39 protein-coding genes and 2 pseudogenes are annotated in these 48,005 nt (G+C 43.3%); 29 read left to right on the top strand and 12 right to left on the bottom strand.

The annotated features are described in order from the left end of the window. From G3R49_RS19490 to G3R49_RS19515, 6 genes are all read left to right on the top strand, one after another. Nucleotides 1-363, top strand: a 363-nt coding sequence (locus G3R49_RS19490; RefSeq protein WP_167870771.1) for an MtrB/PioB family outer membrane beta-barrel protein, incomplete at its 5' end; no start/stop codon positions are given. Between the two features lie 32 nt (nt 364-395). Then, nucleotides 396-2,924 (top strand): DMSO/selenate family reductase complex A subunit, encoded by a 2,529-nt coding sequence (locus tag G3R49_RS19495; protein WP_167870772.1) that lies wholly within the window; start codon nt 396-398, stop codon nt 2,922-2,924. An 11-nt stretch (nt 2,925-2,935) separates the two neighbouring features. Continuing rightward, nucleotides 2,936-3,556: a DMSO/selenate family reductase complex B subunit gene (locus tag G3R49_RS19500; RefSeq protein WP_130600428.1), complete on the top strand. Its 621-nt coding sequence runs from the start codon at nt 2,936-2,938 to the stop codon at nt 3,554-3,556. A gap of 168 nt (nt 3,557-3,724) precedes the next feature. Continuing rightward, entirely contained in the window at nt 3,725-4,393 is a 669-nt protein-coding gene (locus tag G3R49_RS19505; RefSeq protein WP_130600426.1) for a 4Fe-4S dicluster domain-containing protein, read from the top strand. A gap of 11 nt (nt 4,394-4,404) precedes the next feature. Beyond that, nucleotides 4,405-5,088 carry a molecular chaperone TorD family protein gene (locus G3R49_RS19510; RefSeq protein WP_167870773.1) on the top strand — a complete coding sequence of 228 codons (684 nt, stop codon included), beginning with the start codon at nt 4,405-4,407 and terminating at the stop codon, nt 5,086-5,088. Nucleotides 5,089-5,149: 61 nt separating this feature from the next. Then, nucleotides 5,150-5,614 carry a hypothetical protein gene (locus G3R49_RS19515; RefSeq protein ID WP_130600422.1) on the top strand — a complete coding sequence of 155 codons (465 nt, stop codon included), beginning with the start codon at nt 5,150-5,152 and terminating at the stop codon, nt 5,612-5,614. A gap of 92 nt (nt 5,615-5,706) precedes the next feature. Here G3R49_RS19515 and greB (G3R49_RS19520) read toward each other — a convergent pair. Continuing rightward, a pseudogene (gene greB / locus G3R49_RS19520) lies at nt 5,707-6,033 on the bottom strand (transcription elongation factor GreB); the annotation flags it as partial. Between the two features lie 342 nt (nt 6,034-6,375). On the opposite strand from greB (G3R49_RS19520), the gene gmtY reads away from it, so the two are divergent. From gmtY to G3R49_RS19545, 5 genes are all read left to right on the top strand, one after another. Next, complete coding sequence (gene gmtY, locus G3R49_RS19525; protein WP_167870774.1) at nt 6,376-7,677, top strand: gamma-mobile-trio recombinase GmtY; 1,302 nt, start codon at nt 6,376-6,378, stop codon at nt 7,675-7,677. Beyond that, nucleotides 7,667-11,491, top strand: a complete 3,825-nt coding sequence (locus tag G3R49_RS19530; protein ID WP_167870775.1) for a VPA1269 family protein — start codon at nt 7,667-7,669, stop codon at nt 11,489-11,491. The genes gmtY and G3R49_RS19530 overlap by 11 nt, the downstream gene beginning before the upstream one ends. A 1-nt stretch (nt 11,492) precedes the next feature. Continuing rightward, nucleotides 11,493-12,116 (top strand): gamma-mobile-trio protein GmtX, encoded by a 624-nt coding sequence (gmtX, locus tag G3R49_RS19535; RefSeq protein WP_167870776.1) that lies wholly within the window; start codon nt 11,493-11,495, stop codon nt 12,114-12,116. 18 nt (nt 12,117-12,134) lie between these two features. Continuing rightward, a complete protein-coding gene (gene greB / locus G3R49_RS19540) occupies nt 12,135-12,614 on the top strand; it encodes a transcription elongation factor GreB (RefSeq protein ID WP_167870777.1) in 480 nt (159 codons plus the stop codon). Nucleotides 12,615-12,766: 152 nt separating this feature from the next. Beyond that, nucleotides 12,767-13,012: a hypothetical protein gene (locus tag G3R49_RS19545; RefSeq protein WP_210147293.1), complete on the top strand. Its 246-nt coding sequence runs from the start codon at nt 12,767-12,769 to the stop codon at nt 13,010-13,012. A 353-nt stretch (nt 13,013-13,365) separates the two neighbouring features. Here the strand turns inward: G3R49_RS19545 and G3R49_RS19550 are convergent, their stop codons facing one another. Both G3R49_RS19550 and G3R49_RS19555 read right to left on the bottom strand, forming a co-directional pair. Beyond that, the gene (locus tag G3R49_RS19550) at nt 13,366-16,515 is read right to left on the bottom strand and encodes an efflux RND transporter permease subunit (RefSeq protein ID WP_167870779.1); all 3,150 of its coding nucleotides are present in this window, start codon (nt 16,513-16,515) and stop codon (nt 13,366-13,368) included. 11 nt (nt 16,516-16,526) lie between these two features. Next, on the bottom strand, nt 16,527-17,753 hold the full coding sequence (locus G3R49_RS19555; RefSeq protein ID WP_167870780.1) for an efflux RND transporter periplasmic adaptor subunit: 1,227 nt from the start codon (nt 17,751-17,753) through the stop codon (nt 16,527-16,529). A gap of 916 nt (nt 17,754-18,669) precedes the next feature. Here G3R49_RS19555 and G3R49_RS19560 point away from each other — a divergent pair. After that, on the top strand, nt 18,670-19,413 hold the full coding sequence (locus G3R49_RS19560) for a helix-turn-helix domain-containing protein (RefSeq protein ID WP_167870781.1): 744 nt from the start codon (nt 18,670-18,672) through the stop codon (nt 19,411-19,413). A 69-nt stretch (nt 19,414-19,482) separates the two neighbouring features. Then, the gene (locus G3R49_RS19565) at nt 19,483-20,211 is read left to right on the top strand and encodes a transglutaminase family protein (RefSeq protein WP_167870782.1); all 729 of its coding nucleotides are present in this window, start codon (nt 19,483-19,485) and stop codon (nt 20,209-20,211) included. 51 nt (nt 20,212-20,262) lie between these two features. Here G3R49_RS19565 and G3R49_RS19570 read toward each other — a convergent pair whose 3' ends face one another. Further along, nucleotides 20,263-20,469: a helix-turn-helix domain-containing protein gene (locus tag G3R49_RS19570; RefSeq protein ID WP_167870783.1), complete on the bottom strand. Its 207-nt coding sequence runs from the start codon at nt 20,467-20,469 to the stop codon at nt 20,263-20,265. Nucleotides 20,470-20,602: 133 nt separating this feature from the next. Here G3R49_RS19570 and G3R49_RS19575 point away from each other — a divergent pair, with 133 nt between their 5' ends. Continuing rightward, nucleotides 20,603-21,130, top strand: a complete 528-nt coding sequence (locus G3R49_RS19575; RefSeq protein WP_167870784.1) for a response regulator — start codon at nt 20,603-20,605, stop codon at nt 21,128-21,130. A gap of 5 nt (nt 21,131-21,135) precedes the next feature. Continuing rightward, entirely contained in the window at nt 21,136-22,551 is a 1,416-nt protein-coding gene (locus G3R49_RS19580; protein WP_167870785.1) for a DEAD/DEAH box helicase, read from the top strand. 361 nt (nt 22,552-22,912) lie between these two features. On the opposite strand, the pseudogene greB (G3R49_RS19585) reads toward G3R49_RS19580, so the two are convergent. Further along, nucleotides 22,913-23,059: pseudogene (greB, locus tag G3R49_RS19585) on the bottom strand (transcription elongation factor GreB); the annotation flags it as partial. A gap of 219 nt (nt 23,060-23,278) precedes the next feature. Between greB (G3R49_RS19585) and G3R49_RS19590 the strand changes: the two are divergent. The 7 genes from G3R49_RS19590 to G3R49_RS19620 all read left to right on the top strand — a co-directional run bounded on the left by G3R49_RS19590 (nt 23,279) and on the right by G3R49_RS19620 (nt 30,872). Further along, nucleotides 23,279-24,559, top strand: coding sequence for a sensor histidine kinase KdpD (locus G3R49_RS19590; protein WP_245335416.1), 1,281 nt, complete (start codon nt 23,279-23,281; stop codon nt 24,557-24,559). Beyond that, nucleotides 24,549-25,124, top strand: a complete 576-nt coding sequence (locus G3R49_RS19595; protein WP_167870786.1) for a response regulator transcription factor — start codon at nt 24,549-24,551, stop codon at nt 25,122-25,124. The genes G3R49_RS19590 and G3R49_RS19595 overlap by 11 nt, the downstream gene beginning before the upstream one ends. Nucleotides 25,125-25,501: 377 nt before the next feature. Next, a complete protein-coding gene (locus tag G3R49_RS19600) occupies nt 25,502-26,014 on the top strand; it encodes a hypothetical protein (RefSeq protein ID WP_167870787.1) in 513 nt (170 codons plus the stop codon). Nucleotides 26,015-26,279: 265 nt separating this feature from the next. After that, a complete protein-coding gene (locus tag G3R49_RS19605; RefSeq protein ID WP_167870788.1) occupies nt 26,280-27,578 on the top strand; it encodes a hypothetical protein in 1,299 nt (432 codons plus the stop codon). Nucleotides 27,579-27,853: 275 nt separating this feature from the next. After that, a complete protein-coding gene (gene ompR / locus G3R49_RS19610; protein WP_130600412.1) occupies nt 27,854-28,576 on the top strand; it encodes a two-component system response regulator OmpR in 723 nt (240 codons plus the stop codon). A gap of 12 nt (nt 28,577-28,588) precedes the next feature. After that, complete coding sequence (gene envZ / locus G3R49_RS19615) at nt 28,589-29,914, top strand: two-component system sensor histidine kinase EnvZ (protein WP_167870789.1); 1,326 nt, start codon at nt 28,589-28,591, stop codon at nt 29,912-29,914. A gap of 94 nt (nt 29,915-30,008) precedes the next feature. Next, nucleotides 30,009-30,872 (top strand): hypothetical protein, encoded by an 864-nt coding sequence (locus G3R49_RS19620; protein ID WP_130600410.1) that lies wholly within the window; start codon nt 30,009-30,011, stop codon nt 30,870-30,872. A gap of 114 nt (nt 30,873-30,986) precedes the next feature. On the opposite strand, the gene rsgA is transcribed toward G3R49_RS19620, so the two are convergent. Continuing rightward, on the bottom strand, nt 30,987-32,027 hold the full coding sequence (gene rsgA / locus G3R49_RS19625) for a ribosome small subunit-dependent GTPase A (RefSeq protein WP_130600409.1): 1,041 nt from the start codon (nt 32,025-32,027) through the stop codon (nt 30,987-30,989). Between the two features lie 577 nt (nt 32,028-32,604). On the opposite strand from rsgA, the gene G3R49_RS19630 reads away from it, so the two are divergent. Next, complete coding sequence (locus G3R49_RS19630) at nt 32,605-33,054, top strand: PilX N-terminal domain-containing pilus assembly protein (protein WP_167870790.1); 450 nt, start codon at nt 32,605-32,607, stop codon at nt 33,052-33,054. Then, complete coding sequence (locus tag G3R49_RS19635) at nt 33,051-36,644, top strand: pilus assembly protein (RefSeq protein ID WP_167870791.1); 3,594 nt, start codon at nt 33,051-33,053, stop codon at nt 36,642-36,644. Before G3R49_RS19630 ends, G3R49_RS19635 begins: the two co-directional genes overlap by 4 nt. A 137-nt stretch (nt 36,645-36,781) precedes the next feature. On the opposite strand, the gene argA is transcribed toward G3R49_RS19635, so the two are convergent. The 4 genes from argA to radC all read right to left on the bottom strand — a co-directional run bounded on the left by argA (nt 36,782) and on the right by radC (nt 39,782). Beyond that, nucleotides 36,782-38,101, bottom strand: coding sequence for an amino-acid N-acetyltransferase (gene argA, locus G3R49_RS19640; protein WP_167870792.1), 1,320 nt, complete (start codon nt 38,099-38,101; stop codon nt 36,782-36,784). Between the two features lie 465 nt (nt 38,102-38,566). Continuing rightward, nucleotides 38,567-38,740 (bottom strand): 50S ribosomal protein L33, encoded by a 174-nt coding sequence (rpmG, locus tag G3R49_RS19645; RefSeq protein ID WP_130600403.1) that lies wholly within the window; start codon nt 38,738-38,740, stop codon nt 38,567-38,569. Between the two features lie 6 nt (nt 38,741-38,746). After that, nucleotides 38,747-38,983 (bottom strand): 50S ribosomal protein L28, encoded by a 237-nt coding sequence (gene rpmB, locus G3R49_RS19650; RefSeq protein ID WP_130600401.1) that lies wholly within the window; start codon nt 38,981-38,983, stop codon nt 38,747-38,749. Nucleotides 38,984-39,107: 124 nt separating this feature from the next. Then, nucleotides 39,108-39,782 carry a DNA repair protein RadC gene (gene radC / locus G3R49_RS19655; protein ID WP_167870799.1) on the bottom strand — a complete coding sequence of 225 codons (675 nt, stop codon included), beginning with the start codon at nt 39,780-39,782 and terminating at the stop codon, nt 39,108-39,110. Nucleotides 39,783-39,973: 191 nt separating this feature from the next. On the opposite strand from radC, the gene coaBC reads away from it, so the two are divergent. The 4 genes from coaBC to folE all read left to right on the top strand — a co-directional run bounded on the left by coaBC (nt 39,974) and on the right by folE (nt 44,877). Continuing rightward, complete coding sequence (gene coaBC / locus G3R49_RS19660) at nt 39,974-41,179, top strand: bifunctional phosphopantothenoylcysteine decarboxylase/phosphopantothenate--cysteine ligase CoaBC (protein ID WP_167870793.1); 1,206 nt, start codon at nt 39,974-39,976, stop codon at nt 41,177-41,179. 163 nt (nt 41,180-41,342) lie between these two features. Next, on the top strand, nt 41,343-41,936 hold the full coding sequence (slmA, locus tag G3R49_RS19665) for a nucleoid occlusion factor SlmA (RefSeq protein ID WP_130600397.1): 594 nt from the start codon (nt 41,343-41,345) through the stop codon (nt 41,934-41,936). Nucleotides 41,937-42,088: 152 nt separating this feature from the next. After that, a complete protein-coding gene (locus G3R49_RS19670) occupies nt 42,089-44,041 on the top strand; it encodes a S9 family peptidase (RefSeq protein ID WP_167870794.1) in 1,953 nt (650 codons plus the stop codon). A 185-nt stretch (nt 44,042-44,226) separates the two neighbouring features. Continuing rightward, nucleotides 44,227-44,877, top strand: a complete 651-nt coding sequence (folE, locus tag G3R49_RS19675) for a GTP cyclohydrolase I FolE (protein WP_130600393.1) — start codon at nt 44,227-44,229, stop codon at nt 44,875-44,877. A gap of 129 nt (nt 44,878-45,006) precedes the next feature. Here the strand turns inward: folE and pyrE are convergent, their stop codons facing one another. Then, nucleotides 45,007-45,651 carry an orotate phosphoribosyltransferase gene (pyrE, locus tag G3R49_RS19680; protein WP_167870795.1) on the bottom strand — a complete coding sequence of 215 codons (645 nt, stop codon included), beginning with the start codon at nt 45,649-45,651 and terminating at the stop codon, nt 45,007-45,009. 64 nt (nt 45,652-45,715) lie between these two features. Then, a complete protein-coding gene (gene rph / locus G3R49_RS19685; RefSeq protein WP_130600389.1) occupies nt 45,716-46,429 on the bottom strand; it encodes a ribonuclease PH in 714 nt (237 codons plus the stop codon). Nucleotides 46,430-46,579: 150 nt separating this feature from the next. On the opposite strand from rph, the gene G3R49_RS19690 reads away from it, so the two are divergent. After that, nucleotides 46,580-47,443 (top strand): YicC/YloC family endoribonuclease, encoded by an 864-nt coding sequence (locus G3R49_RS19690; RefSeq protein ID WP_167870796.1) that lies wholly within the window; start codon nt 46,580-46,582, stop codon nt 47,441-47,443. The last annotated feature ends 562 nt before the right edge of the window (nt 47,444-48,005 follow it).

Here is a 48,005-nt window from a genome sequence, read left to right on the forward strand (position 1 = left end):
GAAGACCAATTTATCAACCTGGGTGCTGGACTTAACTATGCCGGCCTTATGCAGGACAAGCTCAGCCTAGGGCTTGATTACAACTTCAGTAACTCAATTAGCGATACCTACCCTATTGGCAGCGACACAGGCGTGCTTTATGGCGATTACTACTCATATCGTCATGGTGCCAGTGCTTATGCCAACTATGCCATTGATGAGCAAATGGCATTGAAACTCACTTACCGCTATGAACGCTATTTCGATACCGATGCAGCAACCGTAGGGGTTAATGACATCCCAGGGATGATCACCTTGGGCGATATCAACCATAACTACAACGCGCACCAAGTGATGCTGTCGTTTACCTACAAGTTGCACTAATACGCATCGATTTATTCCCGGAGGAGAAGATTATGGAACGCAGAAGTTTTTTAAAAGCCAGTGCTGCACTAAGCTGTGCTGCTACTGTGGTCGGATGTAAAACGAGCTCTGATGAAGCTAATGTTAATCCACCAGAGCCGCCAGTTGCAGATGAAGTCATCAACTGGTCTGCATGTCTAGTTAACTGTGGCTCAAACTGCCCAATTAAAGTGTTTAGCCGTGATGGGGTGATCACACGTATTGAGACAGATCACGAGACCACCGACGAGTATGGTGTCAACCATCAAATCCGTGCTTGTGCTCGTGGCCGTTCACTTAAACAACGCACTTATGCACCAGATCGCTTAACTACACCGATGAAACGCGTGGGTAAACGTGGCGAAGGCAAATTTGTGCCTATTACGTGGGACCAAGCTTACTCAGAAATTGCAGCTAAACTTCAGTCTGTTGCGCAAGAGTACGGTAATGAGTCTATCTACTTTAACTATGGTACTGGCGCATACTACGGCTTTGCGTCAAACACAGCGACTTGGGGTCGCCTGCTAAACCTTAATGGTGGCTTCTTAAATCACCACTGGGATTACTCTTGGGCACAGGTATATTCAGCCTGTATGGCGACCTATGGCGATCAGTGGGACTCAATCGGTGGTTCTAGCCTGTCTGAAATCGAAAACAGCGACCTCTTCGTTGGTTTTGGCTACAACCCAAATGAAATTCGCCAATCTGGTTCGGGCGAAGGCTACGATTTCATCAAAGCACTTGAAGCCAACACCAATAACATTGAAGTGTACATGATTGACCCTAAGTACACTGACTCTATGCGCGGTAATGAAAACAAATGGCTAGCAATTCGCCCTGGTACAGATGCGGCAATTATTGAAGCCATTATTTATCAAATGATCAACTCAGGCTGGGTTGATAGCAACGCGAAATCATTCCTTGATAAATACTGTGTCGGTTATGACCAAGCATCACTTGAAGCAACCAAAGCCGACTTAGAAGCAAAAGGCGACCGTCATGCTACCCATATCGACGTAACTGATAACTACCACGACTACATCCTAGGTTTAGGTAAATACCAAACTCAAGGTGCACGCACACCAGAGTGGGCAGAGTCAATCTGTGGTATTACCGCAGACGATATTCGCGAACTTGCTGATAAAATCATGGCAGCAAAGGCACCTTACATTATCGTAGGTGGCGGTGTAAGCCGTCACTCCAACGGTGACCAAAACACTCGCGCCGCGTACATGCTAGCAATCATGACAGGCAAAATTGGTACCCCAGGAGTGAATACTGGCGCCATGAACAGCAGCTATTCATTCCCAATTAGTGGTATGTCAGCCGGTAGTAACCCAGTTGATGTAACAATTCCTGTTTTCTCTTGGAGTGACGCGATTGTGCGCGGCGAAGAGTTTACTGGCACGACTGACGGTGTGCGCTTTGCAACCAGTGGCACTAATGAGTTAGCCGACAACAACGACGCTAAGCTAAATAGCAATATCAAAGTTATTATCAACGCATCTGGTAATGCGCTTATTAACCAGCACTCAGACAGCAACGGCACAGCTGCCATCTTACAAGATGACACTATGTGCGAAATGATCATTGTTACTGACTGCTGGATGACGCCATCAGCCAAGTTTGCAGATATCTTACTGCCTGACACCACTTGGCTGGAGTCAGAAGACGTTGCCAACGACAGCTATGCATCAGGTCAAATGGCATATGCCACTATGATGAGTACCTCGCTAACGCCAGTGGGTGATTCTAAGTCAATGTACGACATCTGCGCCGGCATTGCTGAGAAAATGGGTAAAGGTGGTGAATATACTGAAGGTCGCACAGGGCGTGAATGGTGTGAGAAAATCTATGATGAAACCAAAGCGGCGAACTCCGATATCTCAATGCCTGCAACCTACAGCGAAGCGCAAGAAGTCGGTGTCTTTAGAAAGTACGCACCAAGTTCAAATGTTGCACTGCAAAGCTTTATTGCTGACCCAGTAGCTAATCCTCGCCCGACCGTCACAGGTAAAATCGAGATCTACTCACTGTCTAATGCCTACAAAGCGGGTACCTGGACAATCAAAGAGGGGGAAACGATTTCGCCACTACCTAAATACGTTGTCACTGCTGAAGGTTTTGAAGACAACGAAAGCGCTAAATCTTACCCGCTGCAACTATGTGGCTTCCATACTAAAGGTCGCACTCACTCAAGCTATCACAATGTGCCTTGGTTACGTGAAGCCGTTGAAGATGCAGTTTGGATGAACCCGGTTGATGCTAATGCTCGCGGGCTAAATCAAGGCGAGCTAATCCACCTGTACAACGATCGCGGCACCGTGGAACTGCCAGTGCGCATCACATCACGTGTAACACCAGGCGTTGCCATGTTAGGGCAAGGTGGCTGGTACACTCCAGACCCAGATGGCCGAGTAGGTCCATCAGGCCATGTGATAGACATTGGTGGCTGTATTAACACCTTGACCAAATACGCCCCAACCCCTGTTGTTAAAGGTAACCCTCAACACACCAACCGCGCACAGGTTGCGAAAGCTTAAGGAGCAGCATCATGACTACTAACGTTCAATATGGCTTTTATATCGACACAACTAAGTGCACAGGTTGTAAAGCTTGCCAGGTGGCGTGTAAAGACCGCAAAGACATTCCTGTCGGTATTAACTGGCGCCGAGTTTATGAATACGCGGGCGGGGATTGGGTAACCAATGCAAATGGCACCTATAACCAAAACGTATTTGCTTACTACACGTCTCTAGGTTGTAACCACTGCAATGAGCCAGTTTGTGTCAAAGCTTGCCCAACCGGCGCTATGCACAAACGCCGTGAAGATGGCTTAGTACATGTAGCAAGCGACCTATGTATTGGTTGTAGTAGCTGCGCCCGAGCCTGTCCTTACGATGCGCCACAACTTGATACTGAGCGCAAGGTAATGACCAAGTGTGATGGCTGCTTCGAGCGCCTCGCTGAAGGTAAGAACCCAAGCTGTGTTGACTCTTGTCCGCTACGTGCCATCGACTTTGACACTATGGACAATCTAAAACAGAAATACGGTAATGGTGACGGTCATATCGCGCCACTACCACCAGAAAGTATCACCTCACCTAACCTGATCATTAAAGCCAATGTGAATGGTCACCGTGACGGCGATATAGTTAACTACTCAGAGGTATAACAGTACCCTGCCGGCTAGCGTCTGCGATTTTGGGCGCTAGCCACCCTTTCTACATTTTTCGCACATTTTTTGAGTGATGACACAGTCTTGCATTAAGCCAATGTCATCCTTTTTGCCTAATCAGTATGATGGCAGCTATAGCACCCAACCATATCATCAAGGCGCCTTATGTTATCCGACAGCACTCAACATGGTTTTTATTTCGATACCCGCAAATGTATCGGCTGTAAAAAGTGCCACCGTGTGTGTAAGGCCAAATTTGATAGTGAACACAGCGTTAACCCAAGACGCGTCTACAAAAGCGACGGTGATGTCATTTACAAAAACCGTCATCAGCAAGTGCATTGCAATGTACCCACCTTCTTTATGTCGTTAGCGTGTAACCATTGCAGTGAGCCAGTTTGCGTGTTGGCGTGCCCAAGTGGCGCAATGCACAAGCGCAGTGAAGACGGACTAGTGCACGTCATTCAAGACATGTGTACCGGCTGCGGAGCCTGCGCCCGTGCTTGCCCCTATGATGCGCCGCAGCTCGACCCAGTAAAAAAGGTCATCGTAAAATGTGATGGCTGTTTTGAGCAGGTACAGCATGGCGACCGCCCATTATGTGTCGCCGCCTGTCCTAAGCAAGCGCTCGACTTTGGCACCATAGAACAGCTCAAACTAAAGCATGGTCAAAAGGCCCATATATCGTCAATTCCGTCATCGCAAATTACCTCACCTAACACCTTGTTGGGCGGTCTAGAGCCAAGGCGTAGCGCTAATCGTCGCAAAGGTAATATGGGCAAGAAGTACCCTGCTAGTGACTATGCCAAAGGGTTACTAACGAGCCCTAAATAGGAATAAAATAAGTGAATATACCAACAGAACAACTTCAAGAGCTTCAAGCGGTAGCGCGTATTCTGCACAATGTATTAATTGATTACCCAAGTGAACAGTCAGTTAACTATTTTGTTAAGCACAACCTTGCCCAGCAATGGCCAAATTTTCACGATGAAAACCCCGCGAATACTACTGATTGCGACCAAGGTAAGTTACTACTGCAAAAGTACCTTACCAATTGGCACGCAGACAAAATTACCGACCTTAAACTCGACTACGGTCAACTGTATTTTGGTCCAGGTGAGCCTAAAGCTATGCCATGGGGTTCAGTGTATTTAGGTGAACAAGGGATTTTAAATGATGACTCCACCATAGCGCTGATGGATTTTTACAAGCAGCAAGGGGTGAGTTTCGAGTTAAAGCACCAGCAACCTGTTGATCATATCGCCCTGTTCTATGCAGTCATTGACCAGTTAATTGAAATGATGCTCACGGCAGTTGCTGACAACGAAGACAGTAATGGCACCCAACGTACCTTGTGCATTTTACTGCAACAGCATCTGCTTACCTGGTCAGGTCGTTGCCACGAGCTTGCACAGCAACACGCGCAAACCGACTTTTATCGCGCTATTGCCATGTTAGCCGCCGACTTTGAACAAGCACTTGCTAATACTTTGAAGGTGATACCTGTCACTCAGCGCTTATTTCGCTAAAATCAAGGCACCAAAAGGCTAGTAAGTAAAAGTCTGATAATAGACACCAAGAGAACCAATCATGAGCGTTATTAAGTCCATTGGACAGCAATGGCAGAAAGCAGAATATGCCCACCAGCTAAATCACTTTTTTGCCAAGCAATCCAGTGTGCGTGAGCTGTTTGTCGCAGCAACACCTGCAACAACCGTCTGCAACTTGATTGCGGCTATGTGCCAGTTACCAAACAAGTCAGCAGAAGATGCACACCTTAGCTTGAATGAGGTATTCCCAAGGCTGTTTGATTGCTACATTTTGCTGTTTGTAAAACAAGCTGAACATCAACAACTGAGTCAGGCTGAGCAGCTGATTTGCTCCATCACTTTGATCTACGCTAAGCAGATACTTAATGATGCCCAGTCAACAACCGAGCAGACTCAAACAGATGAGCTAATTGAGCAAGCCAAACGCGTTGTCGCCGCCGATCAACAATTGGCAAAATCAGTGCAGGCGATGCGCCGTAGTCAAAGCAATATGGGAAAATATTAGCTCTCACAACAAATAAAAAAGGAGCTGTTCAGCTCCTTTTAATAAATCAGTAGTTTAGCCCAAACCTTAGTGAAACAAAGTTATGCTGGCGACTAGTACCAAATCTTATTGATGTACCACACCTTTTCACCATCTGGTGTTTTCACTACCGCCTCATCATCAACCTGCTTTTTTAGTAGCGCTCTAGCCATTGGTGAATCGATAGAGATGTAATCTTTACGACCAAAAATCTCGTCGTAACCGACAATGCGAAAAGTTAAGGTTTCACCATCGTCATTTTCAATCTCAACCCAGGCACCAAAAAACACACTGCCATCTTGCTCAGGTGCGTAATCAACTACCTTGGTATTTTCAATGGTTTTTCTTAAGTAGCGCACCCTACGGTCAATCTCACGCAGGCGCTTTTTATTATATTGATATTAGTTCTACTCTTATCAACGTACTAATAGCTGCAATACTACTTCTAACTATCTGATATTAAGTTAGCCTCTTTTTATAGTTGAGTCATTTGAATTAGTGAGAACCATCAACTATATACTAAGTAGTATGTTAAGAATTCCTTAGTATTTGAGGTGACCTATGAACTATGAGAAGCGATGGACGAGTTGGAGTGAGTTTTCAGAAAATAGTCGTCGACTCCCTGATAGTGATTAGCTGGAATGTAAAAATGAACAGTAGTTTAAACATGTTCCTATAAATATGACCTGTTATTACGCTAAGAACTGATCTGGATGGCGTAACTACTTCAAAAAGGCAAAGAAATGAGCTTCGTGATCAAGCGCTCAGTGAACTACAAATTGAGGACAAACCAGCCTCTATTTCGTTTTCCTGCGCTTTTCACCGAAAGTGGTTTGCTGATTTCTCATCTGAGATTTTTGCACGAGAATCGCTACAAATCTCAATCGTGGCTAGAGCGTAATGCCTTTGCCGTAGAGCTTCTCTTAAAGTTTATTGAGCGCCAAGTATCAAACTATTCAACAGCTACAGATTTACTTAGAGCTTTTGTTGAAGCATTACAGTTCGGAACTATTCAAGATGGCCAAGATGATTCTGGTTTGTTCTGGAACCCTCGAAGAAATGAGGATGTTAATGTTCTTCTTCGTCATGTTACGGATTATTGCGACTACCTCGACGCCGTTCATGGCACTGACTTACCCAAGCTAAACCCCTTGAAGAAAGCAACTCATGCAGAAGAGCGTTTGCAATGGTGTGCTTACTACAGAAGGTACAGTCGTAGCTTTTTAAATCATTTAGCGAAACCATCCCAATCGCAATACTTACTTGTTAGAAAGGTTCGTGGACCTGATAGACATCTAGTCGATGTAGAAAATATATATCGCTTTCCTGAAGACCGAATCCAAGACTTACTATTACATGGACTTGTGTCTGCGTCGGGAGAGCCGGATTATTGTAGTCAGTTAATCTTAATGTTAATGCACTTTGGTGGGCTGAGGTTGTCAGAGTGTTTCCACATATATACCCATGATGTGAACCTAGACCCTAAAACATGCTCAGCCATCGTATCGGTTTTTCATCCTAGTGATGGAGAGTCTCCAGATGAACGTTTCAGTAAACGTAATGAATACTTGGCTAATATATACCGGCTAAGTCCACGGAATGAGTATTCGAGAAGCCATAGGCTCTACTCAGGCTGGAAAGGACCTTTGCTTACAAATCGCAACCTGTCCTTTGATGTCATGTTTTATCCCGCAAGTAAAGCCGTTGAGTTCACTCTGTTACTACAAAAATACCTTTCGACTCGACCTGTTTCCAAATTTCCTTTCTTATTTGTTAACTCAAAGGGTAAACCTGAGAGTAAAAAGAACTTCCTTCAAAAATATATTAGAGCCGTTCAACGTATTGGGCTCGAGCCCTACAAGTCACTTGGGACAACCCCACACGCTCATCGCCATTCCTACGGCTATAGATTAAGCCAAGGAGGTTTTTCTCAGCTAGAAATTCAAAAAGCGATGCATCATAAAAGCCCTGATAGTTGCTTGGTTTACTTAAAACCTAGCGATAAAGAAGTACGTTTAATTATGAAAGGGTTATATGAAGAATAGAACTGAAAAATACTCAACATATTCTAAAGCAAGTAAAGCTGCTCAACTGCTGGGCATTAAAACATCAAAAGAATATAAACTACACTATAAAAAAGACTCTAGATTGCCATCAACACCAAGTAGGTGCTATGCAATTGATTGGAAAGGGTGGGGTTTATTCTTAGGAACTTATGAGTTAGAAAAGTATAATACAATAGAAGAGGCTTCAAAAGCTGCTTTTACTATAAACATTTATACAAAGACCGATTATATATTCTTCTATATTAAAGATGAACAGTTACCCAGCAACCCAGAGTCTTATTATTCATCCGATTGGAAAGGCTGGGATGAATTTTTAAACATTAAAGATAATACACGTCATGGTCATTTATTTAGTGCAAGAGCATCATGTTCAATGTTATCAATTAATAATTATTTTGATTATAGAGAAAATAGATTTAAAGACCGTCACCTTCCTGCATTCCCTAATTATGTATATGAAGATGAGTGGTTAGGCTGGGTCGATTTTTTTAGTCCAAAAAGTGGTGTTGATGTATATCTAAGTCTAGAAGAAGCAGCTAGGGCTAGCATAGCACTAGGAATTAATAGCAGCATTAGTTATTCAATATTGTCAGCTAAGGACCCTCTACTTCCTAGAGACCCTACGGTAACTTATGCACATGAGTGGAAAAGTTGGTATCATTTTTTAAATAAGCCAGCCCCTTATTACGAAAGATTAGAGGAACTAATAATAGTAGTTAAAGAGCGTGGAATTATAAGCAAAGAAGAATACGTTAAATTCAGTAAAAATAACACAAGTGTACCTGCCAGGCCGGATAAGGTATATATTGATGAATGGCTGGGTTGGGGCCATTTATTTGGGTGTGGGGAAATTAAAATCTATAATAATATGAAAGATGCAAGTAAGGCATCAGTATTGTTAGGGATTAACACAATTAAAGACTATTCGCGACTATATCGAGAAGATCCTAAGTTGCCGGAGAAGCCTGAGCAATTATATGAGGAAGGCTGGAAAGGTTGGTATCATTTCTTAAATAAGGTTGAACATACCTCATACCAAACTTTAGATGAAGTGAAACTTGTAATTCAGCGTTTAGGTATAACAACGTCCGAGGAGTATAAAGTTCGTTTTAGAGAAGATCCTTTGCTTCCAAAAGAAGTTGAAAAAGTTTATCCACAGATCAGGTTTGATTGGATTGAAGCTTTAGGTAAATCACGTTTCTACACATTTGACGAGCTAACAGCACTTGTAAGAGTCGAAGGTATATCTACGCTGAGACAGTATTCTAAGTTTAGAATAAAATCTAAAGATGATCGAATTCCAGTCAAGCCAGAAGAGTATTACAAAGGAAAAGGCTGGACAAATGTCTATGATTTCTGGGGCACTAAAAGACCATATCAAATCAAGTATTTTACAGAGGAATGGAGTCTTTGGGCAGAAAAGATAGAAGAGTTCCTAAAATCTGCTCGTGGCGGGGATACAAAAGCTAAAGACTTATGTGAGTTTGTTCGCGAGTACATAGAACCAAATGGATTTGAAGCTTGTCCTCTCGAGTTTCTTAGTAGAGGCTCTACAAATATTCAACCAATGCTTAATTTGTTTGAACAAGTTCCTATAACACGTAAAAAGAAGTGGCTCTTTTCAATCAACGAATTTCTAGATTGGACAATCTCGAATTATCTAACTTTGGAAGACGCTGATACTGGTGAAATCACTCATATCAAAGGTGCTAAGAACCCTTTCAGCTACATTAACTTTAACGGTCAAGTTGAGACACGGGTAGTAAATGAAACGAATAAACTGGCATTGCCATATCAATATGTGAAGGCCGGGCGAGAATGGATTTTCCCTTCAAATTCTATAGATAATAATCTCAACTATAGAGACTTAGCTCACCTGCATCGCTTTTCATCGGATTGGTTTTTAATTGACGATGAATCGCTAATTGATTCAAGTGATCCAGACTGCGTATTCAAGATTGAAAATGGCAAAACCTATCTTTGGTTGCCAACATACTGGACCTATACGTATTCACTAATGCAACTCCCTGCCCGAGGGATGCAAATCGTGTATTGCGACTCTGGAGAGGCCGACAAAGAACTTGCCGACTTTAAGAATAGTAAAGTCGTTTGGAAGAAAAATAGGACTAAGTTATCAGGCCTAACCAATCGGCAGGGTATGGTGAGTAAATCAGGGAAAGATGACTTTGGCGTTCATTATACCTCCAATAAAACCAAGTTTGATGGTTCAGGGTTTACCATACCTTTTATGCCATTAGACCTCGCCTATTGGCTTGTTAAGCTGAGAAAATGGCAACAAAAGTATAATTCTATTAAAGAGCCCACCAAATGGTTAGATTGCACTCGCACCAATTTGAATGAAGTTCAGCGTAAGCAAAAAGGTATTAATTGCTTTTTGTTTAGGGACTATTTAGAAACAGAACCGGGTATATTTGCAGGAAGACTGTCTGCAAGGCTCGCCGCCACACTATTTTTCTCCGCAAAGAATGACGTTACAACAGCGACCTACCGTGGATTCAAATACAATGAGGTCATCAAAAGCTTAGAGAGTAGCGAAGTTATACCGCTTTCATACTTCAAATCCCCTTATACACCTCACTCAATGCGCGTCAGCTTAATCAATGCGTATGCTTATGAATTCGGCATTCCACTAGAAGTCATCATGAAGTTAGTTGGTCACTCTAGCATTATCATGACGATCTACTACACCAAAAGCGATAAGACCGGCGCAAACCTTCGTGAAAAAATGGAAGTAGGCGAAAAAGAAGCGTTAAGCAAAGCTAAAAAAACACTGAGATCATTTGTCGAGCAGCAAAGAATTGAAGAAATCAAATCACAATTAGTTAGCTCATCTGTCGAACAACTAAATTTAATCGACAACAGTAAGCCTGCATCTAGTTATCTATTCAAAGACTTTGGCATCTGCCCCGTAGGAGGGGCATTCTGCTCCGAAGGTGGTTGCCCAGTAGCCACTAAAGCGAACATTTATCACCCTGTTGCGGCAGGATACCTTGGTGAACAGAACTGTATTCAGTGTCGATTTTTCATAACAGGTCCAGCCTTTATGGTCGGGCTTGCTGCGATATTTAATGAGATTAGTCTGGCAGTTAACACTCAATCCTATCGCTACTCCCAATTAGAAACAGAGCTTGATCAAGTGGTTGAAAAAATTGAGGTTATTGATCATCAGCTATACAGGCTCAAGATTCAAAATTCAGAAAAACAATCTATTGAAATTAAAAGAAATGAATTGGTTGGGGAACGAATACACCTCAATTCTGAAATTGAAACTCGCGCCAAAAAGCTAGATCTATTTATGTCGGATATGCACGTCGTCCATCGTCACATTCGTAATTGCCAAGATCTAATTAACCAGCCAAAAGATAACGATACCCAAAGCTTGCAACTTATCGTTCCACAAGAGTTCAAGATAGGCTTTGAACTCAATGAAGTCAGCTATTTCCATCAGTTATCAGAAGTGTGCTCGAATGCAGAACTGTTTCACAGCTGTAGCGATGAACAAGCAGTAGCCAGGCGCTCCCAAATGATCGACAAAATGATGGTCGAGAACGATATTCAGCCGCAACTTTTCTTACTGTCAGAAGAAGAACAACTCTTAGTGGGGAACCAGCTAACAGAGCTAATGCTGACAAGGTTAAAAGGCTGGGAAAATGTCGATCGCCTGATGGATGGGAGTTTAAGCTTAAAAGACTTATCGATAGATAACCAGTTGGACGAAAAGACGATTCGTGAATTGTTTGAGAAATCGAAACCACTAAAAAGGATCGGTTAGCATGTCAGACATTACTCCTGATCAAGTACTGAGTCAGCTAAAAAAGAAAGCATCATCTCGGGTACAGCACTCATTAGATGCCGTGTTTACCATATGCAAGGAACAACAAGAGCGCGGATTGAGCGACTTTAGTTATTCAACGATAGCTAGACTTGGAAAAGGGCGAGGTGTCCCAGCGGCACAAAGTATCCGAAACAAAACTGGTGAATCGTACCGAACCTTAATTGCTAGCTTCAACTCTTCAACAAAAGACCAACGTAAGCCGGCACAAAATACCTCAAAAGGTAAGATGCACGCATGGATAGATGAACTAGAAGATCCAGTCGTTAAGCTTCAAGCCAATATTCTCTATGCTCAAAAAAAGGAAGCTGAGCGATTACTTAATGAAGTAGTGCCCATCAATCAGGTCATTGAAGTTTTCGATAACGTCGATGTGTCTGTTGGGTCGATTAAGCTCACCGAACTAGAACGAAGTGCTTTGGAATATCTAATTTCTACTGAGTTTTTACGCAGACATCAATTGGAGCTTGGAAAAAATGGCAGTATAGTCTCGAGTGATACACAAAAGTCTTTTTTCCCTGTCGCGACTTTGGATGCAATCAAAAAGGCGCTACAGAACTTATAGATAACTTGGATTGTAGAAGTGAAAACAAAACTAATCACCAGAGAAGGATACAACAAACTCAAAGCAGAGCATGACCATCTTTGGTTCGAGAAACGACCCGAAATCACAAAAATCGTGAGTTGGGCTGCGAGTCTTGGCGATCGCTCTGAAAATGCAGACTACACCTTCAACAAGCGTTTACTTCGACAAATAGACCGTCGTGTTCGCTTTTTGCGCAAATATCTACCCGACGTGACTATTGTTGATTACTCTTCTGAGCAAGAAGGCAAAGTGTTTTTTGGTGCATGGGTTGAAATTGAGAATGAAGATGGTGACATTAAAACATTCAGAATTGTCGGCCCAGAAGAAATCTATGGTGATGTAAAAGACTATATTTCAATTGACTCACCAATGGCGAGAGCATTGCTTAAAAAGGAAGTTGATGACGAAGTAATGGTTCGTACACCTGAAGGCGACAAAGAATGGTTCATTAACTCTATTGGCTACAACAAATCCTAGTTATCCTCGGGGGTGCTCAACTTGTTGGTAAGATTTTGCCATTAAACAGCCAACTTAGGAAAGGTGTCATATTTATGAAAGCAGTAAGTCTTGATTTTGTAACTTAATCAAGTAATGTAGGACTACGCTATTAAAATATGAGGAGAATAAAGATGCCTGAAGAGAAAAAGCATGGAGGGTATCGTCAAGGCGCGGGGAGAAAAACTAAATATGAAAAAACAATGGTAATGCGAGTACCTGAAAAATATAAAGAGGTCATAAAAGAGTTAATTGCCCACCTAGATAGCACGGCTGGACTCAGCCATCATTTTAATGAATCTGAATCAGAGCCAGTATACCTCCGCTCTTTAGAGGACAAAAAGCAGCATATAACTTTCGTGACCAAACCATTTAAATAACCCTTAGCAGATACTTTATGTTCAGCGAAGATAAGCCTAAGGAAGCTATCTTGATAAAGTTACAAAATCAAATTAAATGGCTTCTATGAATACCACAGTTATTTACCATTTTTCACTCCGTCCATGTTTTACTGATTGAGCAAACAATCTCTTTAACAACAAAGTTTGAAACGCACTTCTGGACATCAATGCATTAGCATCTTATCGAGTGGATATATTCACATTAGTATTTCTACAGAATGACTCTGTCAAAATCTGGCCAGTTTAACCAATGAAGTACTGGTCATTCTAAAACTTTATTTAATTAACTTGAGTAGCCCCATACGAAGAAGAAATGGGGCTATACAGAGTTGCTATGAGCTAAACTCTTTTAATTTTCCTTTAGAAAAGAACTGATATAGGCTTGGAACAACAAATAACGTAAGTAACGTTGCAGTAATTAAGCCTCCAACAATTACACTAGCGAGCGGCCTTTGAATTTCAGAGCCTACCCCGTTTGACATCAACATTGGTATTAACCCTAATGCTGACGTGATAGCAGTCATAAGCACTGGACGTAATCTCGACGTAGCACCATCAAATATAGCTTCTGCTGTTGTCAGTCCATCTTTGATGCGCTGGTTAATGCTTTCCACCATGACAACACCATTGAGAACTGCTACCCCAAATAAGGTAATAAACCCAACGGAGCTTGGAACCGATAAATACTGACCTGAAAGGTATAGAGAAAATACGCCCCCAATAACGGCTAAAGGAACGTTAAGCAGGATCAGCATAGCTTGCCCGACAGAACCAAACGCAAAATATAGGAGTAATGCAATCAAAGCCAACGATAACGGGACTACAATGGAAAGGCGTTGCTGCGCTCTTTGCTGGTTTTCGAATTGACCTCCAATCGATACTGAATAACCTACAGGTAATTTTACTTCTGAGGCTATCGTTGCCTGAATATCTTCAACTACACTTCCCATATCACGGCCTTGAACGTTAGCCTGAATAACCACTCGACGCTGCACATCATCACGCCTAACCTGTGGAGGCCCAGACTCAAAAGACACAGAAGCTACATCACCAAGTCGTACCCATGTGCCAGTTGGAGACTGTATCCTAATATCGGCTATAGCTTCACTATTCTCTCTAAACTCCTCGCCTAGACGCACGTATATATCATAACGCTCGTTTCCATTAATAATTTGACCTGCTTCAGCGCCACCAATTCCACCTTGAACCACTTCCATGACATCACCTACAGATAAACCATATCGAGAAAGTTCAAGTCGATTAGGAGCGATAACCAGCTGCGCTTCACCTGCAATCTGCTCAAGAGCAACATCTTTCGCACCTTCAATTGATTTTATAGCAGCTTCTATTTCTTCGCCTTTATTAGCGAGCACCGCTAAATCGGGACCAAATAGTTTTATTGCGAGTTGGGCTTTCACACCTGATAACAGCTCGTCCACACGAGTAGCGATAGGTTGGGAAAAGTTTAGAAGCAACCCAGGGAACTCTTCTAATGAGCGTTCCATTTTATCTTGCAACTCATAACGGTTAGAGGCGCTTGTCCATTCTGAAACAGGCTTTAGGCCAATATAAATTTCAATATTGTTCACAGGCTCTGGATCGCCGCCAATTTCTGCTCGACCAATTCGGCTCAGAGCATAGGTCACCTCAGGGAAAGCCATTAACTTTTCTTCCAATATTGGAGCAACCGCGAGCGCTGTTTCCAAACTAGAAGAAGGAGCTAGAGTAACCCTAAGGTTAATCGTTCCTTCTTCAAGTTCTGGCACGAACTCTGTTCCTATTTGTGGAATGACTGCCGCAGCTGAAGCGACAAGGGCCAATGACACAAAAACAACAACCTTGGTCTGATTTAAAGCAATTTTCAATGACTTTCGATACAGAATATCGATAGGTTTTAAAATCAAGCTTTCCCTTTCTTTTACCCCACCTTTAAACATAAAAGTGGCAAGTGCAGGAACAATAAATAAAGCAACAACTATAGCTGACACCACAGCTAACATAATGCTGATTGCCATTGGCTGAAATAGCTTTGCTTCAACACCTTCAAAACTAAACAGTGGTGTAAAAACAACAAGAATAATTGAAGTAGCAAAAAAGATTGGACGAGCAACTTCTTTGCCCGCAAGTTTTAACTTTTGCTTAATTTCAATACTTGTTTCATCGTTGCCGCTTTCCAGTTGCTTATTTAGATGTTTAAACATGTTTTCAACCATTACAACGGAACCATCGACTAACATACCGATAGCTACGGCGATACCACCAAGCGACATCAAGTTGGCTGAAACACCCCACCACGCCATCATCATTAATGCAATACCAATAGAAATTGGAATAGAAATCAGCACTAAAAATGTAGCTCTTAAATTCATTAAAAAGAGCGCTAATACAACGGTAATAAAGACAAAAGCTAAAGCAAGGGCTTCAACAACGGTTGCCACCGCTTTTTCAATTAAATCTGCTTGATCGTAAAAAGGCTCAAACCTAACGCCTTCAGGGAGTGCCTGGTTGATAAGCTTGGTCCTAGCATTAATACCATCTATCGTCGCTTTGGTATTCGAACCCATCCGCTTTAAGACTATGCCAGAGACAACTTCACCCAAATTTTCGACAGTACCGTTGTCAGCTTTGCGTGTCATTGTAACAGCGCCTTGTCTGATCTCGGCACCAAGCTCTACGTTAGCGACATCAGAAACAGTAACAACAACACCATTTAGTGTTTTCACAGGCACTTGCTGAATATTTTCAATACCTTTTTCACCACTTTCAAACCAACCAGTACCACGAATAACTAACTGTTCTTGGCCGCGATTCATGTACCAGCCACCGACATTGGCGTTGTTATTTTCAAGTGCTGAAACTACTTCTTCTTGTGTTAACTCATAGGATAATAATTTGGAAGGGTCGACATTGACTTGATACTGACGAACATTACCACCAAATGACAGCACATCAGTCACACCGTCTACAGGCATTATTAATAGTTTAATGATCCAGTCATTCAGACTTCTAAGCGCCATTGAATCATACTTGCTTGTGTCATCTGAAATCAGCAAATATTGAAATACTTGTCCTAAACCAGAAGTGTTGGGGCCCATCTCTGGTGTTCCAACTCCAGCAGGAATCAGTTCTTTTGCAGCCTGTAAACGTTCAAAGACTAACTGTCTAGCAAAATATATGTCAGTGCCTTCTTTAAATACTACAGTTACGCCGGACAAACCTGTTTTTGATATAGAACGCACTTGTTCTACATCCGGCAATGCATACATCACAGCTTCAATTGGATAACTAATCAACTGTTCTACTTCTTCAGCGGCCAAACCCGGCGCTTCGGTATTTACGGCGACTTGAACATTTGTTACATCCGGAAAAGCATCTAAATTTAACTTAGGTATAGTTATAACGGCACTTACTATTAACGCAAATAGTGCGATTAGTACAAGTAATCTGTTGTTAATAGACCAATCAATTATTCGATTAAACATGGTTGGCCTCCTTAGTGATTGTGCGGATCAAATCCGCCCTTAGCAATCTCAGATGCAACAAAAAAAGCGCCACGGGTGACGACTTTCGTTCCAGGTTCAATGCCTAAAACTTCTCGATATTCGCCAAACGAGCGACCTCTTGTTACTTCTACTGCTTTAAACTCATTTGGATGGTCTTCAATAAACACTGTCCAATCACCATCACTGCTTCTTATCAATGCTTCTTCTGGTACGGCAATGACCTCACTGTTCGATTCGAACTGAAAATAGACTTTCACAAACATACCTGAATGAAGCTTATGTTCAGTATTGTTAACTGACAATCTGACAACTCGGGTACGGGTGATAGGGTCGATTGTGTGAGCTTCTTGTATTACATTGGCAGGATATTTATAACCACTTACTTCAACTAGAGCAGCACTCCCTAACCTGATATTGAGTTCTTTATTTGGAGGAATGTTAGCTTTAACCCATAGTTCTTTCTCATCTGCCAGTAACATTATCGTTTCACCTGATTCAATTCGCTGTCCTTGCATAAAGTCATCCTGCAAAACGACACCTTCTCGCTCAGCAATAAGCGCATATTGCCCAAACGTTGAGTTATCTTGCTGATATATTTTTTCAATTGCCTGTTGAGTCAAACCAAAAGCAAGTAACTTACCGTAAACTCCTCTATAGATGCTTTCAGCTTCCACAAGAGTTCGCTCGCTTACATTATCACTACCTAACTTTTTAGCTCGTCTCCAATTGGAAGACGCAATGATAAAATCAGCTTGCGCTTGCGCCATCGTCTCGCTGAACAATGTGACCAGTTCTTGCCCAACTTTAACGTGATCTCCTAAGCTTGCATGGCGACTAATAACTACAGAGTCAGTTCGAGGAGATACAATATAGCTCTTATAACCATTCGCTTGGATTTCTCCCGGAGCATAAATATTTTTAACATGCTTTTTAGGAACAAGCTCTTCAACTCTTATGCCTGCTAATTTAATTTTCTCAGCACTTAAAGTAATACCTTCTTCGTGTTCATCTTCCTCCATTGAAAGTTTCTGAGGAATATTTAGTCTCTCTGTAGCATGCTCATGCTCATTATCTTGAACAATAGTTGTAGTAGGCTGCTCATGAGAATGTTCATCGTGATAAGTGTTATTTTTGCTACTAGCCGATATTGGGGTTATTAAAAACACACCCAAAGTAATCACTAAGGTTGCCCCTGTGATGTGAAGGAAATTATTCATAATGTCTCTTAACTTTTATTAAACCAATTTTTGTTTGCGTGAATACGCAGTGCATTGAGCAAAGTTAAGCAATGGGGGGGCGATTAAGACTATTTGAGAAACTAAGAGGAAATAAAGTCAACTTATTGAAATTGTGAAAGTGATTTTTAGGTATGTTTAAGGTAAATGCTTCCACCAAAAACCAGCTGGTATGATTGCCACTACAGTGCCCACAATGGTGACAATCATGCGCATCATGTTTTTTATCATTCTCGAGCTGCGATGTATGGTCAGCCTCGTGATTATGGGTAGTTTGGAAATGTTCAGCGTCTAGTTGATGAGTCTCAGCAGCTACGGATACTGCAAATGATTGTAAAATAATAGATAATATAAGCAGTATTTTTAAAGCAACGTTAGTTTTCACAGCTATACTCTCATCGTTAGACGAATATAAAATAGCAAATTCATACACTAAAATCTAAGGCTATCATCACATCGTCCATAATTTTTTTTCCTTAGCATATTGAATTTTAAATGTGCTATGCGTCATCCCAAACACGCTTAGGGTATAAACTATCACAAATGAAGATTGTTGTTGGTTGAACTGAAATGCAAAACATGGCTTTCAAACCAAATGATTTTACTTCCTAGGAAAGTCTGCTTGGCAGCAAGTAAAAACCTCACTTGATTTCCGTGACCAAAATCACTTCATGCAATGATAAAGAAAATTGACACATGAACACTATCTGACTTTATTGCTCAAAGGCGGGTTAGACTATCTAATCATAACCATTTTTCAGCTAGCTTTTTGCTGATATGCTGTTTTAGCGAAACGAGTAATATTTGAAACAACTCTAAAATAATTTGGTGCACGTCGCAATTCGCTAACGGTTATACAAAGCAGTAACCGAACAAATACTTCAGGAGGAAACGGCTAATGAATTCTGATGTTTGGTTCAGGGCGGGCATCATTATCATATATGGCTCGTCTATAGATGCCTCTCCTCATAGCCATCATGCAATTCAACTTGCGTGGCCTCGGTCTAATTGTGGTTGTACATTCGATAATAAGGAAATTAATACTGCAGTAGTTATTGATTCTAACACTCAGCATCAGTTAAAAATGGATGAGGGGTGGATCTTACTAGTCGAACCCTCCAGTGAGTTAGGTGTTGCATTGAAAAAAAAGTTGGAAGGAAGGCCATCAAGGCGATTTGAAGGCTCAAGTCTCTCTTTCAACCATCCAAAAAACAGTCGTGATTTGATGGAACACCTATCTTCACTATTTGAAAGTCTAGGTCTCTCGACCATGTTAGCGCTTTTCAATCAAACACAAACAACAGACCCTCGCATTAGGACGTTACTGATTGAACTCTCTCAATGCTTAGACGGACAATGTCTAAAACCAAACCATTGGAGAGCATCAGATGTTGCTAAAAAGCTTGCTCTATCGGAAAGTCGATTTCTCCATTTGTTTAGTGAGGAACTAGGCATTCCCTGGCGCCCCTACCTGTTGTGGTGTCGAATGATATGTGCGGTAAGAGCGATATTAAAAGGAGCATCAGCGACAGACGCGGCATACATGGCAGGTTTCTCTGACAGCTCGCACTTGAGCCGAAGTTTTAGAAAAATGTTTGGAATGACAATTCGCCAAGCAAAGAGCGTTTTTCAAGAAAGTTAGCCAGTTTATTCAATTCTTATCTTCTCCTTTTGTTTACTCTCTATAGTGTATCAAATAGAGGAGATATTCATGAATTTGGTCTCTAAAAAATATTTACAAGAAACAACAATGCTAGATTTTAAGCACCCAGACATCCAAGAACTAGTTGAGAGAAAAGAGTGGAATAAGCTTTCTCAGTACGAGGCTATTGGTGCAATTTACAAGTATGTCCGAGATGAAATTCAATTCGGTTATAACAAAGATGATCGCTTAGCAGCGAGTCAAGTGCTAAGAGACGGCTACGGGCAATGTAATACCAAAGGTACTTTATTGATGGCATTGTTACGTGCAGTAGGTATTGCAACACGCTTCCATGGTTTTACTATTTTTAACGAACTGCAGCGAGGAGCGATACCGAACTACCTATTTGTGCTCGCGCCAGAACGTATCATTCATAGTTGGGTAGAAGTCTATCAGAAAGAGCGCTGGATTAATCTAGAAGGCTATATTTTAGATAGTGATTACTTAAAACAGGTGCAAAACAGATTCGCTGAAGTTAATGAATCATTCGCAGGCTACGGAATTTCTACCAAATGTTTATCCAATCCTAGTATTGATTGGAAAGGAGAAGATACCTATATACAAAGTGAAGGGATTGCCGACGACTTTGGCGTTTTTTCGCAACCCGACGACTTCTACTCTATACATGGTAGTAACTTGTCAGGTATAAAAAAAGTGCTATTTCAATATGCTCTCCGCCACTTAATGAACTGGAATGTAAATAACATACGAACAAAAGGGATTTCAAACATCCGATAGACTAATATAACTTGCCGCATAATCACTACATAATTGCAACCTGAATACAACTTAAGGCAATAGCTCTTTGACGTCACACCCCAAAACCTCAGCGAGTTGATAGGCTTTTTCTAGTGTTATGTTGACTTCACCACGCTCTATTCGTCCCGCATAGCTACGATCGACATCAGCTAATAACGCCATTTTATCTTGTGACATTCCAAGTGACTTGCGCTTATCTCGTAATTTCATACCAAATTGAATAGCTAAGTCTTTCATTTTTAACCCCGTTAAAAAGAAAGACTATCCAAAGTTGCGGCTTATAAAGCCACGGATTATAATCCTCATTTATTGATATGCAGCTTTCCAAGCTTACAGAGTTAGCAACAAAGATCATCTTTGCGAGAAATTAATGTCAAAACCATCCATCAAGATTAACGATCAGATAAATTCAATTCTCAGAAATGAAAACTTTGACGATTTCAGTGTGACACAGTTACGTGACGCATATTTAGCTAAATCTTCAATAATCGTAGAGCCCATTGAGGCTCGCAAATATGTTTACAGGCAAATTCATAGGCTAGTTAAGAAAGGTATACTGCTAAAAAAAGGAACTAAGAACTCCAAAACACTTGTATACCAAAAATCTGAGCTATTTTATAGCACTCACTTCATCGCCCAAAGCTCAACTGTAGGTAAACAGATTCATTCAAAAAATGTTGACACAGCAGTCCAACAACTTGAAAAACGCCTCAAAGAATCTGAAATTGATCTACTCACTAGCATTGGCGAGTCAGAAGAATATATGAGGTTGTATCAATCCTTCCCAGAAATGAAAACACATCTTGAATCCAAGTATCTACAAGCCCGGGAAAATAGCTCAAAACTACTCGGGCAAATCCGAGCAATTAAATCTGTTATCGCCGAACAGCAAAAGTAACCATTATGCAACTAAGACAATGGCAATCAGAGTGCATCAATCGTGCTCTAGAGCACTTTAATACTCAAAATAAGCACTTCCTTTGTTTAGCGACTCCAGGAGCTGGTAAGACGATAATGGCTTCAGAAGTCGCTGCTCAACTACTTAAAGAAGACCTAATCGATTTTGTGCTTTGCTTTTCACCTTCGATAAATATATCTCAAGGTATCAAATATACTTTTTCGAAACGGCTAGAATGTCGTTTCGATGGTGTTATCGGTGCCGTTGGTTGCTCTTATACTTATCAAAGTATGCTGTCATTCAACGAAGATTTTTGGCAGCTACTAAACCGGAATCGAGTGCTTGTCATTTTTGACGAGATCCACCATTGCTCAGGCAGCACTCTAGAAGATGCTAATGCGTGGGGAGAAGAGATCTTACTGAATATTCAAAACCAAGCCGAATATACTTTAGCGTTGACTGGTACTCCGTGGCGCTCAGATCAAGCACCGATAGCTTTATCACGTTATACAGACCCTGACAACCAGATACAGTGTGATTATATCTACGGTTTAAAGGAAGCAATTACAGACGGTGTGTGCCGAAGCCCAAAAGTCGTATTAATTGATAATAAAAGAATTTCGGTTACTGACGAAAAAAACGAAACAAAGACGTTTAATAGTCTGGATGCTCTATTCAGAGGCTCATCAATTTCTTATCAATCGGTCATCAAAAATGATGTAGCCATTCGGCATGCCCTTACACTGGCGACTAACAAGCTCGATGATATAAGACTGCACAACCCTAATGCTGCTGGACTAGTCGTTGCATCATCGATTGAGCATGCCACATACATTTTGAATCTTCTCAGAAATGAGTATTCGCAAACTGCTGAAATTGTTACCTATAAAGAACAACACCCCTCAGTTAAAATCAATGAGTTTAAAAACAGTCCTACAAATTGGATTGTGAGTGTTGGCATGATTAGCGAGGGAACGGACATTCCTCGTCTGCAAGTATGTTGTCACCTAAGCAGAATCAAAACTGAGCTCTATTTTAGACAAGTTTTGGGCAGAATATTACGTAAAAACAAAAGTAAAAACCAAGAAGCCTGGCTATACACATTCGCTGTGCCGGAGCTTGTCGAATTTGCTAACCGAATAGCAGAAGAGATACCTGATAAGCCAGTGGTATTTGGTCTGTCAAAAGATACTGAAATAATACAAAGCAAAGCTACGCGCTTCACTTTGCAATCGAAAGACATGCCATCAACAGCTATGAAAAAACTACAACTTGGACAAGCCTACCTTGATGAGCAAATGACATCACATCTGGCAGAGCAGGTATCAACAGCCCACTCAAGACCTGAAGCACCTTTGTCATTTGAGCTTCTCGGTGGTTTTAGAGAAAAGGTCGTTTCAACCTTCAACTCACCGTTCTAAGCCCTCACAGCAAAGTATGCCACTACATCAGAGCTTATCTAGTTTATTTTGGACACAAATGAACCACAGCTTTTGCTAAATTAGCGCCTAACAGACAATCTAAGGTATTGCAAATCCTCTTATTGATTGGCCAAAATCACACATCCACTACAGGTATCACAGGTTAACGTTCAGCTATATAGTCGCAAAGCTTGAAATGAAGGCGGTTACCTTATTCTCTGAACGACATCCACATAACAATCCCTTCCCAAGCAGTACTTGAACTAAAACTAATTAGTATATCAATATAGTATCGATACTATTTTTAAAATATTATAAAACAACCCCTTGTAACGAATTAGTATCTCTCCAATACTTCTAACTGCGAGTCAGCGTTTTCACTGCGATCACCAAGGCTTGCTGCCCACGCGACCTTCTTGGTGATTTCTGGGCGCTCTTCACGCCACAAAAAATCCAGTTCTTGTTTTAGTTTGTTAAACCCTTCTCGGGTGACAATTTGAGTTCGCATATACCTAAACTCGTATTCCTTTTAGCCTGGCTTGAACGCCACGTCATTTATCTCTATTGATATTGGCATGCAATATAGCATACTCGCTGCCTACTGCGACTAGGGTAAGCTTGGCGACCACCATGCAGTAAACAACAAAAAGAGCGAGGAAATGTCATTAATGTGATCGCGATTACGCTCAGTTATAAAGCTTTGATGTCAGGTCACAACGCGATGATTTTGAGTAATTTAAGATATGCTAAAGCTCTTAAAAACCAAGTCATTTTGCTAAATCTAAAACCAGAGTCCACCAGCTTAACCACTCAGCTTTTACCCTTGCGTGTCATGTTCTGGCTACTAAAAATAGGCCTAGTACATTTTGCTGCAGACTTGTTTGGTTTATCTGCACCGCCCAAAGACATTTACCTGCTATTTGCTGCAGAAGCATTCTACCTTGCAGCCAGCTTTATCTTGCGTAACTATCAACACAAACATTGGGTTTTCATTTCTTTAGTCATCGATAGCATATTTTGGCTGATTTGGCTGCATCTCACAGGCGGCGCAACTAACGCCTTTGTCTCACTAATGCTACTACCCATTGCCATTGCTGCAGTCACTCAGCCAGCATGGGCGCCCTGGTCGCTGACCTTACTCACCACATTAGGCTATAGCTTGATGATCTACGCTATTCCCGAGCATCATATGAACCATCATGGCATGGACATGCGCTCGCACTACGTTGGTATGTGGTTTAACTACCTTATTTCAGCGCTGGTACTCACCATGTTTGTGGGCTTTATTGCCCATAAAATTCGCCAAAAAGATGCAGAGCTAAGCTACATGCGTGAATCACAGTTGCGTCAGGAAAAACTATTAGCTTTAGGCACATCCTCGGCACAAATGGCGCATCAACTCGCTACGCCACTCGCCTCATTGCAATTACTCGTCGATGACCTAAATGAAGGCGAGCAACCACAAATAATCGCCCCTGAAATGCAGCAGGCACTCAGCCGTTGTCAGCACACTTTGGATAACTTACGCCATGCCACCAACGCCATTCGCGAACAAAAACAAATAGTGATGCCAGTCACCGAGCTCGTAGGGTCAATCAAAAGCCAGGTGTTGCTGTTAATGCCTGAGTTAAACCTGGAAACTCACATCAGCGAAGCTGCGCAAACCAGTATGATAACGACCGATGTCAGTCTGATACCTGCGCTACTATCACTAATTGAAAACGGCGCTAGAGCCAGTGCCGAAAATGGCCTTGGCCATAAAGTAAGCTTTGATATTGACCAGGAAAGTGAGCAACTGTTTATCTCGGTGACAGACTATGGCAAAGGCATTGATAAAAGCTTAATCAAACAGCTCGGGCACAGAATAATTGAAGCGCCCAAAGGTATGGGCATTGCCCTGTTATTATCCCATGCTAGTTTTGAGCGCCTTGGTGGGCAGCTCATTATGAGCAGTCTTCAACAAGGCGGCGTTGAAGCTAGAGTGACATTACCCGTGTATGAAAAATAAAATCCTAATCATTGAAGATGACCAATCACTGGCGAATATTTTGAGTCGTCGCCTAGCCCGACATGATTTCGAAAGCCATCCGTGCACAGATGCAAGTCAAGGTTTACTGCTGGCGCGTCAGCTCAAACCTAGCCATATTCTGCTAGATATGAAACTTGCTGAGCACAATGGCCTAAACCTGATCACGCCACTTCGGAACTTGCTACCCAACAGCGTGATAGTGCTATTAACCGGTTACGCCAGCATAGCAACGGCAGTAGAAGCGATTCGCCTCGGCGCCGATAACTATCTAGCCAAGCCAGTAGACACCCAAACCTTATTAACTGCATTGACTGAAAAATCGCCATCACAACTTGGTAGTCAAGCCAATCAAGCAACAATATGCGAACCCGATGAGCAACCTCTAACCACGAAGCGTTTAGAGTGGGAGCATATTCAGCAGGTTCTCAACGCTAATGATGGCAATGTGTCTGCTACCGCAAGACAGCTCGGCATGCACAGGCGAACCTTGCAGCGCAAGCTAGCAAAAAAGCCCTGCGCAGAAAGTCGCAGCGCTATAGCTTAATGACGCTCAGGTTAAACGGTAATTAGATTTAATGGCACTTAGGCTAATTGGCAGTTTGATTTAAGCGTAGTTTTAAGTAAAAGCACTTGGGCTGGGTAGCGCTTTTGTCAAACATAGCTACTCTTAGTTCTACCTAATATGTTTCTCATGTAAAAACTTGTACAAATAAAAGGACTTATATGTACAACTCAAACCTTTTCAATATCTGTAGCTTATTGTTTAGCTCAACGCTAAAGAGTAGCTTTCTGCTCAGTGTTAGTTTACTTGTCCCGCTTGCCTGCGCTGCAAACATTACCTTTGCCAACACTTTCAAGAATCAAAATCTGCCCACTACCTACAATCAACTACATCCTCTTTATCGGTTACAACCTCTCATTATGAATCTTGACTCTGATACTAGGCAGCAATGGATCTATCTTCTGGCAACAAATGAATACTGGCTATTTGAATTTGAGCTTTGGCGCGGTGAGCCGTTAAGCATTATTCCTACGACTGTCGAGTTTGGCTCGTACTGTATTGAAGGTGAGAGCTTTTCGTTATCACCTGCATTTTTTGCCAAGTTAACAGACTATTGCCGGTCAAACCTATTTGGCCGCAGTACTATGCCTCAGCCGCTAAAGTGTAACTACCATCAAATAGCGCACCCAAGACTCAATCAAATAAGCATGCTTTACTACACATTACCAAGCAGGCTATTCATTCAGCATAGGGTTAAGCCTCAGTTACAAGTAGGTGATGGGTCTGCACCAGGGCAACTAACATTATTGCCTACAGCTCTCTATCAAGATAATGCAAGCGCTCTGATAACAATGGAACACCTATTCATTTTTCAACTCAGCTATCAAGCCGATAGTCAGCTAGCCGTAATACCAATGAACTACTACCAATGATCCAATACCATTAAGCAGCGACTATCGAACTGATATAAACATCTGGCCCAAAGCACTGCCTCGCAAAATCTGTTTAAGCATCAGCTTGATTTACTTAGCAATAAACCTCTCGGTCAATCTTTTTAACCGGCTCCTACGGGGGCTACAAATCGATACATGAGTAACAAAAATGTAGCAATATTCTACTGCTGTGATTTAATTATAGGGCGACTCTAAATTAGTGATTAAGTATGACTTAGTTTTTATACTGTTTTAAGGAGAGAACATGTCTAAAAAACTACTTGCCCTGATGATCTCAGGTATTCTTTTTGGTTGTGGCAGCAGTGATGACAGCCCTGAGCCTCAAAAAGAACCTGATCCAACCCCAGATCCAGTCACCATTACGGGTAAATTCCTAGATAGCGCAGTCATCGGTATCGGTTACACTACTGCGACTCAATCGGGAACAACCAATGAAAATGGTGAGTTTAACTATGTTGAAGGCGAAAGCGTGACGTTCGCAATTGGCGACCTAACCTTCCCTGAAACATCAGCAAAAGAAGCGGTTACCCCGCTAGATATCGCTAACACTGAAGATGTAACCAATAACCAAGTGGTTAACATGGCGCGTCTACTGCAAACGCTAGATAAAGACGGCGACCCGAGTAACGGTATTACCATCACTGAAGATGCGGCAGCCGCTGCTGAGCCAGTCGACTTTAGCCAAAGCCCTGACGAATTTGCTGCAAGTAATGCGGTAAATGCGGTTATTACTAACGGCGGTCAAGACACACCTGTTGCAGAGCTTGTATCGGAAGAAGCTGCAGTAGATCATTTAGATGACACCCTAATCGAAGAAGGTATTCAGGTAGGTATTGTTGGTACTTGGACACCCGTTGAAGATGAAAATGAACTACTTGGTTTAGTCTTCTTTGATGACGGTACTTACATTCACTATGAAGTTGACCGTAATGATGAAGAAGAAGTCTCAGGTATGGAATGGGGCACCTACTCACGCACTGCTGATGATGGCCGCGTAGTTGCCGCTCAAACTTTCGATGAAAACGGCGACACCGGTTTAACCGACTTTGTTGTGGGTGACACCACACCGCGCCTATTTGCTAACGTTAATGAACAGGGGCAATTAGTTGCGGAATTTGACGAAGATGCTGACGGTACTAACGACGGTTCTTTATCCTTCAACAAGCAAGAAAATGACGGCCTAGTCGGCACCTGGGTTGCTGAGACTATCTCTGAAAACGATGGCGAGCCAATGCCTGATGAAAACGACATTCTCGCGTTTGTATTCAATGCAGATGGTAGCTACGTTCATTTAGAAGTTGACCTAGATGACGAAACAGAAGAGTCAGGTATGGAATGGGGTACTTACACTATCGATAGTGAAAGTAACCAAATTTCAGTGTCGATTACATTCGACGCAAACGGCGACACTGGCTTTAACGACATCACTATGGAAGGTGGTCCAAACATTATGTTGAATGTGGACGGTAACCGCCTAACTGCAGATGTTGACGAAGACAACGATGGCACCGTTGATACAAAAGTGATCTTCAAACGCCAATAATCGCTTGTTAGCAATGACTTAATTCAAAGGCCACGCTCAGTCGTGGCCTTTTGTTTTGCCGCGTTTTCAGCATAAAGTTAATTGAATTGTTACAATTTCAACCCTTGCGAAATATTAAGCTAAACCATTAAATTACAGTTAGTTAGGGTGAAAAATGTGGCTTAGATTAAAAATATCACCACTGATGATAAATTTACGCTACTAGGCTGCAACAAAAGTCGCTATATTGGCTAGGGCTATAAACGATAGAACCCCTGAAAGTAAAAGGAAAAACCATGGGCCAGGAAACATCTAAAATTCTTGTTGTTGACGACGATATGCGCTTACGCTCACTACTCGAGCGTTACCTTGTTGAGCAAGGCTATCAAGTTCGCAGCGCTGCCAATGCAGAGCAAATGGATCGTTTTCTTGAGCGTGAAAACTTTCATTTAATCGTACTCGACCTAATGCTACCTGGCGAAGATGGCTTATCTATTTGCAAACGCCTACGCCAACAAGACAATGCCATCCCAATTGTCATGCTTACCGCCAAAGGCGATGAAGTTGACCGCATCATCGGCCTTGAACTTGGCGCTGACGATTACCTCCCAAAACCATTTAACCCACGTGAATTACTTGCCCGCATTAAAGCAGTCATGCGCCGTCAAACGCTTGAAGTACCAGGTGCGCCAGCGCAGCAAGAAGAAACTGTCGAATTTGGTCAGTTCTCGCTTAACCTGGCTACTCGAGAGATGTTTAATGGCGAAGAAAGTATTTCACTTACCAGTGGCGAGTTTGCAGTACTGAAAGTTTTGGTTTCACATCCACGTGAACCACTATCGCGCGACAAACTCATGAATCTTGCCCGCGGGCGTGATTATTCTGCCCTTGAGCGCTCTATTGACGTACAGGTTTCACGCCTACGCCGCTTGATTGAAGTAGATGCTGCCAACCCAAGGTACATTCAAACCGTTTGGGGTCTGGGCTACGTATTTGTGCCAGATGGCACCGCAAGATAATCCACGGCAATTATGAAGCTAAAGCTAAAATGGTGGCAACGCCTGTTGCCCCGCAGCGCTTTTAGCCAAACAGTCATGCTGATTGGCAGCTTGCTGCTGATCAACCAGCTCGTATCCTACTGGTCTGTAGCGGTTTATTTTATTAAGCCATCATACGAGCAAATCAACCAGCTGATCGCCCGCCAAATTAACATCCTATTTGTTGATGGCGTGGTGATTGACCGCGAAAACCTCACCCTAGTCGATGCGCTAAACGCCAAAGTACGCGACGATGTAATGACTATCTACAACCAGCAGCAAGCACGCCAAGCGGGGGTAGAGAATGCCACTTACTATGGTTTTTTATCCGATCAAATGTCGGTATACCTTAACGGTCCTGCCGAGGTCAGGTTCTCTCAAGACGAGCGCCTGAACGTATGGATTAAGCCTCCGCAAGCTCCGTCGGTGTGGATTAAAGTGCCACTGACTGGCATGAATGAGTCGGACTTATCTCCCCTCACCCTATACTTACTAGTTATCGGTGCGCTCAGTGTTGCTGGCGGCTGGCTGTTTGCTCGCAAGCAAAACCGTCCGCTAAAACGATTACAAAAAGCGGCAATGACCGTGTCTCAAGGAGACTTCCCTAAGCCACTTCCTCTAAACGGCTCGAGCGAAATTGTGGAAGTAACCCACGCTTTCAATCAAATGTCGCAAAGTATGCAGCAATTGGAGCAAGATAGAACCTTATTGATGGCAGGTATTTCCCATGACATCCGCACACCGCTCACACGCATCCGTTTAGCAACAGAGATGATGGGTGAAGAAGATGCCTACCTCAAAGAAGGTATCGTTGCCGACATTGAAGATATGGATGATATTATCCAACAGTTTATCGCTTATATTCGTAACGATCAGGAACACGAAAAAGAGCCGGATCAAGTCAATCGACTCATCCAAGAAATCGCTCAGCAGGAAGCTTATCGCAGCGTCAAAATCGAGTTAGACCTCAAGCAAACCTCCGACACACTGATGCACAGTGTTGCCATTAAACGTGTACTCAGTAATCTGGTTGAGAATGCCTATCGCTATGGCGAAGGCTGGGTAAAAATCAGTAGTTTTGAAAGCAGCAACTATGTCGGCTTTGATGTAGAAGATAACGGCAGCGGTATTGATGAGTCACAAATAGAGCAGCTGTTTTTACCTTTCACCCAAGGTGACAGCGCCCGTGGCAGTATCGGCTCTGGCTTAGGCTTGGCGATCATTAAACGTATTGTCGACAGGCATCAGGGCAAGATATTACTAAGCAATCGTGAGAAAGGCGGGCTAAAAGCCTCCGTATTGCTGCCAAAAAACCTGTAGCAGGGATAGACAACCTGAATTGATCATCTAGGTAAGGCTCAAACGCTGCTGATACCTTGATAAATGGAACCCACCAAAAACTGAGAGCGCCACTATGTATAACTTAATAAAAACCGCCCAGCTTGGCCTATTATTCGCGACCACAGTTAGCCTTAGCGCTCAGCTATACGCACAGGATGATTCGCCTTTTGCGGTGTCGCTCATTTCTGGAATGGAAGCCTACCCAGAGTCGCCCGATAGCTCGTTGTCACGCGGCGTTGGCGCTCGGTTAATATATAGCAACCTTCGCTATGTTGACCCATATCAACTGGGTGCCAACCATTATGACATTCGCCTAAGTTACTTTTACGAGAAAGACTCAGAGAAATACGATGAAGACCGTTATCGTGACTCGATGGACTGGAAACTAAGATACCAGCGCCCATTAATGGCCTTTGGCGACAATGACGATTACTTACTGAGTATTCACGCTCGTCATGAAGGCCATTACAACAGCCAACAACTTGAAGAGTTCGAAATGCTCACCCTTGCGGGTGTGGCGCTTGATCGCCGCTTTGGTAGCGACAATTATTATGATCTAGGTTTTGTTGCCGCCCTTGGTTACAGCAACGAAGAGAAAGACGATGATTGGCCACGGGAAAATGGCGGCCATGGTGAAGATGTACTTGGACGCAAAGGTTATGGCTACTATTTAGAGTGGAACAATGCCTACACCTTCGCCCACTCTGGTGTGCAGCTCAATGCTACCCTGCGTACTTTCCAGGGTAACTGGAAGTATGACGCTGGCCAGTTTTATGTACAGGATCAGCTAAACATCAATGTTATCGTACCTTTGGCAAACCAAAATCACCTGCTAACTTTTGCAACACAGTACATTAAACGTGACTATGAGTTAGATCTTATTGGCTTTGAAGATGTGTTATATCGCGCAGCAGCTTCGTACACTTACTACTTTTAGTTAGATTCTACTTTTTTGTATGCAAAAACCTAAAAAGCAAAAAGGTCACAGCTATTAACGCTGTGACCTTCTCGCTTATATCGTCTAGCTATCCTCTAAACGACAATTTGGTGATTAATAACCTTTCTTTAGCTTTTTACTTTCACCTTGTATCGTGCGATACATCTTGCCTAATGCTTTATCTTTAGCGCGGCGCTCTGCCAAACTCGCTGCGTTCAATGCTTGCTCACGGGAAAGTTTTAAATAGTTAGTTAAGCGCCTTAGCTCCAATTCGCCTGATTCTATCGCTTGTGTGACCGCACATCCTGGCTCACCTTGATGGCTACAATCACTGAAGCGGCAATGCTGAGCCAAAGCCTCGATATCGGCAAAAGTCGTTGCTATACCCGACTCCACATCAGAAAGCTGTAGCTCACGCATGCCTGGTGTGTCCAGCAACAAACCACCAGCAGCCATCACATGTAATGAGCGCGATGTGGTGGTATGGCGGCCTTTACTGTCGTCTTCACGAATGCTGCCAGTTTGCAGGGTTTCTTCACCTTGCAAACTGTTGAGTAAAGTTGACTTACCCACACCCGATGAGCCCATCACAGCTAAGGTTTGCCCAGTTTTACAGTAGATAGCTAGCGCACTGACACTAGATTGGTCCAACGCATTAACGCAAACAACATCTAGTAAAGGGTCAAGCGCTTGTACTTGCGACTGATAACTATAAATATCATCACAGAGATCTGCTTTAGTAAGCACCACAACCGGCCTTGCTCCAGTTTGGTTTATCAGCGCCAAATAGCGCTCTAAGCGGCTTAAACTAAAGTCATGGTTAAGTGACATCACCACCAGCACGGTATCTAAGTTTGCGGCAATGAGTTGCTTGGCAAGCTTTGAACCCGGTGCTTTACGACTAAACTCAGTGGCACGCTCAAGTAATCGCACGAAACCATCATCGTTAATTAGCAGCCAGTCACCAACACAAATGCTGGGCATGTTTGGTGTCACTTGAATTGACCGGGCACCTTGTTCTGTAAGCAGTTGTAATTGGCTACGATGCTGCTCGCTCACGCGTGCAACAGAGCAAGACTCAAGTTCTGCTAAAGATAATTGTTGTTGAAAATATGGTCGCCAACCTAATTCGGCAAGCGAGTATGAAGTTAACATGGTAGATCTACCCCTACGCGATGCTCAGCACCTGCGTATAACAAAATTCAGTTTGGGGCATAATGTGCCCCGGTGACAGCACCGGGTATTGCAGGAATTAAGCGCTTATCGCTCCAACAACACCGGCGTAGTGGATGACAATCATCAAAAATCCTCGCTCAGTGATTAATGGCGGCATACTAACAGCTCATATTCTACATGGCTAATGTAGCTGTATAAAATGTCGACGTAACTCACGCAAATCTTACCTTGTCAGCTGCACATACCTCACTAATGCTCATAGCCAAACATTCATTACCACTCCTCGTAACCACATCATCAGGTTGCATATGCAACAATATACTAACTAATTGAACATTATCACTCATTCCATTACAGCAACAGAACACTAAAAACACACCAATTCAAACTATTAGCGTTTTTTTGGCTCATTAAACCGTCTAGCGTTCCGCTTTGCGACTAATTGGATAAAATAGCGCCGATCTGACAAGTTGGACTGATTTTTACCTTCTCATTGCCTCAGAGTTGCTCAAGCCGTTGTCGGCCGACTATGTTTAATTTACTAAAAGGGTTTCCAATGAAGTACTCACTCAAAAAGCAGCAGGGTATGGTGCTGTTTTTCGCTTTAATAATTTTAGTACTGATGACAATTATTGGCGTCACGCTAGCCAGTAACTCTAGCCAATCACTGCGCATGGCTGGCGCCAGCTCTGAACGCGTAGGCGCTAAATCTGCTGCTATTGGTGCACAAACCCTTGTGCTTAAGAATCACCAAGGCGAATCCATGGCAAGCATTAAAACGCCAATCGACATTGAAGATGAGAAATTTAGAGTGAGCTCTAAAATCGAGCCTATGACTTTGGTGGATGTGAGCTGCCAGCGCAGTAGTAAAGCCTATTCAGTTGATTTGGTTAATTGCCGCCGCGCAGAAGTGACTAGCACTGCTAAATTTGGTCGTAATGACAATGGCAGGCTCACTGTAGTGAGTGGAGTTGAGCAGGAAGTTTTCACTGGGAGTGAGTCATGATCGCACGCTTAATCTACTGCGCGCGAGTTGCCTGCAGCGCTATCAGCTTCTTTAGCCTAGGTGTTGTGAGTCTGGCTTTTACTAGCCTTACTTTTACAGGCTTTGCTGTGGCTGATGACACCGAACTTTATGTAACAGAGTCGAGCATTCGTTTGAACGAACGCCCGCAAGTACTGGTTATCTTTGATACCTCTGGCTCAATGGAGTACGTCGGCACTATTGGCCGCCGTAATTTTGGTAAAGTGGTATTCAAAGCGGATGAGCTTTACGATCAGCAAAAAGAAAATCTCAGTGACAGCACTACCTTGTATTACAGCAATGATGTTGAAACTATTCCTACCTTAAACAGCGCCCAGAAAATTCAATATCGTTTTAACGGCTGCGGCCAATCAAAAGATTATTTAAAGCGCTATGGTATGTTCACAGGCTACCTGCGCCACTATAACAGTCAAACTCGCACCTGGTCAGAGCTACCAACTGGTGATGGCAGCAGCATTGACACCCTAGACTGCTACGAAGACATAGCCGAGAAAAACCCAGTTAACGCCCATGGCGCCATTAGCAACAAACGCTATACGAATGGCTTTCCGGTAGATGGTTTTGACAAACCTTACCTTACGCCTGCCAGTAAAAAACCAAGTGACATTGACGATGTAATTGCTAAGTCAATGAACACCGAATTTGGAATCGGCAAACCAGTCACGCTTTATACCCAAAAGTACATCCAGTGGTATCACTCAAAACGTAAAACTCGTGACTATACCCGTATGGATGTCGCTCGTCGCGTCATTGAAAACACCATTATTAACACCCCAGGTGTTGAGTTTGGCTTGGCCATTTTCAACAAAAACGACACCAACCGTGGTCGCAACACCAACACAGGTGGACGTGTGATCCACGGCATTAAACCTTTTACAGATCAAAACAAAAGGTCGCTGCTCGACAAGGTGCAAAACCTGCACGGTGTATACCGTAACTACACTCCTTTGTGCGACACCATGTATGAGGCTTACAGTTACTTTAGTGGCAGCGAAGTGCACTTTGGTAAAAACCCTGTTCGCCCTTATCCACAGCCTCGCCCATGGGGACGTGAAGCCGACACTGGCGACATTAACAGCCCGCGTGACACTAGCGTAGAGAAAGGCGGCAAGTATGTCTCGCCATTCATAGGCAAAGTTTGCCAGCCAAACGCCTCTATTGTGTACATCACCGACGGTTACCCAACTCGTGATGAATACTCACGTGCGCGTATCGCCAAACTCGTGGGTAAACACATAGGTAAAAACCGCGGTCTGCCAGAGCTTGCTAAATGGATGTATGAGAATGACGTTAATCCATCGATGCAAACCAAGCAAAACATCACCACCTACACCATTGGCTTTAGTCGTGATGCTGACAAAGCCCGTGGCTTGTTAATGGAAACCGCGAAAAATGGCGGCGGCTCATATTTTTCAGCTAACAGTGCCGAAGCGCTGCAAAAAGCACTGCAAAAGGTATTTGCCGAAGTCAGCAATAAACCGGCAACCTTTAGCTCGCCTGCGGTATCTGCAGGTCGAATTGACACCAACAATGGTGCCTTTTACTCGATGTTCTTGCCATCAAAAGGCCCGCGCTGGTCAGGCAATATCAAAAAACTGCAAGTGAATAACAAAGGCAAGGTAACTGATGCCCGCGGTAAACCTGCACTAGATGATAGTGGTTTACTCAAAGACTCAGCCTGCAGCTTGTGGACTAAAAACTGCGCCAGCATGCCAAGTGGTGGTGATGGCAGCGACGTAAAGCTTGGCGGCATCGCCCAACACTTACAGAGCAACTACAATCGCAAACTGTATAGCGACCTAGGCGCACGAGGTGAAATTCAGCCTTTAACACAGAGTAATGCGCGGCGCTCACTTGGCGGCGAAAAGCAACTAGCCAATTTCATGCGGGTTGATAAAACTAAGGTCAATAAGCTATTTAAGTGGATCCAGGGTTACGACGTTAATGATGACAATAACGACAACAACACCAATGATTTGCGTAAAGACATTATGGGCGACTCACTGCACTCTATGCCTATAGTGATTAACTATGGCAGCGCTGAGAGACCCGATACCCGCATTGTAGTGGGCACTAACCATGGTCTGATGCACATGTTTAAAGACAATGGCACTTCTGTGTCTGAATCTTGGGCTTATATGCCCAAAGAACTGCTGCCTAACGTGCGTGAGCTAACCAATAACCCTAACTCAGGTGTGCACTCAGTATATGGGCTAGACAGCTCACCGGTTGCGCACATTAAACGCAACGCTGCTGGCAAAGTCACTACAGCCTGGTTGTTCTTTGGTATGCGCCGTGGCGGCAATGCATATTACGCACTAGATATTACCAACCCAGATGCACCTAAATTTAAATGGCGAGTTTCGCCGCACACAGCTGGATTTGAAGGCCTGGGGCAAACCTGGTCAACTCCTGTGATCACCCATATTCCGGGTTATCCCAAAAACAGTGCCAGCATAGCAACTGCAAAACCTGTGATGATTGTTGGTGGCGGTTATTCTCCGGCAACAAAAGACAGCGCAGCAGTGGGGATTAGCGACACCATAGGTCGCAGTGTTTACATTATTGATGCCGACAAAGGCAATCTGGTACATACCTTTAGCAATGAGCATGGCCGAGGTAAAACGCAGCTGCTAGGCATCGCTGACTCTATCCCTAACAAGGTTGCTGTGCTTGATAGTAACAATGATGGGCTAACCGATCGTATCTATGCTACGGATACTGGCGCCAATATTTGGCGTATGGACTTACCAAGTCCTGATGCCAACGGCCGTGAAGCGCCATGGACAGGATTTAAGCTTGCCAGTCTTGGTGGTAAAACTCAGTTTAGCGACCGCCGCTTTTTCTCAGAGCCTGCTGTCGCACAAACCATGGTCGCCACAGCGCAGCAAGTGAATAAAAACGGTAAGACATTTAAAACGACCCAGAACATCCCATACGATGCCATTGTGATCGGCAGCGGCCACCGCCCTCACCCACTCGACAAGACACGTGACGATAAGTTCTTCGTGGTGCAAGACCGTAACGTCAATACCAAGTCATTTAATGGCAGAGCACATAAAGTACCTGAACCATTGTTGCTCGGCGACTTATACAATGCCACTAAAGCTGCGCCAGCGTCTGAAACTGACTACTTCCGCTTTGCCAATAAGCGTGGCTGGTACTACAGCCTACCGCGCACTGGCGAGAAGAGCTTATCTGCAGCCGTCGTGGCGAAAGGTCGAGTGTTCTTTACCACTTATGTGCCAGGCGACTATACCGACCAAGAACAGTGTATGACCACAGGTAAAGGCTACCTGTATGGGTTTGATTTACACCATGGCAGACGCGCCTATAAGAGCGAGTCTTATGAAACGGGTGAAGGCATTCCCGACACGCCAAAAATCGTGGTACCAAAAGGTGGCAACAGCATGTACTTAATTGGTATTGGTCTTGCCGCTGAGCGTATGCAAAAAGCCGATGATTTTGATGATGGCTGCGCCGAGGGCGACGAAAGCTGTATTGGCAGTGGCCTTAATATGAACCGCATTTACTTCCACTCAGCGAACTAGCCATTAGCGATAATGCTGAATGCTAGCAGTCGTCATAACAAAAAACCGAAGCTCAAGGGCTTCGGTTTTTTATTCATTGAACTTTTTACGCATGGAACTTTCGCATAGCCAACTCTCGTATAGTCAATAGTACTAACTTACAGATCTAACACCAACACCTTGGAATTACGCTGGAAGTTATATAATTGCTTTTTCTTAGCGGGTAATTGCTCCACATCCACAATATTAAAGCCATGTTCTAAAAACCAATGAATGCTACGAGTAGTCAAAGCAAATAAGCGCTCGTACCCACGCAGCCTTGCCTGAGCGATAATATTGTTGAGCAGCACACTGCCTCTATCAGCATCACGATACTCTGGGTGCACCACTAGACAAGCAAACTCACCAGCATTGTCTTCCTCAAACGGATATAGCGCTGCGCAGCCGATCACCAGGTTATCGCGTTCAATCAACATAAACTGCTCTATTTCCATCTCAAGCTGCTCACGAGAGCGGCGCACCAGAATTCCCTGCTGCTCAAGTGGGCGAATAAGGTTAAGCACGCCGCCAATATCACTAATTGTGGCTCTACGGAGCTGCTCAGCGCTTTCTGTGACGATTTGCGTACCAATGCCTTCACGTGAGAATAACTCTTGTAGCAAGGCGCCATCATCCAAGTAACTGACCAGGTGACAACGCGGCACGCCGCGACGACAGGCATCAATACTGGCTTTAACAAAGGCGTCACTGCAAGTACAGGCAGCTTGTTGCTCACTGCGACTATCAAGCCAGGCTTGTGCCTCATTAGGCATCATCTCGGCTATCACTCGTTCTTGCGCGTCAATTAAGCCACTAGTTTGGCTAAAGCCAATCATCTTGTCGGCTTTGAGTTTCACGGCAACCTGAGTCGCGACTTCTTCAGCGGTAAGGTTGAAGCTCTCACCGGTAACCGAAGCTGCAATCGGCCCCATTAACACTATGTCATTATCGTTAAGCTGGCGGCGGATCCCTTGCGTATCAATCCGCCTAACCTTACCGGTAAGACAATAGTCAACACCATCATCAATACCCAACGGCTGAGCAATGATAAAATTACCGCTTACAACGTTAATTTGAGAGCCTTGCATCGGCGTGTTACCTAAACTCATCGATAAACGTGCGGTGATATCAAACTGTGCCTCACCAGCGACCTGCTTAATCGTCTTTAAGCTCTCATCGTCGGTAATACGTATCGCATTATGATAGTGCGGCTCAATCCCAGCGCGCATTAGCCCTTCATCGATTTGCGGACGCGCACCGTAAACCAGTACGATTTTAATTCCGACCGAATGCAACATGGCGACATCATTCAATATCGCTTTAAAGTGACCATTAGCTATCGCCTCACCGCCTAACATGATGACAAATGTTTTGCCCCTATGTGCATTCACATAAGGGGCTGAATGACGAAAGCTGTCGACCAGCTCAGTGGTTCTCAATTTATTTACCCTTAGCCGCATAAGCTGAATAGATACCTAGTTAAAACGCATAATATTGCATTTATATTTATTTGAAAAGAATTTTTATCTAACTAAGGATTATTATTACAGTAGACTATTAAGATATAATTACGGGATAGGTAGAGGTTAAAAAACACTAAAACCCAAGTAAATATTGACGTTGATAGGATATTAACTGCAACTAACTAAGCCTGTAATTCGAGATAGCTAAGTCAAACCAAGATTGAATAATAATTCAATTACAACAACTATTTTTGCCAAGAATGAGTCGTCAGCGGTGCACTCGGCTCAGTGCCAGCGGCTTAATGAAGATAAGAGCCCTGCATTGAGTGAAACTTGAAAGCCCGACTGGCGGATACTAATCCAGAGCAGAGTTTCACTGCATGTCAAATTTTGGGCAAAAAAAAGCCTCCATGAAGGAGGCTTTTAAAAGAGTAAAATCAATTACTTGATTTTAGCTTCTTTGTACATAACGTGCTTACGAACAACTGGATCAAATTTCTTGATTTCCATTTTTTCTGGCATGTTACGCTTGTTCTTTTCAGTCGTGTAGAAATGACCAGTGTTAGCGCTAGATACTAACTTGATCTTCTCGCGGTTACCTTTAGATTTAGCCATTTTCTATTATACCTTTTCGCCACGTGCACGAAGTTCTTTAACTACAACTTCAATGCCTTTCTTGTCGATGATACGAATACCTTTAGTAGAAACGCGTAGTTGAACAAAACGCTTTTCTTCTTCTAACCAAAAACGGTGGTTTTGTAGGTTAGGTAAAAAACGACGACGAGTCGCGTTTTTAGCGTGCGAACGGTTGTTACCAACCATTGGCTTCTTGCCAGTTACTTGGCATACTCTTGACATGTCAATCTTCTCCAAAACAATTTTTTAACGCTCGAGCATTAATGTACCTCGTATGGCCGTCGCCCGAGGCACAAAGAGGGCGCATTTTATACACGATATGTCGTGTAAGATCAAGCAATCTTTATTAAATCCATCCACGCTCAGCGAACGAGACTATCTGTAGATCCCCTACAACCATATGATCTAGTAGAGAAACATCGATAGTTTCCAATGCATTTTTTATCCGCCTAGTTATTCGCCGATCAGCTTCACTAGGCTCTGCAATGCCTGACGGGTGGTTATGGCACACAATCACAGCTGCTGCGTTTTTTTCCAGCACAAGCGCAACTATATCGCGAGGATATACCGACGCGCAGTTTATGGTGCCACGGAATAGTTCTACAAATTGAATGACTCTATGTTGGCTATCCAACAATAATAAAGCGAACACTTCATAGGATCGGTCTGCTAATTGTCTCATTAAATAGTCCCGAGTTAAATCAGGATTTGTCAAAATTTGCCCTTTTTGCAAACTTTCTTTGGCAATCCGCCTAGCAATCTCTGCTGTAGCTTGCAACTGAGCATATTTTACCGGCCCAACCCCAGCAATTTGACATACTTGTGGCTGAGACGCCGAGAATAGCTTTCTTAAGCCGCCAAAGTGATTAAGCATGTTGCGTGACACATCTATCGCATTATGCCCAACCAGACCGCTACGCAGAATCACAGCTAGTAGCTCGGCATCACTGAGCATTTGCGCGCCTTGTGATAGCAATTTATCTCGCGGCCCTTCTCCATCTGGCCATTGTTTTATGGTCAAAGTCTTTTCCATATCGATTAGTCCATTAATCTGCTGTGATTGATTATTTACGCTTTTATCTCAATGAGGATTTAAGCTTGCGTAAACACGAGATTGGTTATGTAGTATGGTCGATATTTTTGAAAACGGATCTCGCTCCAATTTAGCCGCTTATGGTAAGGTAGCGGCATCATCCAAGCTGGACATGTAACATGCTGACAAACAAAAAAGTGTTATTAGGAATTGGTGGCGGTATTGCCGCGTTTAAAAGCGCCGATCTTATTCGTCGCTTAAAAGAACGCGGCGCAGAAGTGCGCGTAATGGTAACCCAAAGCGCCATGGAATTTATCACCCCGCTAACCTTGCAAGCTTTGTCAGGCAATCCTGTTTCAAGCGATTTATTAGACCCTACAGCAGAAGCCTCTATGGGACACATTGAACTCGCACGTTGGGCTGATGCTGTCGTTATTGCACCAGCTACAGCCAACTTGATCGCGCGCATCAATGCCGGCATGGCAGATGAACTACTTACCACAGCAGTGCTAGCAACAAGCGCGCCCGTGATTATTTGCCCAGCCATGAATCAGCAGATGTACCAAAACATCGCCACTCAGGAAAACCTTGCCAACATTGCCCGTAAAGGCTTAACCATTTGGGGGCCAGATTCAGGCTCGCAAGCTTGTGGTGAGGTTGGCCCGGGGCGCATGTTAGAGCCAACCGACATTGCTGAGCGATTAGTGAAGTATTTTGAGCCTAATGCACAAGAAAAGCCGCTTGCAGGCAAAAAGCTAATGTTAACAGCTGGCCCTACGCGTGAAGCGATTGACCCGGTGCGTTATATCTCTAATCACAGCTCAGGCAAAATGGGCTTTGCTCTAGCGACTGCCGCTGCTGAAATGGGCGCGGAAGTCACCCTAGTCTCAGGCCCTGTTAATCTAACCACGCCTGAAAATGTTACCCGTATTAACGTAGAATCAGCTCAGCAAATGTTAGATGCGGTGATGGCTGATGTTGAAAGCCAAGATATATTCATTGGCTGCGCCGCAGTCGCGGACTATCGCATCGCTCAAGTTGCTAATGAAAAAATTAAAAAAGATGCAGATGAGATGCAGCTTGCGCTGACTAAGAATCCTGATATCTTAGCCACCGTCGCCAGCCACAAGCAACGACCATTTACCGTGGGCTTTGCTGCTGAGACCAGTAACGTAGAAGAGTACGCAACAGGTAAATTGCAGCGTAAAAAGCTGGATATGATTGCCGCCAATGATGTGTCACAACAAGGGTTAGGTTTTAACTCAGACAGCAATGCGCTGCAGGTGTTTTGGCAACAAGGTAATCAAACGCTACCTGCTACAGATAAGCTAACACTGGCAAAGCAACTGTTAGAGTTAATCGTCGAGCGATATCAACAAAAATAACAAAGTAGATTGGCGTAACGCATTGGACTTGTTACGCCAGCTCTTAAGGTTTGAGACAACCCCAAGCCTGTCTACCCGAGTAAACAAGTTTTACCGCCCAGAATAAGCAATGCTGCGAAATAATCGTGCATGCTTAAGCAGTTCTGAGCCCAAGGAAATAACAATGGCGTCTAGCCCAAAAATAAACCGTCGCGAACATATTTTACAGTGCCTTGCACAAATGCTGGAAACCAGTCCAGGTCAGCGTATTACCACAGCTAAACTTGCCGCAGAAGTTGGCGTGTCAGAAGCTGCGCTTTATCGCCACTTCCCAAGTAAAGCACGCATGTTTGAAGGCTTAATTGAATTCATTGAAGATGCGTTGCTTTCACGTCTCAACATCATCATGAATGAAGAAAAAGACACCATGATGCGTTGCCGTCAGGTATTACAGTTGCTACTGGTATTCTCAGAGCGAAATCCAGGCATTTCACGTATTTTAAATGGTGACGCCCTGCTTGGTGAAAATGAGCGTCTGCGTAGCCGTGTAAATAGCGTATTCGCCAAAATTGAAACTCAGCTGAAGCAAATTTTACGTGAGAAAACCCTTCGTGAAGGACAAGGTTTTAACCTAGATGAAGCCATTCTAGCTAACCTGCTTTTAAGCTTTGCAGAGGGCAGGATAGCGCAATATATTCGCAGTGAGTTTACTCAAAAGCCAACGCAGCACTTCGACCAGCAATGGCAGTTTATTGAGCAGCAACTACTTAGAAGTTAACTGCTTATTTGTCTCATATTCCAATATCACCTGATACAAAAATGCACTATTTACGGTGCATTTTTTGTTTCCTTTCTCCTTATAAAATAATAACATTTAACAAAACAACACAAAAAGTAACAGCAATAGCTACAACATAAACAAGGACGTACATGAAAAATATCTTGCTACTTGCAGCAAGCACAATGCTTGCGTGCACCTCTTTTTCTGCTCTCTCAGTTTCACTATCAAAAGCTGAACTGTTCACCAAAGGCGCAGAGTATTCCAATGTAAAAATCTCTCCTGATGGAGACTATTTGAGCGCTCTAACTACTCACGATGGTAAGAAGACACTTATCTTTCTAAAAACGGATACGAAAAAGCTAATCAATGCTGTTAGATTTCCTGGTAACTCTGAGGTAGGAGGTTATGAATGGGTAAATGGAGAGCGTGTCGTTTTACAGAAGATGTACAAGAAAGGTTGGTCGGAGCAACCTTTGTATTATGGTGAACTTATGGCAGTTAATGCCGATGGTTCACAACCTAAATACTTATTTGGCTACCAAGGTGGGGGGCAAACTGGCTCTCATATCAAAAAAAATACGGCAATTAGAGCAACGGCCTACATATTAGACCCTTTGCCGGATGATGACAGGCATATGTTAGTCCATGCCATCCCTTGGGCAGCAACTTCGGAACCACTTCATAAAGTTTTCAGAGTTGATATCTATCGCGGTAAGCGTAAAAAAGTCGTCACAGCACCAATTCCCCATAGCCAATTCCTCACTAATAACTCTGGAGAAGTTAAGTTTGTCGCGGGCGTAGACAAAAACAATGAAAACAAACTTTTCTACCGGGAGAATAGTGAATGGGTAAATAGCGATGAACTAAACCTCGGACTAAACGATTTTTATCCAATCGCATTTGCAGATGATGCAAATACCATTTATGCCGCTGGAAGCACCAACTCGGAGCCAAACAGTATTTATGAAATAAACCTAAAAACAGGCAAAAAAAACAAGATTGTTCATGATGAAAAAGTTGATCCAAGTAAGTTTTGGATTAACCAACAAACTAAACAGCTTTATGCTGTTGAGTTTGAAGATGGATATCCGAGTTATGCCTTCGTCGATAAAGCAGATAAACACAGTACTCTGCTCAAACAACTGTTAGCTTCATTGCCTGGAAACCAAATTCATATTGTAAGTGAAACTCGAGATTCTAAAATATTTGTAGTCAAAGCATTTAATGACCGCAACCCAGGAGATTACTACTTATTTAACTCAGAAAAAATGAGTTTAGAGTACTTAGCATCTGAGAGGAAATGGCTTGACCCAGAATTAATGGCAGAAATGAAGCCAATCAACTTTACCAATCGTGATGGCATTAACATTAGTGGTTTCCTCACATTGCCACACGGCAAAGAAGCTAAAAATCTGCCGCTAATCGTAAACCCTCACGGCGGCCCACATGGAGTCAGAGATTGGTGGGGGTTTGATGAACAAAACCAATTACTCGCTCAAGCAGGGTTTGCTGTTCTGCAAGTTAATTTCCGAGGCTCGGGCGGTTACGGTAGTGCCTTTGAAGATGCTGGCAAGCGAAGATGGGGAACAGACACGCAACATGACATTATTGACGCGACCAAATACGTTATTAACGAAGGTATCGCCAACAAAGATAAGGTATGTATCGTTGGGGGTAGTTTTGGTGGATACAGCGCTCTACAAAGTTCTATTATCGAACCAGATATGTACAAGTGTGCAGTTGGCTTTGCGGGCGTTTACGACCTAGAGCTAATGTTTGAAGAAGGTGACGTTGCCGATAGACGCTCTGGCATGAGCTACCTTAAAGAAGTGCTAGGAGAAGACAAAGCTGTTTTACACGCCATGTCGCCGACTAAACATGTCAACAAGCTCAAAGCCAAATTAATGCTAGTACACGGAGAGGACGATGAGCGCGCACCTATCGAGCAACTAGAAGCCCTAGAAGAGTCATTAAAAGCTGCTGACTATCCTTACAAGAAGCTTGTTATGGATAATGAAGGTCATGGTTTTTATAACGACAAACACCGTGCAAAGTACTACCATGAAATGATCAGCTTTATTAAAGATAGCCTAGCCCTTTAACTTTAAGCATTTTCAAATCATAAAGCCGATACTTGACTAACAAGGTCGGCTTTTTTGTTTCAATAATATTAATTTGCTTCAATTCGCGGTATGATCGCCGCCCGCAACGAATTAAGACAACGCTGAACCACATGGCTGGCACCAGCGTACAATATTAAAATATAAGTTTGCACCTGGAGAATTTTATGGCACTTAGCGAAGCCGCATTAACAGTACAAGCCGCACTCAAAGAGCATGGTTTAGAAACCCCGATGCTGCCAACGACTATGCCTAAAGACGAGCGCAAAGCGCAAATCGAACATCATATGACGAAGATTTTGCAATTGATGTCGCTCGACTTAACAGATGACAGCCTGGCTGAAACCCCCAAGCGCATCGCAAAAATGTACATTGAGGAAATCTTCTCTGGCTTAGACTACGAGAATTTTCCTAAAATCACAGTCATTGAAAACAAAATGGGCGTGGATGAAATGATCCGCGTGCAAGACATCAGTCTAACCAGCACCTGTGAGCATCACTTAGTTACGATTGATGGTTTAGCAACGGTTGCATACTTACCTAAAACCAAGATTATCGGCCTGTCAAAGATAAATCGCATCGTACGCTTTTTTGCTCAACGCCCACAAGTGCAAGAACGCCTAACTCAACAGGTATTAGTTGCACTTCAAACACTTCTTGATACCGAAGACGTCGCAGTAAAAATGGATGCAGTGCACTACTGCGTTAAATCTCGTGGCGTGATGGACTCAACAAGCTCGACAACCACTACTGCGTTAGGTGGTGTTTTTAAATCAAACCCAGCAACCCGCGCTGAGTTTTTGCAGCAAAGTAAATAGCCCAAACTCTGCTTAACGAACCTAAGTTCGGGATGACCAATATCCCTAGAGCTAATAACAAAACGCCTCGCTATCTAGCGATAACGAGGCGTTTTAATTGTTGTAGTCACAATGACAACTAATCAGTTATTACTCGATGCCATACTGCTCGCGATACGCACTTACTGAAGCGAGTTCAGCCTCCATTCCTGGCTTTTCAGAAAGATAGCTAATTAGGTCGGCCAGCTTAACAATGGAGACAATCTCACAACCAAAATCACGTTCTACTTCCTGAATTGCAGAAAGCTCACCTTTACCTTTCTCTTGGCGATCCAAGGCGATAAGCACACCCGCTAGTTTGGCATCATTAGCGTTAATAATTTCCATTGATTCGCGAATCGCGGTACCAGCGGTGATAACATCATCAACCAGCATCACTTTGCCCTCAAGCGAACTACCGACTAGGTTGCCACCTTCGCCGTGAGTTTTCGCTTCTTTTCGGTTAAAGCAATAAGGCACATCACGGTCGTGATGATCACATAAAGCGACTGCGGTCGTTGTGGCAATCGGAATACCTTTATAAGCAGGGCCAAACAGTAAATCGAACTCGATACCAGAATCCGCCAACGCTGCTGCATAAAAGCGACCTAAACGCGCTAAATCCTTACCCGTGTTGAACAAACCCGCATTGAAAAAATAAGGGCTTGTACGGCCAGATTTCAGGGTGAACTCACCAAAACGTAATACTTGGCGCTCTAGAGCAAATTCAATAAACTCGCGTTGATAGGCTTTCACTTTATATCCTCAATAATCAATCTTAAAAAAGGGACCACTAAGGGTCCCTGATTTGTTGGCAATTTTAGCTCAATGCTGCTTTTTGAACATCGACAATTTCACGAATACTGTTTTTAGACAGGGCAAGTAGCTCCAATAGCTCTTCGTGGCTAAATGGTTCACCTTCTGCAGTACCTTGGATCTCGATAATCTTACCGGTCTCAGTCATCACCACATTCATATCTGTTTCAGCAGCGCTATCCTCTACATATTCAAGGTCGCTAATTGCCTCACCTTCATAAATGCCAACACTCACTGCAGCAATCAGGAACTTCAGCGGGTTAGTTTTGATAATACCTTTACCGCGCGCCCAATTAAGCGCATCAACCAAAGCAACACATGCACCGGTAATCGCTGCTGTACGGGTCCCACCGTCAGCCTGGATCACGTCACAATCAATTACAATGGTATTTTCGCCTAGTGACTTCATATCAACCGCCGCGCGCAATGAACGGCCAATCAGGCGTTGAATTTCTTGTGTACGACCAGACTGTTTACCACGGGCCGCTTCACGGTCCATACGACTGTGTGTCGAGCGTGGTAGCATGCCGTATTCGGCTGTCACCCAACCTTGCCCCTGACCTTTTAGGAAGCGTGGTACGCCTTCAGTAAAACTCGCAGTACACAGAACTTTAGTGTCACCAAACTCTACTAATACAGAACCTTCAGCATGAGCAGTAAAGTTGCGAGTAATAGTAATAGGGCGAGTTTGAGCGGGAGTACGATTGCTAGGGCGCATTGGCATTTCCTGTAGGTGAATTGCAAACAAAATAGAGGGGCTATTATAGAGTGTGAACGCCGTATATGCCATGCAAATACAAACCTTTAATCCCATAGCATTAAGCGGCTATAATCTACAGCACATTCGATAATACACATGGGACTTTTCATGATCCAAAGCATGACCGCCTACGCTCGTATCGAGCACAAAGCACAATGGGGCACAGCCTCTTGGGAAATTCGTTCTGTAAACCAGCGTTTTCTTGAAACCTACTTACGTTTGCCTGAGCAATTTCGTAGCTTTGAGCCGGTATTAAGGGATCGACTAAGAAAACGTCTTAACCGAGGTAAAGTTGAAGTCAACCTGCGTTATGAAATCGCAGACGATAACAGCAAAGAGCTGCAACTCAATAAAGAACTGGCTAAACAACTTCTTGAAGCTGCTACTTGGTTAAAACAACAAGCCAATCAAGGCGAATTAAATCTAACAGATGTACTGAAGTGGCCAGGCGTATTAGCAAGCGCAGAGCAGGACATGGACGCCATTGGCGCCGACCTCCTCAAAGCATTTGATAACGCTGTAGATCAGTTTATTGAAGCGCGCGGTCGTGAAGGCTCAGCCATTGAGCAAATGCTTAGTACGCGCCTAGATGGCATCATGGAGCAAGTCGCTATTGTCCGTGAGCACATGCCAACGGTAATGCAATATCAACGTGAAAAGCTAACCAACCGCCTTGCAGAAGTAAAAGGTGAACTAGATCCAGCCCGTATCGAGCAAGAAATGGTACTACTTGCACAAAAGCAAGACGTTGCCGAAGAAATGGATCGTTTAGAAGCACACGTAACTGAAACACGTCGTATTCTGAGTAAAGGCGGTGCACAAGGCCGTAGACTTGATTTCATGATGCAAGAGTTCAACCGTGAATCGAACACGCTAGCATCGAAATCTATAAGCTCAGAAGTAACAGCCGCAGCGGTAGAAATGAAAGTGCTTATTGAACAAATGAGAGAGCAAATTCAAAACGCTGAATAGCTCTGAAACCCAATTATTTAAATGTGAAAATGCCTGCTCTAATGCAGGCATTTTTGTTTTTACAACCGAGTATTTGACAATACTAAAGACGCAAAGAGTGTCAGCAGAAAAGCGCAAGAACGGATATTTAGGTAAGCATTCATATCTACATTAAGTGAATAAGTCACCTAACCTCAATAACATTGATATGGGGAAGACAGCAGAGTTTACATTGCCCCAAACGCAAAAAAGCCACCTAAACTAGGTGGCTTCTTCACTACTCTCTATTCGAGAAATTAGGCGTCTGGAAATGACCAGATTCGAATAAATTCTCCGCGTTCAACACCACCATAAAGCTTCGCTTTATAAGCGGCGATGTTTCACCCTACTATCACATGGTAATGATGCATGCTGCGCATGCCCTGTTTGTTCCCCATGTTCGAATAGCTTTTCAAAAGCTGAACATACAAAAAAGCCCCAACACGTCGTGCTGGGGCTATTTCGTATATTAGGCGTCTGGAAATGACCTACTCTCACATGGGGAAACCCCACACTACCATCGGCGCGATTGCGTTTCACTGCT

Source organism: Shewanella sp. WXL01 (assembly GCF_012263345.1).
Lineage (GTDB): Bacteria > Pseudomonadota > Gammaproteobacteria > Enterobacterales > Shewanellaceae > Shewanella > Shewanella maritima.

Excerpts from the sequence above, each read along its gene's own strand:
- G3R49_RS19495 (WP_167870772.1), top strand. The coding sequence starts at position 396 with ATGGAACGCAGAAGTTTTTTAAAAGCCAGTGCTGCACTAAGCTGTGCT.
- G3R49_RS19500 (WP_130600428.1), top strand. The coding sequence starts at position 2,936 with ATGACTACTAACGTTCAATATGGCTTTTATATCGACACAACTAAGTGC.
- G3R49_RS19505 (WP_130600426.1), top strand. The coding sequence starts at position 3,725 with ATGTTATCCGACAGCACTCAACATGGTTTTTATTTCGATACCCGCAAA.
- G3R49_RS19515 (WP_130600422.1), top strand. The coding sequence starts at position 5,150 with ATGAGCGTTATTAAGTCCATTGGACAGCAATGGCAGAAAGCAGAATAT.
- gmtY (WP_167870774.1), top strand. The coding sequence starts at position 6,376 with ATGAGCTTCGTGATCAAGCGCTCAGTGAACTACAAATTGAGGACAAAC.
- G3R49_RS19530 (WP_167870775.1), top strand. The coding sequence starts at position 7,667 with ATGAAGAATAGAACTGAAAAATACTCAACATATTCTAAAGCAAGTAAA.
- gmtX (WP_167870776.1), top strand. The coding sequence starts at position 11,493 with ATGTCAGACATTACTCCTGATCAAGTACTGAGTCAGCTAAAAAAGAAA.
- G3R49_RS19545 (WP_210147293.1), top strand. The coding sequence starts at position 12,767 with ATGCCTGAAGAGAAAAAGCATGGAGGGTATCGTCAAGGCGCGGGGAGA.
- G3R49_RS19550 (WP_167870779.1), bottom strand. The coding sequence starts at position 16,515 with ATGTTTAATCGAATAATTGATTGGTCTATTAACAACAGATTACTTGTA.
- G3R49_RS19555 (WP_167870780.1), bottom strand. The coding sequence starts at position 17,753 with ATGAATAATTTCCTTCACATCACAGGGGCAACCTTAGTGATTACTTTG.
- G3R49_RS19560 (WP_167870781.1), top strand. The coding sequence starts at position 18,670 with ATGAATTCTGATGTTTGGTTCAGGGCGGGCATCATTATCATATATGGC.
- G3R49_RS19565 (WP_167870782.1), top strand. The coding sequence starts at position 19,483 with ATGAATTTGGTCTCTAAAAAATATTTACAAGAAACAACAATGCTAGAT.
- G3R49_RS19570 (WP_167870783.1), bottom strand. The coding sequence starts at position 20,469 with ATGAAAGACTTAGCTATTCAATTTGGTATGAAATTACGAGATAAGCGC.
- G3R49_RS19575 (WP_167870784.1), top strand. The coding sequence starts at position 20,603 with ATGTCAAAACCATCCATCAAGATTAACGATCAGATAAATTCAATTCTC.
- G3R49_RS19580 (WP_167870785.1), top strand. The coding sequence starts at position 21,136 with ATGCAACTAAGACAATGGCAATCAGAGTGCATCAATCGTGCTCTAGAG.
- G3R49_RS19595 (WP_167870786.1), top strand. The coding sequence starts at position 24,549 with ATGAAAAATAAAATCCTAATCATTGAAGATGACCAATCACTGGCGAAT.
- G3R49_RS19600 (WP_167870787.1), top strand. The coding sequence starts at position 25,502 with ATGAATCTTGACTCTGATACTAGGCAGCAATGGATCTATCTTCTGGCA.
- G3R49_RS19605 (WP_167870788.1), top strand. The coding sequence starts at position 26,280 with ATGTCTAAAAAACTACTTGCCCTGATGATCTCAGGTATTCTTTTTGGT.
- ompR (WP_130600412.1), top strand. The coding sequence starts at position 27,854 with ATGGGCCAGGAAACATCTAAAATTCTTGTTGTTGACGACGATATGCGC.
- envZ (WP_167870789.1), top strand. The coding sequence starts at position 28,589 with ATGAAGCTAAAGCTAAAATGGTGGCAACGCCTGTTGCCCCGCAGCGCT.
- G3R49_RS19620 (WP_130600410.1), top strand. The coding sequence starts at position 30,009 with ATGTATAACTTAATAAAAACCGCCCAGCTTGGCCTATTATTCGCGACC.
- rsgA (WP_130600409.1), bottom strand. The coding sequence starts at position 32,027 with ATGTTAACTTCATACTCGCTTGCCGAATTAGGTTGGCGACCATATTTT.
- G3R49_RS19630 (WP_167870790.1), top strand. The coding sequence starts at position 32,605 with ATGAAGTACTCACTCAAAAAGCAGCAGGGTATGGTGCTGTTTTTCGCT.
- G3R49_RS19635 (WP_167870791.1), top strand. The coding sequence starts at position 33,051 with ATGATCGCACGCTTAATCTACTGCGCGCGAGTTGCCTGCAGCGCTATC.
- rpmG (WP_130600403.1), bottom strand. The coding sequence starts at position 38,740 with ATGGCTAAATCTAAAGGTAACCGCGAGAAGATCAAGTTAGTATCTAGC.
- rpmB (WP_130600401.1), bottom strand. The coding sequence starts at position 38,983 with ATGTCAAGAGTATGCCAAGTAACTGGCAAGAAGCCAATGGTTGGTAAC.
- coaBC (WP_167870793.1), top strand. The coding sequence starts at position 39,974 with ATGCTGACAAACAAAAAAGTGTTATTAGGAATTGGTGGCGGTATTGCC.
- slmA (WP_130600397.1), top strand. The coding sequence starts at position 41,343 with ATGGCGTCTAGCCCAAAAATAAACCGTCGCGAACATATTTTACAGTGC.
- G3R49_RS19670 (WP_167870794.1), top strand. The coding sequence starts at position 42,089 with ATGAAAAATATCTTGCTACTTGCAGCAAGCACAATGCTTGCGTGCACC.
- folE (WP_130600393.1), top strand. The coding sequence starts at position 44,227 with ATGGCACTTAGCGAAGCCGCATTAACAGTACAAGCCGCACTCAAAGAG.
- rph (WP_130600389.1), bottom strand. The coding sequence starts at position 46,429 with ATGCGCCCTAGCAATCGTACTCCCGCTCAAACTCGCCCTATTACTATT.
- G3R49_RS19690 (WP_167870796.1), top strand. The coding sequence starts at position 46,580 with ATGATCCAAAGCATGACCGCCTACGCTCGTATCGAGCACAAAGCACAA.